The organism is Streptomyces sp. NPDC017979 (genome assembly GCF_044328175.1).
Classification (GTDB): Bacteria; Actinomycetota; Actinomycetes; order Streptomycetales; family Streptomycetaceae; genus Streptomyces.
The window spans coordinates 113916-171586 of sequence record NZ_JBIRGU010000010.1 but is presented as its reverse complement, the minus strand read 5'-3'; the positions used below and the strand labels follow the sequence as shown (position 1 = coordinate 171586).

Genomic DNA, 57671 nt, shown 5'->3' with positions numbered 1-57671 from the left:
TCGGTCTCCACTAATGCAACAGATGATGCTTTAAGATCTTGCCATGGCGACGACACCCCGAGCAAAGGTCTTCACGTGACGTCCCCCGAAGCCCCGGGGCCGAACGGCACCCGCCCTCCGACCGGCCGCCGCCCCGGGGGCCGCACCGCTCGCGTACGTCGGCAGGTGCTCGACGCGACCCTCGCCGAACTGGGCGAACACGGCTACGACGGGCTGACCACCGACGCCGTCGCCGCCCGCGCCGGCGTGCACCGCACGACGGTGTACCGGCGCTGGGGGGACGTGGGCGGCCTGCTCGCCGACGTCCTCGACGCGGCGGGTGACGACGGTTGGCAACCACCGGACACCGGCTCGTTGGAAGGCGACCTGGCCGCGCTGAACGAGGAGATCCTCGCGGCCCTGACCGCGGAACCGCCGATCATGGCAGCGCTGATCGCCGCGTCCTTCCGCTCGGAGCAGGCGGCCCGGGCGCAGCGGCGACTCTGGGAGGACCGGTACGTCCGCTGCGAGACCGTCGTCGGCCGGGCGGTCGAGCGCGGCGAACTGCCACCGCGCACCGATGCCCGGCAGCTCCTCATCGCGTCGACCGCGCCGCTCTACCACCAGTTGGTCCTGCTCCGCACGCCCCCCGACCCGCGCCTGCCCGCCCACGCGGCCAAATCCGCCACCCTGGCCGCGATCGCCGGCGCCTTCACCGAGCCTTAGGGGCCCCTCGCCGTTTCCCCGCGGACCATCTACCTCCGCGATCCGGTGACGGGCTCGTCGCACACCTCCTCCCCCACGCCCTGCGGACACGGGGCCCAGAGGGCATGGAGGGGACCCCAGCGCCCCTGATTCGCTCAGCTCGGCGGCCACTTGCGGACCCGAGCTCGGTTTGCGGCTACGCCCGTAGGGCGTGGGCAATGAGGGACGTGGGGAACTGCCCGACCAGCCCACCACCGGCCGGTGGAGACCAACGCTCCCGCAGGGAAACGGCGGCTACGTCCAGCGGCACAGGGACGTGCGCGCGACCATCCGGACACGACCCGGGCCCCCTCGCCGTGGCACCACAGGTGCGCGCCACACGGCTCGACCCAGCGCGTCCGCAGACGAACGGGGTGAGGGGCGCTGGGAGTTCCCCGGGCCGCAGGGGACGGAACCGCGCGGCCCGCACGCAGCCCGCACCTCGGGGTTCAGCGGTCCCGTGGCTCGACGCGGCGCGAGGGCGTCGGCTCCAGGAACGGGGCCAGGAGACCGGGGACCGCGTTCGCCGCGAGCGCGAGCGCTTCGGATTGCGCCGCGTCGTAGACCGTGTAGCCGCCCGCGCCCGCCGCCGTCGTCGCCGTCACGGTCATCAGGCCCGACCGTCGCTGGAAGACGGACTGGGAGATCGTCCAGCCGATGATCCCGCTGCGCTGCAACGCGACCGTGCGCCGCGCCATGCTCCCCGAGCGGGTCAGCAAGTAGCCGCCGCTCAGCCCGTGTCCGAGGCTGCGGTACGCGTCGACGGCGAGGAGCACCGCGATCGGGAACGCCACCACCGCGTACCCCGCCGCGATGTACAGCAGGACGGGCGTGAGCCAGAGGCCGAGGGCCACCAGGACCGCCGCCGGGGCCGCGGCCCCGGAGAGGGCCCAGCGCAGCCGGCGGGCCCGGGCGGCGCGCGGATGCGGGGTCAGCGGGGCGTCCATCGGGGTGCGGGGCTCCCGCAGGACCAGGCCCACCACGGAGTCCGCCACCGCGCGCGGCGCGGGCGGCAGCAGCACCTGGAGGTCGGCGTGGTCGCCCTCCGTGTCGTCGGCTATGCCGGTGGCGACCGCGTCCACCCGCGCCGCGCCGAACGGCCGTACGCCCAGCGGCTCCACCAACTCGACCCCGCGCAGCCTGCGCTCCTCGACCGATATCGAGCGGGTCGTGAACAGTCCGCGGCGCACGCGCAGCACGCCGCCGGGCTCCCGGTCCAGGCGGTAGCCCCACCACATCTCGACCCACAGCCCGAGCGCACCGATCGCACCGACGACGAGCGCGGTGAGGGCCAGCGTCCCGACCATGACGGTGATGGACGTGTCCTGGAAGCGGTCGCCGGTCCACTCGATGACCTCGTCCTGGAGCCCGAAGAAGTCGCTGACCTGCATCACGGCGCCGGCCGCCGCGACGCCGAGCGCGGGAGCGACGAAGGACGTCGGGGCGTACCGGATCCAGGCGGGGTCGAGGACCGCGAGGGCGCCTTCCGGGACCGCCGCCGAAACGTCGACGGGACGGTCGAGCAGTTCGGCGCGCAGGCGTTCGCCCTCCGCCCTGCTGACCGGGTCCAGCACCAGGGAGGACTCGCCGCTGCCGCTGCTCTCACCCGTCCCGATGCGGACCTTGACCAGCCCCAGCACGCGCAGCAGCGGATTCGCGGTGAGGTCGACGCTGCGGATCCGCTCGCGCGCCAGGGAGCGCCGCTTCACGAAGAGCAGGCCGGAGTGGAGGTCGACGCGGCCGGGGCCGATGCGGTAGCGCGTACGGCGCCAGGTGGCGTACTGGACGGCGACGGAGCCGAGGACCAGCAGGACCGCGGCGGTCAGCAGCAGGACGAGTCCGATGCCGCGGCGGGGTCCGTTGCCGAACCAGGCGCCGGAGGAGAGCCCGAGCAGCACGGGAAGGCAGATGCCGCCCGCGATGCCGGCGACGACGAGGGCGGTGACCAGCAGGACCAGTTTGTCGAGCTGTCGCCACTCCCCCTCGGTCGCGACCTCCGACGCGACCGCGCCCGGTGCCGGGGGGACCTCGTCGCCAGCCGCGCCGGCCGCCGCACCGCTCGGCTCCGCCGCCCGCGGCGCATCCGCGTTCACGTCGCGTCCCCCGGGGTCGCCTGGGTGACCCGCGTCAGCTCCGCGACCAGCCCGGCCGCCACCTCGTGGTCGAGCCCGACGATCCGCACGGGCCCCTCGGAGGAGGCCGTGGTGACCGTGACCGTCGCCAGCTTGAAGGACCGCTCCAGGGGGCCGCGCACGGTGTCGACGGTCTGGATGCGGGACATCGGCGCGATGCGCCACTCCTGCCAGAAGGAGCCGGTGCGGACGTACACCGCCTCGTCGGTGACCTCCCAGCGGTGCACCCGGTACCACCAGAGGGGGAAGACGGCGGCACAGAGCAGTGCGAGTCCGCTGAGTGCGGCAGCGGACGCCCACAGCCAGGTGCGCGCCGGAGTGATCCACAGGCCGAGCAGGCCCAGCACCGTGCCGCACACCACCGCGGCGATCAGCCACTGGGTCAGCCACCAGCCGACGACCCGGCGGTCCAGTGCGTTCCTCGGCGGTCGCAGTCGCACCGCCGTCTCCCCCGTGGTCATGACGTCAACGCCCCCGTAGCGTCCGGTACTTCGCCGCGAGCGCGGCCGTCGAGCTGTCGAGCCCTTCGCCGCCGGCCCCCTCGGTCAGCACCGGCTCGATCTTCTTCGCGAGGACCTTGCCCAGCTCCACGCCCCACTGGTCGAAGGAGTCGATGTGCCACACGGCCCCCTGGACGAACACCTTGTGCTCGTACAGCGCGATCAGCTGGCCGAGCACGGAGGGGGTGAGTTCGTCCGCGAGGACGGTGGTCGTGGGGTGGTTGCCCCGGAAGGTCTTGTGCGGCACCAGCTCCGCGGGGACGCCCTCCGCGCGCACCTCCTCCGGCGTCTTGCCGAAGGCGAGGGCCTGCGTCTGGGCGAAGAAGTTCGCCATCAGCAGGTCGTGTTGGGCGGCCAGGGCCGGCGACAGCTCGGCGGAGGGGCGGGCGAAGCCGATGAAGTCCGCGGGGATGACCTTGGTGCCCTGGTGGATCAGCTGGTAGTAGGCGTGCTGGCCGTTCGTGCCGGGGGTGCCCCACACCACGGGGCCGGTCTGCCACTCCACCGGCTGCCCGTCGCGGTCCACCGACTTGCCGTTCGACTCCATGTCGAGCTGCTGGAGGTAGGCGGTGAACTTGCTCAGATAGTGCGAGTACGGCAGGACGGCGTGCGACTGGGCGTCGAAGAACGCGCCGTACCAGATGCCGAGCAGGCCGAGCAGCAGCGGCGCGTTCTCCTCGAAGGGCGCGGTGCGGAAGTGCTCGTCGACGAGGTGGAAGCCGTCGAGCATCTCCCGGAAGCGCTCCGGCCCGATCGCGATCATCAGGGAGAGGCCGATGGCGGAGTCGTACGAGTAGCGCCCGCCGACCCAGTCCCAGAACTCGAACATGTTGGCCGTGTCGATGCCGAAGTCGGCGACCTTCCCGGCGTTCGTCGACAGGGCCACGAAGTGCCGGGCGACGGCTTCCTGACCGGCGTTCAGCTCGCCGAGCAGCCAGTCGCGGGCGGAGGTGGCGTTGGTGATGGTCTCGATCGTGGTGAAGGTCTTGGAAGCGACGACGAACAGCGTCTCCGCCGCGTCCAGGTCGCGCACCGCCTCGTGGAGGTCGGCGCCGTCCACGTTCGACACGAAACGGAACGTCAGGTCCCGCGCAGCGTAGGGGCGCAGCACCTCGTACGCCATGGCGGGGCCGAGGTCGGAGCCGCCGATGCCGATGTTGACCACGTTCTTGACGGGCTTGCCGGTGTGCCCGGTCCAGGCGCCGGCGCGGACCTGCTCGGCGAAGGCGGCCATCTGGTCGAGCACCGCGTGGACCCGGGGGACGACGTCCTCGCCGTCGACCTCGACGACGGCGCTGCGGGGCGCGCGCAGCGCGGTGTGCAGGACGGCGCGGTCCTCGGTGACGTTGATCCTCTCGCCGCGGAACATGGCGTCCCGCAGCCCGGCCACGTCCGTGGCCACCGCCAACTCGCGCAGCAGCGCCAGGGTCTCGTCGGTCACCAGGTGCTTGGAGTAGTCGATGTGGAGGTCACCGACGCGCAGGACGTGGGAGCTGCCGCGCTCCGGATCGGCGGCGAACAGCTCCCGCAGATGGGTCTGCCCCAACTGCTCGCGGTGCTTGCCGAGCGCGATCCACTCGGGGGTCTGGTTGAGCCGGGTACGGCCCGTTGCGTTCACTCGGACATCAGCTCGCTTCGTCTCGTGCCTGACTGGCGCCCCACCGCCCCAACCTAAATGATCAGGAGGGCCGCGAGGTGTCCACGGAAGCGCCGTGCACGCTCCGTGTTCACCTGACTCAGAACCGTAAGCGACGGCACTGACAATCGGGCACTGTGGCCAACCGAGGAGGCCCGGCAAAAAGTCCGCGACGGCGGGGCCTGCACAAGGCCGGCACATGCGTCCGGCCGGGCACCTCTCGGTGTCCCGGCCGGATGTCGTTCCTAGATTTCGCCCCGCAGTTTGGCAAGTGCCTCGGCGAGGATCGCTTCGCCGTCCGCGTCGCTGCGCCGCTCCCGTACGTACGCCAGGTGCGTCTTGTACGGCTCCGTGCGCGGCGGGTCCGGTGGATTGTCCCGGTCCTGGCCGGCCGGGAACCCGCAGCGCGGACAGTCCCACGTGTCGGGGACCTGTGCGTCACTGGCGAAGCTCGGCTGCGTCTCGTGCCCGTTCGAGCACCAGAAGGAGATGCGCAGGCGCGGCGCGGACTCGCCGCGCTCGGCCTCACCCATCGGCCCCGCCCCGACCCGGCTTCCCCGGATCGCGTTGCCACTTGCCACGGTCGTAACTCCCTGCGTGATGGTGCTGCACAGCGTCTCACAGCGGCTGCGCCGCGGTGCCCCAGTCTACGTAAGGCCCAACGCCCGTCCAGTCGTTGGAGTTACCCCCGTCCCGCGCGGAGGCGTCGGACGGAGTCCAGCGGCGTCAGTCGTTCAGCTTCATCAGCAGGCCGAGGGCGACGATGCAGGCGAACCACAGCACGCCGACGATGAGCGTGATGCGGTCGAGGTTGCGCTCGGCGACCGACGAGCCGCCGACGGAGGACTGCATGCCGCCGCCGAACATGTCGGAGAGGCCGCCGCCCTTCCCCTTGTGCATCAGCACCAGCAGCATCAGCAGCAGGCTGAAGACGATCAGGGCGATCGAGAACCCCATAACCACGGCTGGACCCTACTTCCTGGCAAATCTTGAGGTGACTGGGTGACTAGGTGACTACCGACTGCGGGGACCCCGGCCGCGAGCGGCCCCGGGTCCCCGCAAGGGTACGACGGATCGGCGCTACCGCATACTCACTGGTCGCGGAAGCGAACGATCTTGACGAACTCGTCGGCGTCCAGCGCGGCCCCGCCCACCAGGGCGCCGTCCACGTCGGGCTTCGCCATGATCGCGGCCACGTTCCCGGACTTCACGGAGCCGCCGTACTGGATGCGGACCTTGTCGGCCAGCTCCTGGGAGTACAGCTCGGCGAGCCGGCCGCGGATGGCCGCGCAGACCTCCTGCGCGTCCTCGGGGGTGGCGACCTCACCGGTGCCGATGGCCCAGACGGGCTCGTACGCGATGACGATCTGCTCGGCCTGCTCGGCGGGGACGTCCTTCAGGCCGCCGTCGAGCTGGCCCAGCGTGTGCGCCACCTGCTCGCCGGCCTTGCGGACCTCCAGCGGCTCGCCGATGCACAGGATGGGCGTGATGCCGTGCCGGAAGGCGGCCTTCACCTTGGCGTTGCAGACCTCGTCCGTCTCGGCGTGGTACTGGCGCCGCTCGGAGTGGCCGACGGCGACGTACGCGCACTTCAGCTTGGCGAGCATGGTGCCGGAGATCTCGCCGGTGTAGGCGCCGGAGTCGTGCGCCGAGATGTCCTGGGCGCCGTACTTGATCTTCAGCTTGTCGCCGTCGACCAAGGTCTGCACGGAGCGCAGGTCGGTGAAGGGCGGCAGGACCGCGACCTCCACGGCGTCGTAGTCCTTGTCGGCGAGCGCGAAGGCGAGCTTCTGGACGTGGGCGATGGCCTCCAGGTGGTTGAGGTTCATCTTCCAGTTGCCCGCCATCAGCGGGGTGCGGTTACTCATGTGCTTGATCAGTCCTCCAGTGCGGCGAGGCCGGGAAGCGTCTTGCCTTCGAGGTATTCGAGGCTGGCGCCGCCGCCGGTCGAAATGTGGCCGAATGCCTTCTCGTCGAAGCCCAGCGTCCGCACGGCGGCGGCGGAGTCCCCGCCGCCGACCACGGAGAACGCCGGGGAGTCGACGAGCGCCTGGGCGACGGCCCTGGTGCCCTCGGCGTAGTCGGGGTGCTCGAAGACGCCCATGGGGCCGTTCCAGAAGACGGTGGCCGCGTCGGCGAGCTTCGATGCGTACAGCTTGCGGGTCTCGGGACCGATGTCCAGACCCTCCTGGTCGGCCGGGATGGCGTCCGCGGCGACGGTGGTGGGGTGGGCCGGGGCCTTGGTCTTGAGGTCCGGGAACCCGGGGGCCACCAGGACGTCGACGGGGAGCACGAACTCCACGCCCTTGTCCTTCGCCCGTGCGAGGTAGTCCTGGACGACCGGGACCTGGTCCTCCTGGAGCAGGGAGGTGCCGACCTCGTGGCCCTCGGCCTTGAGGAAGGTGTACGCCATGCCGCCGCCGATGAGGATCCGGTCGGCCTTCTCCAGCAGGTTCTCGATGACTCCGAGCTTGTCGGAGACCTTGGCGCCGCCGAGGACGACGGCGTACGGACGCCGGACCTCCTCGGTGAGCTTCTTCAGGACCCCGACCTCGGTGGCGATCAGGTACCCGGCCGCGTGCGGCAGCCGGGCGGGCAGGTCGTACACCGAGGCGTGCTTGCGGTGGACGGCACCGAAGCCGTCGCCCACGTAGAGGTCGGCGAGGTCGGCGAGCCGGTCGGCGAAGGCGCCCCGCTCCGCGTCGTCCTTGCTGGTCTCGCCGGGGTTGAAGCGCAGGTTCTCGACCACCGCGACCTGCCCGTCGGCCAGGCCGGCGACGACGGACTTCGCGGACTCGCCGACGGTGTCGGTGGCGAAGGCGACGTCCCGGCCCAGCAGTTCGCCGAGCCGGGCGGCGGCCGGGGCCAGCGAGAAGGCCGGGTCCGGGGCGCCCTTGGGGCGGCCCAGGTGCGAGGCGACGACGACGCGCGCGCCCGCGTCGGCGAGCTTGGTGACGGTCGGCACGACGGCGCGGATGCGGCCGTCGTCGGTGATGGTGGTGCCGTCGAGCGGCACGTTGAGGTCGGCGCGGACGAATACCCGCTTGCCGGCTACCCCATCGGCCAGCAGCTGGTCGATCGTCTTCATGCTGAGAACTCCTCGGGAGGGCTGGACGTGCGACCGGGCCCGGGCCGCGCGACCTTGCGCTGCCCGAGCCCGTTCGCTCACATCGTTGTGCCCTGGTGGCCTTGCGGTGCTGGGCTGTGCGGGGCCGAGCCGGGCGGGGCCGTCAGAGCGTTCGGAGCTTTCAGAGCTGGTTGCCGACGAAGACCGTGAGGTCCACGAGGCGGTTGGAGTAACCCCACTCGTTGTCGTACCAGCCGAGGATCTTGACCGAGTTGCCCTCCTGGACCATGGTCAGGGAGGAGTCGAAGGTGCAGGACGCCGGGTCGCTCACGATGTCCGAGGAGACGATGGGGTCCTCGGTGTAGGCGATGATGCCCTGGAGCTCGCCCTCGGCGGCCTTCTTGAACGCGGCGTTCACCTCGTCCTTGGTGACCTCGCGGGAGAGCTCGACGACCAGGTCGGTGGCGGAGCCGGTGGGGACCGGGACGCGCATCGCGATGCCGTCCAGCTTGCCCTTGAGCTGCGGCAGGACCAGGGCGGTGGCCTTGGCGGCACCGGTGGTCGTCGGGATGATGTTCTCCGCGGCGGCGCGGGCGCGGCGCAGGTCCTTGTGCGGGAAGTCCAGGATCCGCTGGTCGTTGGTGTAGGCGTGGACCGTGGTCATCAGACCGCGGACGATGCCGAAGTTCTCGTCGAGGACCTTGGCCATCGGCGCCACGCAGTTGGTGGTGCACGACGCGTTCGAGATGACGTTGTGCTGCGCCGGGTCGTACTTGTCCTGGTTGACGCCCATGACGATGGTGATGTCCTCGTCGCTGGCCGGAGCCGAGATGAGGACCTTCTTGGCGCCGCCGGCGATGTGCTTCTCGGCGTCGGCCTTCTTGGTGAAGATGCCGGTCGACTCGATGACGATGTCGACGCCCAGGTCGCCCCAGGGGATGTCCGCCGGGTTGCGCTCGGAGAGGACCTTGATGGTGTGGCCGCCGACGGTGATCGTGTCGGCGGTGTGGGACACCTCGGCCTTGAGGCGGCCGAGGATGGTGTCGTACTTCAGCAGGTGGGCCGTGGTCGCAGTGTCACCCAGGTCGTTGACAGCCACGATCTCGATGTCTGCACCCTGCTCCAGCAGCGCGCGGAAGTAGTTACGACCGATGCGGCCAAAGCCGTTGATGCCTACGCGGATCGTCACGAACCGATCTCCTCGTTGGTACGCCGACTCGATGCCGGCGAGCTGTATTGGGATGTCCCCGACCGCTTACGACCCTACCTCTCGGGGCGCTGCGAAGTGACATCGGAGGGTCGGTCCACGACCACGGCGGTCCATACCAACCGGTAGGGAGTACGGACCGCCGCAAGCCCTGGCGAAAGGGTCACAATCCGCTACGGTGCGTTAGCGCCCAAGTGCGCCGAGTGCCGCTCCGATGAGCTTCTTGCGGTCATTTCGAGCGGCCGCGTGCTCCAGTCCGAAGCCCAGCAGGACGCTGTCCCGGGTGGTGACGGCGCTGGCCGAGGGGTACAGGTCCTGACTGCGCTGCCAACTCCCGCGCGGGGCGGGGCTGCCCGCCGGCGGCTCGCCGGCCGTCCACGGCCCGAGGGCGGTCTCGAAGCCGCCGTCGCCCGCCCCGCCGGCGCCGGTGACCAGCCGGGTGTCGTCGACGAACACGCCGCGTCCGCCGTCACTCGGATCGGTGACGTACGAGACGTGGACCTCGACCTGCTTGCCCGCGTAGGCGCTCAGGTCGAAGGACGCGGCCCGCCAGCCGTCGGACGCACCGGTGAAGGCGTGCCAGGCGCCCGTGCTGCCGGTCGCGGTGCAGCCGGTGGAGCCGACCGTGAGGTAGTGGCGCAGGAAGGGGTGCTGGTTGACGTAGAAGGCCCGGTCGCACTGGGTGGGCACGGTGCTCGCGGTGCCGCCGTTGCGGTCCGGGAGGGTCGTCCAGTCGTCCTGTCCGACGGTGCGGACCTCGACGATCGCGTTGTCGAAGCCGCGTTCGGTGTTGAAGCTCAGCTGCATGTCCAGCCGCGGCTGCTGCGCCGCGGTGGTGCCGCCGAGGTCAACGGTGCGACTGAGCCTCATCCAGGAGGCGTTGCGGTGCGCCGCCACTGCGTACCACTGGCCCTCGTACGGCGAGAACGGCATCCGTACGCCCGGGTAGTCGCCCGCCGCCGCGCTGCGGAACTGCGGGAACTGCGCCGGCGGCAGCGAGTCGGAGGTGACGGTGTACGCGCCGGCCGCGTCCAGCGGGTTGCCGGGGGCGTCGCCGAGCCCGGCACCGGCGCCGCCGAGGCGGCCCGCCCCGGCGAAGGAGTTCACTCCACCGAGGGACGCTCGGCCGGAGGCACCGAGGTAGTACTGGGCGAAGTCGTCGCTCACCGCACCGCCGAGGTCGACGTCGCCGCCGGCCCGCTCGCCGGCGGTGACCACCTTCCCGCCCTCGTTGACGAAGGCGCGCACGGCCTCGGTGACGCCCCAGGACGGGGCGGCCGCGCCGGTGTACCAAACCGCGGTGTCGAAGTGGCTCAGGACGCCGAGCGGGTGCGGCACCCCTTGGGTCGCGACGTCCCAGACCGCGGAGCGCTTCTTGTTGTCGGCGAGCGCGGTGGTGTACGCGCCGACGTTCCGGGCCGGCGCCGTGCCGCCCTCCTCGGCGACCACCAGCACGTCGGCGCGCGGCCGTTCGGCGACGGCGTAGGTGAAGGGCTCGCTGGAGACCCGTTCGCCCTGGCGCGTACGGCCGGTGAACCACACCTCGACGCGGTCGCCGACCCCGCTGTCCTCGACTTCGGCGCGGTACTCGTCGAAGCGGACGTTGTCGTCACCGCCGAAGGTCTCGCCGCCCTTCCAGGGCTCCAGGTCCTCGGACTGGACCCGGCCGCCGTTGACGCGGTACTTCAACTCCTTGTCGCGCAGGGACTTGCGGGCGACGACGGAGACCTCCTGGTCGCCGCCGCGGGCGTAGGAGACGGTGAACGGGTCGGGCGTGAAGTCCGCGGCCTCGATCCCCAGCGAGGACGCGGGCCGGTCCGGGGTGAGCGAGGACTCGGCGACGGAGAGCGCGAAGGGCACGTTCTTGGCGAACTCCTGCTGGATCAGCTTCTCGTCGTCCGGGAAGGTGAAGACGGAGGCACAGTCCGCGGCGTTCCACGCGTCGTTCGGATCGACCCGGGACGCGGTGGCGCAGGTCGACATCTCGGGGGTGAACATCATCATGCCGTTGACGTTCGCCGCGTGGCCGTCGGCCTCGCCGTTGGTGATGTACAGCTCGGAGGAGACCTGCGGGCGGTAGCCGGGGATCGCGGGCTTCGCGGGGGTCCCGGCGAGCGCTGAGTACGCCACGTCGTCGGGGGTGCCGGTGGCCACCTGCCAGCCCACCCCGTAGAGGATCAACTCGGCCGCGGAGTGGTAGTTGATGCCGTACTCGAAGCCGATGCGCTTCTGGAAGGCGTCGAGCGCCTTGGTCTCGGGCTCGGAGCCGGGGCCGGCGCCGCGGTAGGTCTCGTCGAAGGGGTCGGGGGACGAACCCTCGTTGTCGTAACCCCACTTGTAGGAGAAGTTCCGGTTGAGGTCGACGCCGTCGCCGGCGGATATGGCGCCGTCGCCGTTGTTGTCGCGCATGTTCTTGCGCCACTGGCGCTCGGCGGTGCCGGTGAAGGTGTGGTCGTAGCCGTCGGGGTTGGCGGAGAGCACGAACCACAGCTCGGAGGTGTCCACGAGCCGGGTGATGCGCGGGTCCTTGCCGTAGTTGTCGAGGTAGTGGTGCATCAGCCGCCGGTTCATCTCCGGGGTGATCCACTCGCGGGCGTGCTGGTTGGACAGGTAGAGCGTGGCGGGCTTGGCTCCGTCGCGGGTCGTCTTCGCGCCCTTGCTGACCTTGACCGCGAGGATGTCCTCGCCCTTGACGGTCTTGCCGATGCTGATCGCCTTGGTGAGCGAGGGGTGGGCCTGGGCGGTGGCCAGGATCTCGCTCTTCAGGCCGCCGGCGCCGGAGTACGGGCGGAAGACCCCGTCACCCGCGGCGGCCACCCGCTTGCGGGCGGCGGCGGAGACCGTGTGCTCCTTGATGCCGACGCCCGCTTCCCGCAGTTCACCGGCCTGTCGATCGGTGAGGTACAGCTCCACCGTGGCGGTGCCCTCGTCGGGTACCCGCTCGCTGAACTCGTGGCCGTCGGCGCCCGAGGCCAGCAGCAGGGGCACCTGCTCCTTGGTCACGGTGGCCCGCCAGACACCGAGCGCGTCCCCGCCCTCCCCGCCCTTGGTCCCGGTCCCGTTCCCTGATTGCGCCTGTGCGATCGGTGCCGCCGCCAATGTGGCGGTCAGCAGTGAAAGAGCCGCGAGTATGGATCTCGCCCTGCGTCTCATGGACCCCCCTTGCTGGTACGTGATACGTGCCGGAAGGTGAACGGGAGCCAGACTGTTCACGGCCCATGCGCATGTCAATACGACCAGCGGAGGAAGCCGGCGCGGAGGGCCGGGGCCCTCCTGCGGCGCGGACGGAACTCAGCCCACCAGTCCCTCGGCCATCTCCTCGGTGAGGTTGGCCTCGGTGCCGGGGATGCCCAGGTCCTGGGCGCGCTTGTCCGCCATGGCGAGCAGGCGCCGGATGCGGCCGGCGACCGCGTCCTTGGTCAGCGGCGGGTCCGCGAGGGCGCCCAGCTCCTCCAGCGACGCCTGCTTGTGCTCCATCCGGAGCCGGCCGGCCGCGGCGAGGTGCTCGGGGACCTCGTCGCCGAGGATCTCCAGGGCCCGCTGCACCCGGGCGCCGGCGGCGACGGCCGCCCGCGCGGAACGCCGCAGGTTGGCGTCGTCGAAGTTGGCGAGGCGGTTGGCGGTGGCGCGGACCTCGCGGCGCATCCGCCGCTCCTCCCAGGCCAGCACCGACTCGTGCGCGCCGAGCCGGGTGAGCAGGGCGCCGATGGCGTCGCCGTCCCGGACCACGACCCGGTCCACGCCGCGCACCTCGCGCGCCTTGGCGGCGATGGAGAGCCGGCGCGCCGCGCCGACCAGCGCGAGGGCCGCCTCGGGGCCGGGGCAGGTGACCTCCAGGGAGGAGGAGCGGCCCGGCTCGGTCAGCGAGCCGTGGGCCAGGAAGGCGCCGCGCCACGCCGCCTCGGCGTCGCACGTGGCGCCGGAGACCACCTGGGGCGGCAGTCCGCGGATCGGCCGGCCGCGCCCGTCGACCAGTCCGGTCTGCCGGGCGAGCTGGTCGCCGCCGGCCACCACCCGGACCACGTACCGCGAGCCGCGCCGCAGCCCGCCGGGGGCCATCACCATCAGCTCGGAGCCGTGGCCGAAGATCTCCAGGATGTCCCGCTTGAGCCGGCGCGCCGCGATCCCCGTGTCCAACTCGGCCTCGATCACGATGCGCCCGCTCACCAGGTGCAACCCGCCCGCGAACCGCAGGATCGCCGAGACCTCCGCCTTCCTGCAGCAGGTCCGGGTGACGGGAAGCCGGGAGATCTCGTCCTTCACCGCTGCCGTCATCGCCATGGGCCGATCCTTCCATGCATCCGAAAAATACGGTCGTACGCGGCGGCCAGTAGCTCCGGGTCGTGCTTCGGAACCCCTCCCCCGGCGCCTTCGCCCACGGCGGAGGTCTTGCCGGCGACGGCCACGGGGGCCAGCTCGACCGCGGCCCCGAGGCGCTTGGCGGCGTCGACGAGCAGTTCGCGGTCGGGCACGGCGGCCTCGTCGGCCAGCACCACGTCCAGGGTGAGTTTAGGCGCGTGTCGTCCCAAAACCTCCAAATGACGCTGCGGTGAGAACCCATCTGTTTCGCCGGGTTGCGGAGCGAGGTTGAGCGAGAGGACCCGGCGGGCCTTGGTCTCCACCAGGGCGTCCAGCAGTTCCGGCACCAGGAGGTGCGGGATCACGGAGGAGAACCAGGACCCCGGGCCGAGAACCACCCAGTCGGCGTCGAGGACGGCGGCGACGGCCTCGGGGACCGCGGGCGGGTCGTGCGGCACGAGGTGCACGGACTGCACCTCGCCGGGGGTGAGGGCGACCGTGGCCTGTCCCCGTACGGTCTCCAGCAGGTCCGGGCTGGCCGGGTCGTGGCCGCGCACCAGGGCCTGGAGCTCCAGCGGCACGGCCGACATCGGCAGCACCCGGCCGTGCGCGCCGAGCAGCCGGCCGACCAGGTCCAGGGCTTGGACGGGGTCGCCGAGCTGTTCCCACAGGGCGACGATGAGGACGTTGCCCACGGCGTGGTTGTGCAGGTCGCCCTGGGAGTGGAAGCGGTGCTGGATGACCCGGGACCAGGTCTGGCCCCACTCGTCGTCCCCGCACAGGGCGGCCAGGGCCTTGCGCAGGTCACCGGGCGGCAGGACGCCCAGCTCCTCGCGCAGCCGCCCGCTGGAGCCGCCGTCGTCGGCCACGGTGACGACGGCGGTGAGGTCCCCCGTGATGCGGCGCAGGGCCGCGAGGGACGCGGACAGCCCCCGGCCGCCGCCGAGGGCGACGACCTTGGGCTGTGCCCCGCGCTTGCGCAGGGTGGGGATGCGGCTGGAGCGGCGGGACCGTCGCAGGCGCGGGGGCTGTACGGTCACTCGCGCCCCATGTCCCGGTGGACGACGACGGTCTCGACCCCGGCGGAGGAGAGCCGGGCGGCCAGCTTCTCGGCGGTGGCGACGGAGCGGTGCTTGCCGCCCGTACAGCCCACCGCGATGGTGACGTACCGCTTGCCCTCGCGGCGGTAGCCGGCGGCGATCAACTGGAGCAGCTCCGTGTAGCGGTCCAGGAACTCCTTGGCGCCGGGCTGGTTGTAGACGTAGTTCGACACCTCTTCGTTCAGACCGGTGAAGGGACGCAGCTCGGGGACCCAGTGCGGATTGGGCAGGAAGCGCATGTCCACGACGAGGTCGGCGTCCACCGGCAGGCCGTACTTGAAGCCGAAGGACATCACGGTGGCGCGCAGCTCGGGCTCTTCGTCGCCGGCGAACTGGGCGTCCATCTTGGCGCGCAGCTCGTGCACGTTCAGGCTGGAGGTGTCGATGACCAGGTCCGCGTCGCCGCGCAGCTCGCGCAACAGGTCCCGCTCGGCGGCGATGCCGTCGACGATGCGGCCGTCGCCCTGGAGGGGGTGCGGCCGGCGGACCGACTCGAAGCGGCGGACCAGGGCCTCGTCGGAGGACTCCAGGAACACGATCCGTCGGGTGACCTGCTTGGCGTCCAGGTCGGCGAGGGATTCGCGCAGGTTGTCGAAGAAGCGCCGGCCCCGGACGTCGACCACGACGGCGATCCGGGCGACGTTGCCCTGGGAGCGCGCGCCGAGCTCGACCATGGTGGGGATCAGGGCCGGTGGGAGGTTGTCGACGACGAACCACCCCAGGTCTTCCAGACACTTGGCCGCGGTGCTGCGGCCCGCGCCGGACATGCCGGAGATGATGACCAGCTCTGGGATGGCTGCCTCCGCAGCCGCATTGGGCTCGGTGCCGGTGCCCGTACTCACGTGTGCCGCTCCGTCTTCGTGGTGCTCGTTCATCTCGTACTTCCCCCGTCGTTCTCGTCCATGATCTCTCCTGTTGCCGTGTTCACGGCAGGGGCGGCGGGTGCCGCCTGGGCGAGGGCCGCGACCACGGACTCGGCGGTCTTGCGGCCCATGCCCGGTACCTCGCAGATCTGCTCGATTGTGGCGCCTTTGAGGCGCTTGACCGAGCCGAAATGCTTGATGAGCGCTTGTTTCCGCGTCTCACCGAGGCCGGGGACGTCGTCGAGGGGGCTGGTGCGGATCCGTTTGGTGCGCTTGGAGCGCTGGTAGCGGATGGCGAAGTCGTGGGCGGTGTCGCGGATGCGCTGGAGCAGGTAGAGGCCCTCGCTGGAGCGCGGTAGGACGACCGGGTCGTCGTCGCCGGGGAGCCAGACCTCCTCCAGGCGCTTAGCGAGGCCGCAGACGGCGACGTCGTCGATGCCCAGCTCGTCCAGGGCGCGCTGGGCGGCGGCGACCTGGGGCGCGCCGCCGTCGACCACCACGAGCTGGGGCGGGTACGCGAACCTCTTGGGCCGGCCGTCCTCGTCCCGGCCCGCCTCGCCGGCCGGGACGGCGTTCGTCGGGGCCTCGCCGGCCGGGGCTGCGTCGGCAGGGGCCTGGGCCGGGTCGTCGGCGCCGATCCACTCGCCCGTCTTGTCCTTCTCGGCGAGGTAGCGCCGGAAGCGGCGGCCGATGACCTCGTGCATGGAGCGGACGTCGTCCTGCCCCTCGAAGCCCTTGATCTGGAAGCGGCGGTACTCGCTCTTGCGGGGCAGGCCGTCCTCGAAGACGACCATGGAGGCGACGACGTCCTGGCCCTGGAGGTGGGAGACGTCGAAGCACTCGATCCGCAGCGGCGCCGAGTCCAGGTCCAGGGCCTCGGCGATCTCCTCCAGGGCGCGGGAGCGGGTGGTGAGGTCGCTGGCGCGCTTGGTCTTGTGCAGCGCGAGGGCCTGCTGGGCGTTGCGCGCGACCGTCTCCATCAGGGCCTTCTTGTCGCCGCGCTGCGGTACGCGCAGGGAGACCTGGGAGCCGCGGCGCTCGCCGAGCCACTGGCCGACCGCGTCCGGGTTGGCGGGCAGGGCGGGGACCAGGACCTCCTTGGGCACCGAGTCGCCGCGCTCCTCGCCGTACAGCTGCTGGAGGGCGTGCTCGACGAGGCCGGCGGTGTCGACGGCCTCGACCTTGTCGGTGACCCAGCCGCGCTGGCCGCGCACGCGTCCGCCGCGGACGTGGAAGATCTGGACGGCGGCCTCCAGCTCGTCCTCGGCGACGGCGATCAGGTCGGCGTCAGTCGCGTCGGCGAGCACGACGGCGTTCTTCTCCAGGGCGCGGCGCAGCGCCGTTATGTCGTCGCGCAGCCGGGCCGCGCGCTCGTACTCCATCTCCTCCGCGGCGGCGGCCATCTCCTTCTCCAGCCGGCGCAGGTAGGTGCCGGTGCGACCGGCCATGAAGTCGCAGAACTCCTCGGCCAGTTCGCGGTGCTCCTCGGGGGTGACGCGGCCGACGCAGGGCGCGGAGCACTTGCCGATGTAGCCCAGCAGGCAGGGGCGGCCCTTTTGCCGGTGGTTCTTGAACACGCCGGCGGAACAGGTGCGGACGGGGAAGACGCGCAGCATCAGGTCGACGGTCTCGCGGATGGCCCACGCGTGACCGTACGGGCCGAAGTAGCGCACGCCCTTCCGCTTGGCTCCGCGCATCACCTGGACGCGGGGGAACTCCTCGTTCAGCGTGACCGCGAGGTACGGATAGCTCTTGTCGTCGCGATACTTGACGTTGAACCGGGGGTCGAACTCCTTGATCCAGGAGTACTCCAGCTGGAGCGCCTCGACCTCGGTGGACACGACGGTCCACTCGACGGACGCCGCGGTGGTGACCATGGTGGCGGTCCGCGGGTGGAGATTGGCCACGTCCTGGAAGTAGTTGGCCAGTCGGGAGCGCAGGCTCTTGGCCTTGCCGACGTAGATCACCCGACGGTGGTCGTCGCGGAACTTGTAGACCCCCGGGGAGTCGGGGATCTCTCCCGGCTTGGGGCGGTAGCTGGAGGGGTCTGCCATACCGCCACCCTACTTGCGGGCACCGACAGAGCGGGCCGGGTGCGGGCGGCTGGAGCCGGGCAGCGCGGGCACGTGCGAGGGCCCGGGTCCGGCCCGCTCGTACGGGCCGGCCCCGGGCCGCGGCACGCCGGTCCGGCGCCCTCGTGCGGGGCGCCGGACCGGGCTCCGGGCAGGTCCCTGTACCCCCCGGCCGGGGTCCTGTTTCCGGAGGAACGCATCGCCGGGCGGGGGTCCCGGCTGGACGCGCCGCGGGGCGGTCAGGCCCGGTGCGCGCTCCGGCGGCGGCGCAGGGCCGCGAAGCCGGTGAGGGCGAGCACCGTGACCGCCCCGGCACCGGCGGCTGCGGAGGCAGCGGTCACTGCCGAGCCTCCGTTGGCCGCCGCGCGGTCGGCCCGCTCGACCGGTCCGGCCGGCGCTCCGCCGTCCGCCGCGGACGTGGCGCCGTTCGCCGCCGCCTCGTAGCCGCCCGCGAAGCCCTTCTTCGCGTAGGCGGAGCCGGGCAGCTTGTCGCCGTACGCCGCCGTGACCCGGTTCTGGTACGCGGCGAGGGTGGTGCCGCGGGCGCCGATCGCACGGGTCGCGTCCTCGTCCAGCGGCAGCACGCGGCTCCCCTTGGTGACGTACCAGGAGTCCGTCTGCGGCTCGCGGAACACGGTCCCGCCGGGCAGCTTCGCCGCGCCCGCCCGTGCGTAGCGGAACTCGTCGTCACCGGTGGCGATGTTGATCACCTCCCAGCCCGCGCCGCTGCGCGCGGTCCACACGGACGCCTTCTGCCCGTCGGCGGAGACTGCCGGCGTGGCCAGGAACTCGGTGCGGGCCACCGGGGCGCCCGCCTTCTTGGCCACGAACTCCGGGGAGAGGGTGAGCACGGGCACGGTCGCGCCCTCCGCCCGCGGCTGGGCCGCCGAGCGGGCCACCACTCCGTCCCGCGCGAAGAAGCGGGAGAGGGTGTCCAGGGTGGCGGGGGCGGTGGCCGCCGCACGGGCCGCCGTCACGTCGGCCGCGGTGGCGACCGCGGGCGCTCCGGGCGCGGGATCGGCCGTGGTGGCGGCCTGGGCCGTACCGGTGGCGGTGCCCAGGGCGCCGAGCGCGAGGCACGCGACGGCGGCGGCGGTGGCGGCCGACCGGGTCGTGCCGTGGGGACGCGGGTTCGCCGGCGTCCGTGCGGAGTCAGGGGTCCGCTTCATCGCTCTCACGCTCCGATCCGGTACAGCGAGTGGGTCCAGGAGAACGAGTTGTTGTTCACGTACCAGGAGTGCGAGGCCCAGTTGTAGCGTGAACTCGTCTGCCAGGGGTCGCCCCAGTAGACCCAGCTGTTGGCGGTGTCATAACCGTAGATGACGTGCATGTGCCCGCCGCCGCTGGACCACTGGATGCGGGTCTCGATCGGCCGGTTCGCGTTGATCTCGTTCTGGACCGCGGAGTACTGCAGCCAGTCGCCTATGTAGGAACCGGGGTTGACGCCCGCCCAGCGCAGCCCGGTCTGCACGTTCGCCAGCGTGGCCTGCGAGTTGGGGCACTGGCCGCTCTGCGGACGGTTGAAGGCCGCGTTGCAGAACTGGTTCTGGGAATAGTTTCGCCCGTAGTACGCGGCGATGGTGTTGCCGGCCGCCGCCCAGCACCAGTTGGTCTTCAACTGGGCCTGCATGGTGATGTCGAGCCGCTTCGAAGCCAGCGCCGCGCGGTCGGAACCGGCGGGCTGGGCCGCGGACGTACGGCCGTCGAGGGCCGCGGCCGTCGCCGAGGCGGGGGAAGCCGTCGACAGGGGCAGGGTGAGTGTTGCGGCGAGGACGGCCGCCGCCGCGGCGAGCCGTCTCGTGGTCTTGCGCATCGCGATCCTCCCAGAGGGATGGTGGGGAGTGGAGGAGCGCGTCCGGACGCTGCCCGTTGAGCATCAATCCTTGTCGCGAGCAGGTCAACACGGTTCAATGCCGGGGACACGGCGCTGTGAACGCGCCGTACCAGAAGTGAACGGCCCCGAGCAGCCCCACCAGGGGTGCCGTCCGGGCCGGAGCCGGCGGGCAGGTCCCGCCGTGAACGTTCACCCCTGTTGCGTGCAGGTCGTGTGCAGGCCCTGTACGGATGTGCGCGCACCCAGTACCAGTACTGATCCGGCGCCGTTGCCGCTGCCGTCACCGCCCGGCGCCGAATCCACAGCTCGAAAGTTGTCGTTGGAGGTCCCCATGGGGCACACCGAGGCCGATCTGGCGCAGGTGTTGCACACCGGCCCGTTCCACCTGGCGCTGCGCGCGGCCCTCGCGGTCCGCGGGCTGCCGCTCCAGCGCGTCCAGCACCACCTGGCGCACCGGGGCATCAAGGTCGGTGTCACCAGCCTCAGTTACTGGCAGCAGGGCGCGCGCCGCCCGCAGCGGCCCGAGTCGCTACGGGCGGTGCGCGCCCTGGAGGACGTGTTGGAGCTGCCGGGGAACTCCCTCACCCGGCTGCTCGGCGTCGGCGAGGCGGGCGACGTCGAGCGTCCGCCCTCGCGCTCCTTCCGCTCGCTGGTCGAGGTCTCGGGCTCGGTGGAGGCGCTGCTCGCGGACCTGGAGACGCCGGCGGACGGCGGGCTGCACACGGTGGGCCACCACGAGCGGGTGCACATCGGCGCCGCCCGCGAGCTCCTGGGCCGCGACTCCCAGCACGTGGTGCGCGCCCACCGGGACGGCGTCGACCGCTACCTCGCGATCCACCACGGCGACACGGGCTGCGACCCGGCGCGGGTGCGGGTCAGCGCCCTGGAGAACTGTCGTACGGGACGGGTCCGCTGGCACCGCGAGAGCGGGGTCGTCGTCGCCGAGCTGCTCTTCGACACCCGGCTGCGCGCCGGCGACACGTACTTCTTCGGGTACGGCTTCGACGACGGCACCGGCGGTCCCAGCGCCGAGTACGTGCGCGGCTTCACCTACGCGGGCGGGCAGTACGTGCTCCAGGTGCGCTTCGACGAGGGCGCGCTGCCGGTGCGGTGCCGCAGGTTCGCCCAGGCGACGACGGGGGCGCCGCGGGGCGTGCGGACGGATCTGACGCTCAGCGGCCGGCACCGCACGGTCCACCTGGTGGAGCAGGGGGTCCGGCCGGGGATACTCGGCATCGACTGGGACTGGGAGTGAGCCGGTCCGCCGGCTTCTGGCGCCTTCCGCTGCTTTCCGCGTCAGCTCTTCTTGGCGTCCGGGCCGGCGATCAGCTTGCCGTCCCGCACGGTCACCGGGACCTCGGGCAGCGGCACGGTCGCCGGGCCGTTCAGCGCCTTGCCTGTGGTGACGTCGAAGCGGCTGCCGTGGCAGGGGCAGTTGCCCTCCGTGCCCTCGACCTTGTCCAGTGCGCAGCCGGCGTGGGTGCACTGCGCGCTGAACGCCCGGTACTGACCCTCGGCGGGGCAGCTCACCACCAGGCGCTTGTCCTTGTAGAGCCGGGCCCCGCCGACGGGCACGGCGTCCGCCGCACCGAGGTCGACCGGCTCGGTCGGAGTCGGGTTCTTCGCCCGCCCCAGCTTCGACTCGGTGGAGCAGGCGGCGACCCCCAGCCCCGCGGCCCCGGCGAGGGCCGCGCTCTTCAGCACGGTGCGGCGGGCGGCTGGGGAGGGGCCGGACATAAGAGCTCCACGGTTCAGAGGTCGTATCGGGTGCGGCGGGTCGCACGGTCCGGGCGGCGCGGCGGCGGCCCATGCCGGAGCACGTCCGAAGGATCGGGCACGCCCTGGCGACGGACCCGACGATACCGGCGCGGATCCGGACGCCCGCGCTCGGGTTCCCTCCCGCCCCGCGGGGTCCATCGGCTACGTTCGGGCCATGATCGTCGTGGCGGGAGAAGCCTTGATCGACCTGGTTCCGCAGGGTGCCGGCGGGCCGCTGGCGCCGCTCGCCCCGCTGCGGGGCGGCGGCCCGTACAACACGGCCGTGGCGCTGGGGCGGCTGGGCGCCGATGCCGCGTTCTGCTCCCGGATCTCCACGGACGCCTTCGGCGGCGCGCTGCTCGACGGGCTGCGGGCAGCCGGGGTGGACACCTCGCTGGTGACCCGCGGGCCCGAGCCGACGACGCTGGCGGTCGCCTCCCTCGGGGCGGACGGCTCGGCGGGCTACGGCTTCTACGCGCAGGGCACCGCCGACCGGCTGTTCGAGCTGCCGCCCCCGCTGCCCTCGGCCACCCGCGCGGTGGCGTTCGGCACCTGCTCGCTGGTCCTGGAGCCGGGCGCCAGCGCGTACGAGCGACTGCTGCTGCGGGAGTCCGGGCTCGGCCGGTGCACCCTGCTGGACCCCAACGTCAGGGCCCCGCTGATCCCCGACCCGGCCGCGTACCGCAGGCGCTTCGCGTCCTGGCTGCCGTACGTCCGGCTGTTGAAGCTCTCCGAGGACGACGCCCGCTGGCTGGGCGGGGTGCCGGACGGGCCGGCGGCGGTCGTGCTGACCCGGGGCGCGGGCGGTCTGACGGTCCGCACCCGCGGCGGTACGGAGGTCTCGGTGCCGGCCACCGAGGTGGCCGTCGCGGACACCATCGGCGCGGGCGACACCGTGAACGCGGCCCTGCTGCACGGCCTGGCCGCCCGGGACGCCCTCTCGGCCGACGCGATGGCCGCACTGGACGCGGACGCCTGGCACGAGGTCCTGACCTTCGCCTCCCGCGCCGCCGCGGTGACCTGCTCCCGCCCGGGCGCGGAGCCCCCGTACGCCCATGAGCTGCGCTAGGCCGTGTCTTCAACATCCCGCCTGGCCCGCGGCGCCCGGCAGGCGCGGTCCCGCCGGGTACGGGCGGGCAGTGATGGCGTCCACAGCCCGGCGCGTGGCTTGTCGCGTAGTTCCGCCCCCTATGCCCAGAGGGCATGGGGGGACCCCAGCGCCCCTAAAAGCGCCCTACCGGGCGCTCCACGGGGTAACGGGTGAACGACAAGGTGAGCGAAACAGGGGCGCTGGGGGTCCCCCGTGCCCGCAGGGCACAGGGGGAGGAACTACACGGGCAGGCCCACCACGGGGCCGCCGGGACCGAGCCGGTCGCGCCACCCCACCGGGGGACGTACCCGGCAAAACGGTCTCCGGCCTCTCGGTACGGGCGAACGGGGCCCGTACCGAGAGGCCGGCACCGCCAGGCGCGGCTACGCCTTGCGGGCGCGGGCCGCCGCCTTCTTGGCCGGGGCCGCGGCCTTCTTCGCGACCGCCTTCCTAGCGACCGCCTTCTTCGCGGCCGGCTTCTTCGTCGCCATCCGCTTCGCCACGGACCGCGCCCGCGGCACCGCCGCGTCGCTCAGCCGCTCCGGGTCCAGGATGTCCCGCAGGAACTTGCCGGTGTGGCTGGCGGGCACCCCGGCGACCTCCTCCGGGGAACCCTCGGCGACGACCATGCCGCCGCCGTGGCCCCCTTCGGGGCCCATGTCGACGACCCAGTCCGCGGTCTTGATCACGTCGAGGTTGTGCTCGATGACGATGACCGTGTTGCCCTTGTCGACCAGGCCGGACAGGACCGTGATCAGCTTGCTGATGTCCTCGAAGTGCAGACCGGTGGTCGGCTCGTCGAGCACGTACACCGTCCGCCCGGTGGACCGCTTCTGGAGCTCGGACGCGAGCTTGACGCGCTGCGCCTCGCCGCCGGAGAGGGTGGGCGCCGGCTGCCCCAGCCGCACGTACCCCAGCCCGACCTCGTGCAGGGTCTTCAGGTGGCGGGCGATGGTCGGCACGGCTTCGAAGAAGCCGAGGGCCTCCTCGATCGGCATGTCCAGGACCTCGGCGATCGACTTGCCCTTGTAGTGCACGTCGAGCGTCTCGCGGTTGTAGCGCGCACCGTGGCAGACCTCGCACGGGACGTACACGTCCGGCAGGAAGTTCATCTCGATCTTGATCGTGCCGTCGCCGGAGCAGTTCTCGCAGCGCCCGCCCTTGACGTTGAAGGAGAACCGACCGGGCTGGTACCCCCGGACCTTGGCCTCCATCGTCTCGGCGAAGAGCTTGCGGATGTTGTCGAAGACGCCGGTGTACGTAGCCGGGTTCGACCGCGGGGTGCGGCCGATGGGCGACTGGTCGACGTGCACGACCTTGTCCACGAGGTCGTCGCCCTCGACCCGGGTGTGCCGGCCGGGGACCGACTTCGCGCCGTTCAGCTCGCGCGCCAGGTGGGTGTAGAGGATGTCGTTGACCAGGGTGGACTTGCCGGACCCCGAGACGCCCGTGACCGCGGTGAGGACGCCCAGCGGGAAGGAGACGTCGATGTCCTTGAGGTTGTTCTCCCGGGCGCCGCGCACGGTGATCCTGCGCCCCGGGTCCATCGGCCGACGGATGTCCGGGGTGGCGATGGCCTTCTTGCCGGACAAGTACTGGCCGGTCATCGACTGCTTGTTGCCGAGCAGTTCCTTCAAGGTGCCGGAGTGGACGACCTTGCCGCCGTGCTCGCCGGCGCCGGGGCCGATGTCCACCACCCAGTCGGCGACCTTGATCGTGTCCTCGTCGTGCTCGACGACGATCAGGGTGTTGCCCATGTCGCGCAGCCGGACCAGGGTCTCGATCAGCCGGTGGTTGTCCCGCTGGTGCAGGCCGATGGACGGCTCGTCCAGCACGTACAGCACGCCGACGAGGCCGGAGCCGATCTGGGTGGCGAGCCGGATGCGCTGGGCCTCGCCGCCGGAGAGGGTGCCGGCGGCGCGGTTCAGCGAGAGGTAGTCCAGGCCGACGTCGACGAGGAACCGCAGCCGCTCGTTGACCTCCTTGAGGACCCGCTCCGCGATCTTCTTGTCCCGGGCGTCCAACGTGAGCCGGCCGAGGAACTCGGCGCACTCGCTGATCGACATCGCGGAGATCTCCGCGATGGAGCGGTCCATCACCGTGACGGCGAGGACGACCGGCTTGAGGCGGGTCCCTGCGCAGGTGGGGCAGGGGACCTCGCGCATGTAGCCCTCGAAGCGCTCCCGGCTGGAGTCGCTCTCGGCCTCCTGGTACCGCCGCCGGACGAACTGGACCGCGCCCTCGAAGGCGGGCGTGGTGTACGCCCGCTCCCTGCCGTACCGGTTGCGGTAGCGCACCTCGATCTGCGTCTTGTGACCGTTGAGCAGGGCCTTCTTGGCGCGCTGGGGCAGACCGGCGAAGGCGATGTCGGTGCGGAAGCCCAGCGCCTGGGAGAGCCCGCCGATCAGCCGGCCGAAGTACTCCTTGGTGTGGCCGTGCGACCAGGGGTGGATCGCGCCCTCGTCGAGGGACTTCTCCTCGTCCGGGACGAGGAGCTCCGGGTCGACCTCCATGCGGGTGCCGATGCCGGTGCAGTCGGGGCAGGCGCCGAAGGGCGAGTTGAAGGAGAAGGAGCGGGGCTCCAACTCCTCGAACGAGAGGTCGTCGTACGGGCAGTACAGGTGCTCCGAGTACATCCGCTCGCGCTCGGGGTCGTCCTCGGGGAGGTCGACGAAGTCGAGCACGACCATGCCGCCGGAGAGCCCGAGGGCGGTCTCCACGGAGTCCGTCAGCCGGCGCTTCGCGCTGTCCTTCACCGTGAGGCGGTCGACGACCACCTCGATGGTGTGCTTCTCCTGCTTCTTCAGCTTGGGCGGCTCGGCGAGCTGGATCGTCTGCCCGTCGACCCGGGCGCGGCTGTAGCCCTTGGTCTGGAGGTCGGCGAAGAGGTCGACGAACTCGCCCTTGCGCTCGCGCACCAGCGGCGACAGCACCTGGAACCGGCTGCCCTCGGGCAGCTCCAGGACCTTGTCCACGATGGCCTGCGGCGACTGCCGGGAGATGGGGCGGCGGCACTCGGGGCAGTGCGGCTTGCCGATGCGGGCGAAGAGCAGCCGGAGGTAGTCGTACACCTCGGTGATCGTGCCGACGGTCGAGCGGGGGTTGCGGGAGGTGGACTTCTGGTCGATGGAGACCGCCGGGGACAGGCCCTCGATGAAGTCGACGTCCGGCTTGTCCATCTGCCCCAGGAACTGGCGCGCGTAGGACGACAGGGACTCCACATAGCGGCGCTGGCCCTCGGCGAAGATCGTGTCGAAGGCGAGCGAGGACTTGCCCGACCCCGAGAGGCCCGTGAAGACGATGAGGGAGTCACGGGGGAGGTCGAGCGAGACGTTCTTCAGATTGTGCTCGCGAGCGCCACGGACGATGAGACGGTCGGCCACGCCGGGTCCGCACCTTTCTTGAGTGGTCTGGTCGGAATCGTCAGGCACCGACCCCCGGCCCAGACCTTTCCAGCGTACGGGGAGCGCCGATCCATGGGGCCTGGTCGCCGGGGCCGACTCGGCCCGACGGCTCCAGTGTCTGTTGAATGCCCGACAACCAAGGATGCCTCGCCCCAGGCTATAGCACGTGCATTCGATTTAAGGCCGTCGGTCGACACCTTCACCCGATCGTGTGGCCGGACTAGGGTCGAGCCATGATCGATCCACTTCGCGACCTGGCATCCGTACGGGAGGCCACCGAACGGCTGCTCTCCGCGACCGACTCCCTGGACAACGCGGCACTCGCCGGACCGTCACGCCTTCCGGGCTGGTCCAGGGGGCACGTACTGGCCCACCTCGCCCGGAACGCCGACGCCCTCGTGAACGTTTTCGAGGGCCGACCCATGTACGCGAGCGCCGAGGCGCGGGACGCCGACATCGAGCGGGACGCCCGTCGACCGCTGGACGTGCAGATCGCCGACGTGCGCGACAGCGCGGCGCGGCTGCACGCCGTGGGTTCGCTGCCGGCGGACTGGGAGCGCACGGTGCACCTGCGCAACGGCGTCACCGACCGCGCCGCCCGCATCCCCTTCCGGCGCCTGGTCGAGGTCCAGCTCCACCACGTCGACCTGGACGCGGGGTACGAGCTGGAGGACCTGCCGCAGGACTTCCTGTTGCGGGAGGCCGACTTCCTGAGCGATCGGTTCACCGGCGCCGCGGGCGTCCCGCCGGTGCGCGCCGTGGTGACCGGGGGCGACGCCGCGTGGTCCACGGGCGGCACGGAGGGCGAGCCGGTGACCGTCACCGGGCCGCTGCCCGCGCTGGTGGGCTGGCTCGCCGGGCGTCGGCGCGGCGAGGGCCTGACCGCGACGACGGCCGCCGCCGCGGACGCGGACGCGGGCCCGGTCCCCGTACTGCCCCCGCTGTAGCCGTCGTACGACCCGGTGTCAGTGGGCCGCTATAGGCTCGACCCATGACGTACAGCGGAGTGGTGAAGGTCGGCGGGCCCGCGGACGTGCACGAGCTGACGGACCTGATGATCTCCAAGGTCGCGGTCGGCCCGATGGACAACAACAGCTATCTGCTGCGCTGCCGGGCCACCGGCGAGCAACTGCTGATCGACGCGGCGAACGACGCCCCGACCCTGTTGCAGCTGATCGGCGCGGACTCGATCGGGGCCGTGGTCACCACGCACCGCCACGGCGACCACTGGCAGGCGCTCGCCGAGGTCGTGGCGGCGACCGGCGCCCGGACGTACGCGGGGCGGTACGACGCGGAGGCCGTCCCCGTCCCGACGGACGTGCCGGTCGAGGACGGGGACGTGGTCCGGGTCGGCCGGGTCGAGCTGACCGCGCGGCATCTGGTGGGCCACACCCCCGGTTCGATCGTCCTCGTCTACGACGACCCGCACGGCCATCCGCACGTCTTCACCGGGGACTGCCTCTTCCCCGGTGGGGTGGGCAACACCCATCAGGACCCGGTGGCGTTCGCCAGCCTGCTGAGCGACGTGGAGGCGAAGCTGTTCGCCGTGCTGCCGGACGAGACCTGGGTGTACCCGGGGCACGGCAAGGACACCACGCTGGGGGCCGAGCGCCCGCACCTGCCGGAGTGGCGCGCCCGCGGCTGGTGACGCGGCGAGGTCTCAGGTCCCGGCCGACGCCACGAGGTCGGGGGCGGCCGGCAGCGTCACCGTGACGACGAGCCCGCCGCCCTCGCGCGGCCGGGCGTCGACGGTGCCGCCGTGGGCCCGCGCGACGGCACGGACGATCGACAGCCCGAGGCCGGCGCCCTTCACGCTGATCACCCGGTCCTGGCCCAGCCGTTGGAAGGGTTCGAAGAGCCTCGGCACGTCGAACGGCGTCACCGCGGGGCCGGTGTTGGCGACCACCACCTCGGCGCTGCCGTCGTCGGCGGTGCGGCTGGTGACCGTCAGCTTGCCGCCGTCGCCGCTGTTGTGCCGGATGCCGTTCTCCACGAGGTTGTGGACCAGCCGTTCGAGCAGCAGCGCATTGCCCGTCGTCGGCGCCTCCGCGGCGTCCTCGTGGACGGTGACACCGGCCTGCTCGGCCTCCGGTGCGGTCTGGGCGATCACGTGCACGACGACGTCCGCGAGGTCGACCGGCAGCCTTTCGGTGACCTCGTTCTCCGAGTCGGCGAGCAGGAGCAGCCCGCTGATCAGCCGCTCGTGCCGGATGTTGATCTCCAACAGGTCCTCGCCGAGCCGTTTGACGTCGTCGGACGCCTGCCTGCGGTGCATGGCCATCTCGACGAGCGCCCGGCCGAGGGTGAGCGGGGTGCGCAGTTCGTGGGAGGCGTTGGCCACGAAGCGCCGTTGGCCGTCGAAGGAGCGGTCCAGCCGCTCCACCATCGTGTCGAAGGTGTCCGCGAGCACCTTGACCTCGTCCTGGGGGCCTTCGAGCGCAATGCGTTCGTGCAGTCCGCGGCCGGCCGCGGGTGCCGCCGCTATGCGCCGCGCGGTCTCGGTGACCTGACGCAGCGGTGCGAGGACCCGCCCGGCGACGAGCCAGCCGAAGCCCGCCGCAGCGCCGCCGACCACCACCAGCACCAGCCCGCCCTGGCTGAGCAGGCTGGTCGCGGCGGCGTCGTTCAGTTCCTGGCGGCTGCGTTTCGTCAGCTCGGCGCCGTCGGGGCCCTGCACGTCCGGGCCTTCGACCACCTTGTGTGAGGGAGTGGGGTCGTGGCCCGCCGTCACCGGTGGCCCCGCGGCGTCGGGCCCCACCCGCTTCTCGACGAGCATGCCGCCGCTGGTGACCTGCTTCTGGAAGAGCACGTAGGTGGCACCGAGCAGCACCACCCCGGCGACCATGAACAGGCTCGCGTAGATCAGGGTGAGCCGGGCGCGCAGCGGCAATTTCTCCGTCAGGTAGCCCAACGGCCGCGGCCACCGCGGGTGGCGGGAGCGCACGCGGGAACGGCGGGACGACGGCAGGGGGCCGGCGGACGCTCGCTTCATGCGATCCGGTACCCCGCTCCCGTGACGGTCTCCACGACCGGTGGTCCGCCGAGCTTGCGCCGGAGCTTGAGGACCGCGAGCCGTACCGCGCCCGTGAACGGGTCCGCGTGCTCGTCCCACGCCTTCTCCAGCAACTGTTCCGCGGAGACCGCCGCCCCGTCGGCGCGCAGCAGTTCGGTCAGCACGGCGAACTCCTTGCGCGACAGCGGTACGTACCGGCCGTCCCGGAAGACCTCGCGGCGGGCCGGGTCGAGGGTGATGCCGGCGCGCCGCAGCACGGGCGGTGCCGCGGGCCGCGCGCGCCGGCCCAGCGCCTGGACGCGGGCGGCGAGTTCGGCGAAGGCGAAGGGCTTGGTGAGGTAGTCGTCGGCGCCCAGGCCGAGGCCGTCGACGCGGTCGGCGACCTCGGCTGCGGCGGTGAGCATCAGGACGCGGGCGTCGGCGCCGCACTCCCCCACGTGGCGGCAGACGTCGTCGCCGTGCACGCCCGGCAGGTCGCGGTCCAGGACGACGACGTCGTAGTCGTTGACGCCGATGCGTTCGACCGCGGCGGCGCCGTCGTGGACGACGTCGACAGCGTGGCTCTCGCCGCGCAACCACTCGGCGATCGCGTCCGCGAGCTTCGGCTCGTCCTCCACCACCAACACCCGCATGGCGAGCCTTCCTTCGTCCGGTGTCCGGAGGTTCATGGTCTCGGGCGACGTGTTTCCCCGACGTTAGGAACCGCGGCGAGACCGGGGCTGGCGGGTCGCCCTGTGCCCCTTGCCCGTCAGCGCCATCGCCATCGCCATCGCCATCGCCGGCATAACCCGCCATGGGTGCCTCGGCAATCACGCCGACCGCTCCCCGGTGGTGGGTTTGTCGCGCAGTTCCTCCCCCTGTGCCCTGCGGCCCGCGCCCTGTTGCGCTTCCCCCGTCAGCTGTCTGCGGGCTGGAGGCGGAGGTTTTCAGGGGCGCGGGGAACTGCGCGACAGCCCATGACCGGGCCGCAGAGGCCAACGCACCCGCAGGGACACGGCGGCCACGCCTCCGGGCGCCGGAAGCGGGGCCCGCGAGAACACGTCAGGACGCGCCCCTGCGCACAGCCGGCATCCGGCCCGCTTCGCGGAAACCGCGGGGAAACGGTGGGCCGCGTTGCATCGCTCGTCGGAGCGGCCCGATCCGACCGGCCGCAGCACCAAGCGCACTCCGAGGAGAAGACCCATGCGCATATCCCCCCGTACGGGACGACGTTCACCGCGCGTCCGAGCCGCGGCGGCGCTCGCCGGACTGCCGCTGGGCCTGGCCCTGGTCCTGACCGGGTGCGGAGGCTCCGACGGCGGCGGGAAGGACGTGGCTTCGGCCGAGAGCGGCGCCCCCCGCGGTTCGAAGGACGGCGGCGCGTCCGGCGGCTCCGGGAGCAAGCCGGACCCGAAGGAGGGGGCGCTGAAGTTCGCCCAGTGCATGCGGGAGAACGGCATCGCCATGGAGGACCCGCAGGACGGCCGGCTGACGCTCAAGGGCGACGGGGTCCCGAAGGAGAAGATGGACAAGGCCCAGAAGGCGTGCGCCGAGCACCTGCCGCAGGGCGACGACCGGGGCCAGATCGACCCGAAGGTCGTGGAGAACATGCGCAAGTACGCCCGGTGCATGCGGGAGAACGGCGTCGAGGACTTCCCGGACCCGGCCCCCGGCGGCGGCATCAAGGTCGGTCCGGAGCAGGCGCAGAACCCGAACTTCAAGAAGGCCGAAGAGAAGTGCAAGAACGCGATGCCGAAGCCGCCCGAGGGGGGAAAGCTCGATGGCTGAGCCGGCCGGGATTGCGCAGGACGGGGAAGATGCCGGCGGGGACGGTGCGGTTCCGCACGGCGGGGACGGTGTCGGAGGAGGAACGCCTGCCGCCGTCGATCTGACGGCGCCGCCCGGGCGACCGGGCGCCCCGCGCCGCAAGCGCCGCGGCCGGACGACGGCCGCCGCACTCGCCGTGCTCGCGGTGCTCGGCGCGGGCGCCGTGACCGCGCTGGACCTCGTCGCCGACGACGGCTCGTCCGACGGCTCGGCGCGCGACGAACGCCCGCCGAACACGGGCAAGGTGACGCGGCAGGACCTGCGGGACGTGGAGACCGCGGCCGGCGAACTCGGGTACGGCACCACGACCGACGTCACCAGCAGGCTCGGCGGCACGGTCACCGCGCTGCCGAAGGCCGGCGACCGCATCGCCCGCGGCAAGCCCCTCTATGCCGTCGACGACGCGCCGGTGACGCTGATGTACGGCTCCCTGCCCGCCTACCGGGCCCTGAAGAGCGGTGTCGAAGGCGCGGACGTACGCCAGTTGGAGGTCAACCTGCACGCGCTCGGCCACCGCGGCTTCACGGTCGACGACGAGTTCACCGAGGCCACCGCCGACGCCGTGCGCGCCTGGCAGGAGGACCTGGGTGTGGCGGAGACCGGGGCCGTGGACCTGGGTCGGGTGGTGTTCGCCCCCGGCGAGGTGCGGGTGGACGCCTTGGAGGCCGAGAAGGGCGGCGGGCTCCAGCCGGGCGCCAAGGTCCTGTCGTACACCGGCACCGCCAAGGCCGTCACCGTGGAACTCGAAGCCGAAGACCTGCGGTTGGCGAAGAAGGGCGCGACCGTCGACGTGGCCCTCCCCGACGACTCCCGGGCACGGGGCCGGATCGAAGAGGTGTCCACCGTCATCGAGCCGGCGACCGGACAGGATCAGGAGGCGCAGACGAAGGTCGAAGTCGTCGTGGCCCTCCAGGGCGCGAAGGCGCAGAAGGCGGCCGATGCTTACGTGATGGCGGCGGTCGACGTCGACTTCGTCGCCGAGACCCGCGAGGACGTGCTGACGGTGCCGGTCGCGGCGCTGCTGGCGCTGGCCGAGGGCGGCTTCGGGGTGGAGGTCGTCAAGGGCGGCGCCAGTTCGTACGTCCCGGTCACCGCGGGAATGTTCGCCCAGGGCCGGGTGGAGGTCTCCGGGCCGGGGATCGCCGAGGGCACGAGCGTGGGGATGCCCGAGTGATCTCGCTGACGGACGTGACGAAGGTGTATCCGGGCGGGGTGGCCGCGCTCGGCGGGGTGTCCCTGGACGTCGCCGCGGGCGAGTTGGTCGGGATCGTCGGCCCGTCCGGCTCCGGGAAGTCGACGATGCTGCACGTGCTGGGCACGCTGGACCGTCCGACGCGGGGCGAGGTGCGGATCGACGGGTACGACGTGGCCGCGCTCTCGGACGCCGGGCTGTCGGCGCTGCGGGCGAGCCGGATCGGCTTCGTCTTCCAGCAGTTCCACCTTGCGGCCGGCACCACGGCGCTGGACAACGTGGCCGACGGCCTCCTGTACTGCGGTCTTCGGCGCGGCGAACGGCGGCGGCGGGCGGCCGCCGCGCTGGAGCGGGTCGGGCTCGGCCACCGGATGGACCACGAGCCGAACGAGCTCTCCGGGGGCGAGAAGCAGCGGGTGGCGATCGCCCGCGCGGTCGCCGGGGACCCGCCGCTGCTGCTCGCGGACGAGCCGACCGGAGCGCTGGACTCCGCGTCCGGCGACGGGGTGATGCGGCTGCTGCGGGGGCTGCAGGCGGGCGGTACGACCGTGCTGGTCATCACCCACGACCGGGAGATCGCGGCGTCCCTGCCACGGCAGGTGCGGATGCGCGACGGACGGGTGGTGGCGGACGTACGGGCCGGCGCCGGAGCGACGGAGGCGGGCCGATGACCTCCGACGTGCTAGCGCCGACGGAGGAGCGCCCCGCGCACGAGCCGAAGGGAAGACGGATGAGGGGACGGCGCCGGAATCGTGCGGCCGCCCGTGCGCTGCGGCCGGCCCGGATGGGGCTCCCCGACGTGCTCCGGGTCGGCGCGGTGGGGCTGCGGACGCGTCCGCTGCGCGCCTTCCTGTCCGCGCTGGGGATCGCGATCGGCATCGCCGCGATGGTGGCGGTGGTGGGCGTCTCGTCGTCGTCCCGCGCGGAGCTGGACCGTACGCTGCGCGCCCTGGGCACCAACGTGCTGACGGTCTCGCCGGGCACCACCTTCGCCGGCGAGGGCGCCCAGCTACCGCTGGAGGCGGAGTCGATGGTGGACCGGATCGGGCCGGTGAGCGCGGTGTCGGCGATCGGGAAGGTCCCGGACACCGCGGTCTACCGCACCGGGAAGATCCCGACGGTGGAGACGAACGGCCTGGCCGCGTACGCCGCACGGACCGACCTGCTGAAGACGGTCGGCGCGGAGCTCCGCAGCGGGGTCTGGCTGAACGCGTCCACGGGCCGCTACCCCGCGACCGTCCTCGGGGCTTCGGCGGCCGAACGGCTGGGCATCGGACGGGTCGAGCCGAACACCCAGGTGCTGATCGGGCACCGCATGTTCACGGTCGTCGGGGTCCTCGAACCGGCTCCGCTCGCCCCCGAGCTGAACACGGCAGCGCTGGTGGGCTGGCCTGCGGCAACGTCGGAGCTGGGGTTCGACGGGCATGCGACGGTGCTGTACACCCGGTCCGACGAGGCGTCCGTGGCGGACGTGCGGGACGTGCTGGGGACGACGGCGAACCCCAAGGCACCGAACGAGGTCGACGTGTCCCGGCCGTCGGACGCGCTGGCCGCGCAGCAGGCCGCGGGCGAGGCGTTCACCGGTCTCCTGCTGGGCCTGGGGGCGGTCGCCCTGTTGGTCGGCGGGGTCGGGGTGGCCAACACCATGGTCATCTCGGTGCTGGAGCGGCGGGCCGAAGTCGGGCTGCGGCGCTCGCTGGGGGCCACCCGGGGGCAGATCCGGCGCCAGTTCCTCGCCGAGTCCCTGTTGCTGTCCGCGCTCGGCGGGGTCGGCGGCGCGGTGCTGGGCTGGGTGGTGACCAGCGGTTACGCCGTGTATCAGGGCTGGCCGTCGGTGGTGCCGCTGTGGGCGGTGGCCGGCGGGGTGGGCGCGACGCTCGTCATCGGCGCGCTGGCCGGGCTGTATCCGGCCGTACGGGCAGCGCGGCTCTCGCCGACCGAGGCGCTCACCGCGCCGTAGGTCCGCCCGGAACCGTGTCGGGCCAGCGCCGGGGGCGGGCCCGGAAAGCGACAGGTGGGTGCGACGGCCGTGAAGCCGCCGCACCCACCGGTGCGGTTTCGGTCGCCCGCGGGGCGAGCCGGTGTCGAGGCGTTACGCGTCGACGCTGTCCTTCTCGGACTTGCCGGAGCCGTCCGAGCCGTCGTCGCCGGAGCCGGCGACCGCAGCGGCGGCTTCCCGCTCGGACTGCTTCTTCGAAGCGATGAGGCTGGTGATCGTGGTGATGATCAGCACGCCGCAGATGACCGAGAGCGAGAACGCGATGGAGATCTCCGGGACGTTCACTCCGCTCTCGTGGAGCGCGTGCAGCACCAGCTTGACGCCGATGAAGCCGAGGATCACCGACAGGCCGTAGCTGAGGTGGACCAGCTTCTTCAGCAGTCCGCCGATGAGGAAGTACAGCTGGCGCAGACCCATCAGGGCGAACGCGTTGGCCGTGAAGACGATGTACGGGTCCTGGGTCAGGCCGAAGATCGCCGGGATCGAGTCCAGCGCGAACAGCACGTCGGTGGTGCCGATGGCGAGCATGACCACCATCAGCGGGGTCAGGATGCGCTTGCCGTTCTTCTGGATGAAGAGCTTGGTGCCGTGGTACTGGTCCGCGACGCCGAACCGCTTCTGGACGGACTTCAGGAGGCGGTTGTCCTCGATGTCCTCTTCCTCTTCATCGGCGCGCGCCTCCTGGATGAGCTTCCAGGCGGTGTAGATCAGGAACGCACCGAAGATGTAGAAGACCCAGGAGAAGCTGGCGATGATCGCGGCGCCGGCGGCGATGAAGATGGCCCGCAGGACCAGCGCGATCAGCACACCGATCAGCAGCACGCGCTGCTGGAGGTGGGAGGGCACCGAGAACTTCGCCATGATCAGGACGAAGACGAAGAGGTTGTCGACGCTCAGCGACTTCTCGGTGATGAAGCCGGCGAAGAACTCTCCGGACGCCTGGCTGGTGCCCCAGATCGCCAGGCCGATGCCGAAGAGCACCGCCAGCACGATCCAGACGATGGTCCAGATTCCGGCTTCCTTGATCGACACGTCATGGGGCTTGCGCCCGATGAAGAAGTCGACCGCGATCAGGGCGGACAGACCGAGGATGGTCAGTACCCACAAAGACAATGAAACGTCCACTGCGCCTCCGGCGTCGTACGGCTATGGTTCAGCGTCGTCGCTGCCGGAGGTCTCCTCCACCCGAGTGGCTTCGCCACTCGGGCCGGCGCCCCGGGACTTTGAGTCCGTACTGACGAGTACGCCGCAGACCGGGAGTACTCCCCTCCGCTCATCGAAGCGTACAGGAGTTCTCCTTTGGAGGTAAAACAGTTGGCAAATAAATCTTAAAAACCCCTGCTCAGCTCTCCCAGGACCGTCGCGCTTCGGACACCTGGTCCAGTACCTGGCGCAGGATCGCGCTCCCCGGCGGGACCGCCGGCGGCTGGTACGTCCACGAATGCCTCACCCACGGGTCCGCCAGATGGTCGTCAGGGACGGGGGTGACGCGCAGCAGCGAACGCCACAGGGGATCCAGGACGGGACCGTACGCACTGGCGTCCTCCCGGTCCGCCACCATCATCAGGTGCACGCCCACCTGCGGGCCCTCGTCGGCGAGGTAGCGCAGTTGGGTGACGGCCCGGTCGTCGAAGCCGTGCGGGAAGTCGTTGACGATCAGCAGTTGCTCGGCGGTGTCCAGGTCGGGCGGGAGCGCGTCGGGCGCCCCGCCCCGTACGGCCATGGTCACCAGGTCGACCCGCTGGGTGAGCTTCGCCAGGGTCTGGCTGACGCCCTGCGCGCCGACTGCGGGCGGGGCGGCCAGCACGCCGGACCCGACCAGCGGGGCCAGCGAGGGCGCCGCCGTGCCGGCGGGGTCGATGACGTGCACCGCGAAGTCCCCCGGGGGATGGACCGCCACCAGCCGGGCCGCGTGCGCCACGGCACAGTCCATGGCGAGCTTCCGCAGCTGGGCGTCGTCCAGCATGATCGCCGCCTCGGAGCCGGCGCGCCCGCTGTCCACCCACAGCCCGCGCTCCAGCGGCAGCCTGATCAGGAACGGGATGCGCAGCTCGGGCGACTCGGGCAGTTGGAGGTCACCGAGGCGCAGCGCCATCGGCGTCTCCATGGGCACCCGGTAGGCGTGCCACACGGGGTTGTCCCAGCGGGCGAAGGCGGCCGGCAGGGCCGGCTCGACGACGTCCGACTCCGCGGAGAGCTGCGCGAGGTCCCGGTCGAGCGCCTGACGGGCCTGGGCCGTGAGCTCCTCGCACTTGGCCCGGGCCGCGGCCCGGGCCGCGTCGCCGGCGCCGCCGATCCGACTACGCGGATCGGACAGCGCCTGGTCCAGCTCCTGATCCATCCGGGACTCGGCGAACTCGACGGCGCTGCGGTAGGCGGCGACGGTGCGCGCCAGGTCCTCGAACATCCCCCAGATCTGGTTGTAGAGGCGCTCCTCCATGGACCAGCCGGTCGCGTCGCCCGCGACCGGGCGGGCGGGCTCCCCGGGCTGCGGGGCGGGCGCGGTCGGCGGTGGCGGGGGCGGTACGGAGCGGCGGCGCGGGTGCGAGTAGTCGATCCGGCCGCCGCCCGCGGACGCCTCCTGCTGGCCGCCGTCGGCCGACGGCTGGGGAGCGGGCTGCGTCGCACCGGCGCTCTGGAAACCGTCCGGGACGGTCGCGTCCGGACCTCCGGGCGTCGGCGTCGGTCCGCCGGGACGGGAGCCGGTGCTGCCAGTGGTGCCGGACGCGGCACCCGGGGCGTACGCGCCCTCCGACGCGCTGCGGGTACTGCGGAGCGGGGCCGGCTCGGCACGGGGCGTCGGCCGGGCGATCGCGGCCTGCACCTCGGCGGCCCGCTCCTGGGCCCGGGCGAGGCCCTGGTCGGCGAAGAGCCGGCCGAGCCCGCCGGCGTACCCCTGGCCGACGGCGCGCACCTTCCAGACGCCCTGGCGCCGGTACAGCTCCAGGGCTTCGACGGCCGTCTCCGCGCCCAGTTCCGTGATGGTGAAGCTGGCGACCTCCGCGCCGTCCTGGCCGGTGACGGCGAGGAACGGGGCGGCCGTGGCGCCGAAGTGGGCCGGTCCGCCGGCGCCTTCGGGGAGGGCGATCACCAGGTGGATCCGGTGCACGGCCGGGTCGACCGCGGCCAGGTCGACGGCGTAGCGCGGGCCGTCGGTGGCGCCGGTGGGCACCTCCAGGCCGGGCAATCGGGGCGAGCCGGGGTGCGCGAGCCACTCGTCCCGGGTGGCGTCCCGCTCGTCGGTACAGGTGGCGCAGGCCACGACCGCGTGGCCGGCGGACACCCGGACCTCCAGACGGCTGTCGGGCAGCGGATGGTTCTGCCCACGGACCAGCTCGGCCGTCATCGCCTCGTCCCCTCGATGCTGTTGGTCTTCGGTGCTGTCGATCGTCTGGTCTTCGATGCCGTCGGTCGCCGAAGCGGTGGGGCGGCGCGGCGCCTCGTCCGGGTCAGTGGCCCGGTCGCCACGGCGGCAAGCGGTGCAGCTCCCGGCGGCCGATCTGCCTCCGGGAGCTGCGTCCTCGTCCTACGGTCCTACGGTGCCTGCCGGCGACCGACCCTCACAGGTGCGGCAGGATGGCGGGCATCAGGTCCTGGAAGGTGCGGCCGTTCGCCGGGTTGCCCAGGGCCGTCATCTTCCAGCCGCTGCCGACGCGGTGCACCTTCGCCATGATCTGCGCGGTGTAGTTGCCGCCGCCGTCGAGGGTGTAGCGGGCGAGCTCCTGACCGTTGCTCTCGTCCACGATGCGGCAGAAGGCGTTCTTGACCTCCTGGAACGTCTGGCCGGTGAAGGAGTTCACCGTGAAGACGATCTGGTCGATGTGGACGGGCACCCGCGCCAGGTCGACCAGGACGGCCTCGTCGTCGCCGCCCGAGCCGGCGCCGCCGACGAGGTTGTCGCCGGTGTGGCGGACGGAACCGTCGTCACTCACCAGGTGGCGGAAGAAGACCACGTCGACCGGCTGCTTGTCGGCGAAGAGCACCGCCGACGCGTCGAGGTCGATCTCCTTCGTGCGCGAGCCGAACAGACCCCGGCGGGCCGCCGCCTGCCAGCCCAGCCCCATCCGCACTGCGGTGAGGGCGCCCCCGTCGCTCTTCTGCAGGCTGATGGCCTGACCCTTGGTCATGTTGACCGTCACGCGCTGTCCCCTTCTTCCTTAGAAGTGCCACCGCCCAGATGAGCGGCTGCCCTGCACCCTACGCACCCACGTCAAGCGCGCGGCACGACTGTCCGGCATTTGTGTCGTTCTTGCAACACAGAAAGGAGCCCTGCGGTCAGGCGAGCCCCGCCTCCTTCATCTGCCGCAACTCCTTCTTCAACTCGCCGACCTCGTCGCGCAACCGGGCGGCCACCTCGAACTGGAGGTCAGCCGCGGCGGCGCGCATCCGCTCGGTCATCTCCTCGATGATCGCGGACAGTTCGGCGGCGGGCCGGTCCGTGGCGACGACGCCGCCCTTGGCGCCCGCCGTCCCCTTGCCCGCCTTGCCCGACGCGCTGCGCAACGCCGGCACCGGAGCTTTGGCGCCCTTGCCCTCCTTGGGCTTGCGGTACTCCGTGCCCAGCAACTCCTCGGTGTCGATCTCCTCGCGCGCGATGGTCGCGACGATGTCGTTGATCTTCTTGCGGAGCGGCTGGGGGTCGATGCCCTTCTCGGTGTTGTACGCGATCTGCTTCTCGCGGCGACGGTTGGTCTCGTCGATGGCCTTCTCCATCGCCGGCGTGATCTTGTCCGCGTACATGTGGACCTGGCCGGAGACGTTGCGCGCCGCGCGGCCGATCGTCTGGATCAGGGAGGTGCCGGAGCGCAGGAAGCCTTCCTTGTCGGCGTCGAGGATGGCGACCAGGGACACCTCGGGCAGGTCCAGGCCCTCCCGCAGCAGGTTGATGCCGACGAGGACGTCGTACTCACCGGCGCGCAGCTCTCGCAGCAACTCCACCCGGCGCAGGGTGTCGACGTCGCTGTGCAGGTAGCGCACCTGGATGCCCAGCTCCAGGAAGTAGTCCGTGAGGTCCTCGGCCATCTTCTTGGTGAGGGTGGTGACGAGCACCCGCTCGTCCCGCTCGGTGCGCAGCCTGATCTCGTGCACCAGGTCGTCGATCTGCCCCTCGGTGGGCTTGACCACGACCTCGGGGTCGACCAGGCCGGTGGGCCGGATGATCTGCTCCACGAAGCCGTCGCCGCGGGAGAGTTCGTAAGCACCGGGGGTGGCCGACAGATAGACCGTCTGACCGATCCGCTTGGTGAACTCCTCCCACTTCAGGGGGCGGTTGTCGAGCGCGGACGGCAGCCGGAAGCCGTGGTCCACCAGGGTCCGCTTGCGGGAGGCGTCGCCCTCGTACATCGCGCCGATCTGCGGCACGGTGACGTGCGACTCGTCGATGACCAGCAGGAAGTCCTCGGGGAAGTAGTCGAGGAGGGTGTTGGGCGGGGAGCCGGGTTCGCGGTCGTCGAAGTGCATCGAGTAGTTCTCGATGCCGGAGCAGGAGCCGATCTGCCGCATCATCTCGATGTCGTACGTGGTGCGCATCCGCAGCCGCTGGGCCTCCAGGAGCTTGCCCTGCTTCTCCAGCTCGGCCAGCCGCTGCTCCAGCTCCGCCTCGATGCCGTTGACCGCCTTCTCCAGGCGCTCGGGGCCAGCCACGTAGTGGCTGGCCGGGAACACGTAGAGCGACTGGTCCTCACTGAGGATCTCGCCGGTGAGCGGGTGCAGCGTGGAAAGTGCCTCGATCTCGTCGCCGAACATCTCGATGCGGACCGCGAGCTCTTCGTACACCGGGAAGATCTCGATGGTGTCGCCGCGGACCCGGAAGGTGCCGCGGGTGAACGCGGTGTCGTTGCGCGTGTACTGGATGTCGACGAAGCGGCGCAGCAGTTGGTCGCGGTCGATCTCCTCGCCCACCTTGAGCTGGACCATGCGGTCCACGTACTCCTGCGGGGTGCCGAGGCCGTAGATGCAGGAGACGGAGGCGACGACGATCACGTCCCGCCGGGTGAGCAGCGAGTTCGTCGCGGAGTGGCGCAGCCGCTCGACCTCCTCGTTGATCGAGGAGTCCTTCTCGATGTAGGTGTCCGACTGCGGGACGTACGCCTCGGGCTGGTAGTAGTCGTAGTACGAGACGAAGTATTCGACGGCGTTGTTCGGCAGGAGCTCGCGGAACTCGTTCGCCAACTGGGCGGCGAGGGTCTTGTTCGGCGCCATCACCAGGGTGGGGCGTTGCAGCTTCTCGATCATCCACGCCGTGGTGGCGGACTTGCCGGTGCCGGTGGCACCGAGCAGGACGACGTCCTTCTCGCCGGCACGGATGCGCCGGTCCAGGTCGGCGATGGCCGTGGGCTGGTCGCCGCTGGGCTTGAAGGGACTGACGACCTCGAAAGGCGCCACCGTACGTTCGATATCGGAAACGGGCCGCATGGGATCCACCGTACGACTCCCCACTGACAACGGGTGTCGGACGGGAGCGGCAGCGGGCCCCGGGACGGTCGCCGGGCCGCCGCGGCGGCTGGTGCGGGGCCGGGGCGGGCGCGGCCTACCAGCCGTCGGGGCGGGGCGGCTCGCGGCGGGTGGCGGGGTCCACGGGCCCCCAGCCGGCGGCCTGCCCCTCGAACAGCGGGTCGACGGAGTCGGCGGCCAGTGGGCTTCCCGCGGGCCGGGCGCCGTGGGAACCCCACTGGCCGCCGCGGATCTGGGCGGCGGCGTCCCGGCGCTTGGGCTTGTGCCAGTCGGTCTCGCCCATCACCAGCAGCGGATCGAACATCACGACGACCCCGGCGACCAGCAGGAAGATCAGCGGGCCGACGAGCATGGGCAGGAGCAGGGACGCGGCCGACTCGCCGCTGGCGGACCCGGCCCCGCCGTGCAGGTGGACGCTGACCGCCGCCATGCCGGTGTAGTGCATGCCCGTCACCGCCACGCCCATCACCATGCTGGCGCCGAGGCTGGCCAGGAAGCCGTGGATGGACACGGCGGCCCACAGGGCGGCGGTGGCCGCGACCACGGCGATGACGACGGACAGCACGACCGTGACGGTGTCGTACGCGATCGTCCCCGGCAGCCGCATCCCGGCCATGCCGAGGTAGTGCATGGAGGCGACGCCGAGCCCGGTGATCATGCCGCCGGTGACCAGCGCCATGGTGGTCGCGCCGCGGTAACCGACGATGAAGATCCCGATGCCGACCATGACGATGGCGATGGCGAGGCTCGCGAAGGTGATCAGCGGGTCGTAGGTGATCGGGGCCTCGTCGACGGTGAAGCCCATCATGGCGATGAAGTGCATGGTCCAGATGCCCGACCCGATGGAGGTCGCGCCGAGCGCCAACCAGCCGGCTTTGAAGGTCTGCCGGTTTCGGACGGACCTGGTGGTGCAGCGCAGTCCGAGGGCTCCGCCGAGGCAGGCCATCACGAAGGCCACGAGGGGCGTGACGATTCCGTAGCTGAACCCGTCGATCGTTCCCTGCATGCCGTGCGTCCTCGCTCCTTAAAGCTCCGTTCTCCTGAGCGGTCCCGCATCCGTGCGATCTCGCCATCCCCCGATGGAACGTGTGTTCAGAGGCTGAGCGTAGGACCCTGGACACGTCGGGAGAACACATGGGTGCGATTTATCAACCAAGACCACCGCAGGTGATGTGTTCTGTGCGGATTGGATCGATTCCTGCCCGTACGGTGCGGTCTCGCGTTGGTTCTTGCGCCGGCATCGACGTCCGCGTCACCACATCGTCGTCGGCGTTGTCAGTGGTCGGCCGTACGGTGGCGGCATGAGCACCTTCGAGTGGACCGTCGTCGAGCCGGACATCGGGCCGCTGCTGCTGGCGGCGACCGATCGGGGGCTGGTGAGCGTGGTGTTCCACGCGGACGAGCGCGTGCGGGATCTCGCCCTGCGCCGGTTGGCCGGCCGCCTCGGTGCCACCCCCGTCCACGTCACGCCCGAGGAACCCGGCCGCCTCGCCGAGGCGATACGTCAGGTGGAGGCGTACTTCGCCGGCGAGCTCACCCGGTTCGCGCTCCCGCTGGACTGGTCGTTGTCCGGCGGTTTCAACCGCGAGGTGCTGCAGAAGCTGGACGCCGAGGTCCCCTACGGCACCGTGGTGGGGTACGGGGACCTCGCGGCCCGGGTCGGTCAGCCCGGCGCCGCCCAGGCCGTTGGCGCGGCGATGGGTTCGAATCCGCTGCCCGTGGTCGTGGCCTGTCACCGTGTGGTGGAGACGGACGGGAAGCTGGGCGGCTTCGGCGGCGGCCTGGAGACGAAGCGGAAGCTGCTCGCCCTGGAAGGCGTTCTTCCGCAGCCCTTGTTCTGATCGGAAGTGCGGTCCGCCGGATGCTGAGCCGGCGCGAGGCCCGGGAGGCCCGGGAGAGCGGCCGTGGAGGCACGACTGCGGCGGCCATCCCATGGAGACGGGGCAGGGCAGGGCAGGCCGGGGAGACGGGAAGCTCGGGAAGATGAGGGGCCGATGAGACGGGATGAGAGCCCCAGGTGAGAGCCCTGAATACCGTTTCGCACCGCAGCACGAGCTGACACACTGCGGCGGTGAGCCTCCACCCCGACGTCCCTGACATATCCGCGGCCGAGACCACGGATCCACGACGTGCCGACGGCCCCAAGGACTCCGTTCCGCCCCCTGCACCCGACGGTGGGGCAAAGAGCCCGCCCGCAGCCTCGGCGGTGACCGAGGAGGAGCTGCCCGCGCTGCGCCGGCGGGTCACCATCGCCCTGGTCATCAGCCAGGTACTCGGCGGACTGGGCATCGCGACCGGTGTCGCCCTGGGCGCGGTGCTGGCCAGGGAGATCAGCGGCACGGACGCGCTCTCCGGGTTGGCCTCCACCGCATCGGTCGTCGGGCCGGCGCTGTTGTCGGTGCCGTTGGCCTCGCTGATGACTGCCCGCGGACGGCGGGCCGGGCTCGTCCTCGCGTACCTCATCGGTGCGGTGGGCGCCGGCGTTGTCGTGCTCGGCGCCATGATCGACAGCTTCCCGGTGCTGCTGCTCGGTCTGACCGCGTTCGGCGGTGCGACCTCGGCGAACCTCCAGGCCCGGTTCGCCGCCGCCGACCTCGCCCTGCCCGAACGCCGCGGCCAGTCGATCTCCATGGTGGTGTGGGCGACCACGATCGGCGCGGTCCTCGGGCCGAACATCGCGGCCCCCGCGGGGCGGGCCGTCTCCGGCTTCGGCATGCCGGTCGCCGCCGGCCCCTTCGTCTGGGCGGCCGGGGTGTTCCTCCTCGCCGCCGCGGCACTCCATCTACTGCTGCGCCCCGACCCGCTGCTGACCGCCCGCGCCCTCGCTCGCGAGGCGCCGTCCCCCGAGGCCGGTTCGATGCGGTCCGCGATCCGTGTCGTCCGGGAGTCCCCGATGGCCCAGCTCGCCCTGGTCACGATCGCCGTGTCGCACACCGCGATGGTGGCGATCATGTCGATGACCCCCATCGCCCTCGGGCACCACGGCGCGAGCATCGAATTGATCGGACTGGTCATCAGCGGTCACATCGCGGGGATGTACGCGTTGTCCCCGGTGATGGGCTGGTTGACGGACCGTTTCGGCCGGCTCTCGGTGATCGGCCTCACGGTCGGACTACTGGGCGCGGCGGCACTGTTGGCGGGCACCTCGGGCACCAACCACGGCCAGACCGCGGCCGGTCTCGTCCTGTTGGGCCTCGGGTGGTCGGCAGGCGTGGTGTCGGGCTCCGCCCTGCTCACGGACTCCGTGCCGCCGTCCGCCGGACCTGCCGTCCAGGGCCTGTCGGACCTGGCGATGAACGCCTCTGCCGGCATCGTCGGCGCCCTCGCCGGCGTCGTCCTAGCACAGGCGGGCTACGGCTGGCTGAACGTGATCGGTGCACTCCTTCTGCTGCCCCTGGCGGTGTTCGCCATCCGCAGGGCGGTCAGGTAACGGAGGGTTTGCCGGGCCCCTTCCCGTGCGAGGGATGGGACATGCTGCTGACCGAGGTATCCGAGGAAGTACTCGAAGCGCTGTCCGCAGGCCGCCCCGTGGTGGCCCTGGAGTCCACGATCATCGCGCACGGGCTGCCCCACCCGCGCAACCTCGTCGTCGCGGCGGAGTTGGAGGGGCTCGTGCGCTCGGCGGGCGCGGTCCCCGCCACCGTCGCCGTGCTCGACGGACGGGTGCACGTCGGCCTGGCCGAGGACCAGTTGGAGCGGATCGCCCTGGAGGGCGGCGTACGCAAACTCGGCCAGCGCGACCTGGCGCCCGCCGTCGCCGCGGGTGCGAGCGGCGCGACCACGGTCTCGGCCACGGCCTTCCTCGCCGCCCGAGCCGGGATCCGGGTCTTCGCCACGGGCGGGCTCGGCGGGGTGCACCGCGAGTGGACGCACTCCCAGGACGAGTCGGCGGACCTACGGATCCTGGCGCAGACCGGGATCGCGGTGGTCTGTGCAGGGGTGAAGTCCGTCCTGGACGTCCCCGCGACGCTGCAACGGCTGGAGACCCTGGGCGTGGGCGTCGTCGGCTACGGCACGGACCGCTTCCCCGGCTTCTACCTGACCTCCTCCGGGGAGCCCGTGGACTGGACGGTCCGCTCCCCCGAAGAGGCCGCCTCCGTGATCCGCGCCCGCGACGCACTGGGCGACCCCCGGTCGGCCCTGGTGATCGCCAACCCGGTTCCGGAGTCGCACCAGTTGGACCCCGACCTGCACGACCGCGTGCTCCGTGAAGCACTGGACGAGTGCACGGAACGCGGCATCGTGGGACAAGCCGTCACCCCTTTCCTCCTCGACTTCCTCACCCGCCGCACGCACGGCGCGTCCCTGGAGGCGAACGTCGCCGCGGTACGCGGCAACGCCCGACTCGCAGCCCTCATCGCGGCCGCGCTATGACCCCGGGTCCCAGGCACAAGGCCGGACACCAGACCGGGCACGAGGTCAGGACCGCATCCACCGCGGGAGCCACCGCAGCGGCACACCTGTCCCGCTCCCCCGGCCCGACATCCACCACGCCTGCCGCCCTCCTCGTCATCGGCGAAGTCGCCACGGACGTCATCGCCCGACACTCCACGCCCCTGGCGCACGGCACCGACACCCCCGCCCGGATCCGGATCCTTCCCGGCGGGGCGGCAGCGAACGTCGCGTGCTGGACGGCCCATGGGAACCCCGCGCACGAGGTCCGACTGTTCGGCCGGGTGGGGCGGGCCGAGGAGCAGTGGCACTCCGCCCACCTTCGCGCCGCGGGCGTACGCCCCGTGTTCGTCGTGGACGACAGCGCACCGACCACCACCGTCGTCGCCCTCGTCGACACCACCGCCGAACGGACGTTCCTCACGGACAGCGGCGCGCTCCAGCACTTCGGCACGGCCGACTGGTCACCGTCCCTGCTGGACGGCGTCCGCCACATCCATCTCTCCGGCTACCTCCTGTTCTCCGACTCCAGCCGACAACTGGCCCGACTCGCCCGGGAGTCGGCCCGGGCGCGCGGGGTCACGGTGAGCATGGACCCGGCCTCCGCCGGCTTCATCCGGCAGCAGGGCGTGGCCGAAGTCCTGGCGGAACTGGACTCAGTGGACCTCCTCGTCCCCAACGCCGATGAGGCCCGCCTCCTGGCCGGACTGCCCGATGTGGCCGCGGCCGCCGCCGCGCTGAGCCGAAGAGTCCCACTGGTCGTAGTCACCCTCGGCTCGGACGGGGCCCTGGTCGCCGCCGCCGGCGCCGTGACCGCCCGAGTCCCGGCCCGTGCGGTCCAAGCCGTGGACTCGACGGGTGCCGGCGACGCCTTCACCGGTGGCTTCCTGGCCGCATGGCTGTCCGGAGCGGACGCGGTGACCGCAGCCTCGGCCGGCTGCCGGGCCGGCACGACGGCAGTGGCCCTGCCCGGCGCCCGGCCCCCGCTGCCGCCCGACACCGACCCCACCAGCACCGACCCATCCGGCACCGGCCCCGCCGACACCGCACCCTTCGGCACCACCCTCACCCCGGCAGTGCTGCCCGGCGCCGCGCCCTCCGATGCCGCCTGCCCCAACACCGCCTAATCAAGCACTGCTTGATCCACCACTGCTCAGTCCATGCCTCCCCACGCCGGATGACGCGGATCGTCAGCCCTTACCACCACGTCTGCGCTCTCCTCTGGACTCACCTCCTCCTCGTACCGCTGGAACGCGGGAAGCGTCCAGCGCTCGTCTTCTTGAGTACGTCGGCGCAGTGCGGCCCGTGACAACCCGAGGTGCACCGTCAGGTCGAACGGGAACCAGTGCCCGAGCAGGAACGGGCCGTGCAGCAACAGCACACCGCCGCGCGGCAGCTCCACCCGGGGACTACGGGTCGCCCGGTCGGTCCCGGGGTCCCAGAGGTCGGGCAGCACCCACCCTGTGCCGCCCGCCTCCAAGGGCCCGAAGACCTCCCGCCACAGCGCGCCTGTGTCGAACCAGCCGCTGTAGTACGCGTCAGGGTCGTCACGCCCGAACTCGTACCGCAGCGAGGCGGGGCGCAGAAAGCCGCCGGTCCCAACCACGAGAGGACGCCGCCCGCGCAGCAGCAGCGCCTCCGCGACCCGACCGGCGAAGTCCCCGCCCTGCGCGGCGGGGGCCCCGTCGATCCCGATGCGCAACCAGGGGCTGCCGTCCTCGGCCACCAATGCCGTGACCCTGTCGGCGATGGTCTCGGTCAGCCGTTCCCAGGTGATCGCTTCGAGTCTCACCAGTCCATCATCGTCGAGGACTTGGTGTCGATGCCTTGGCGACTACTCGCCAGGCGAGGCTCCAGCCGCGTTGAGACCGGCTCCGAACGCTTGCCGAACCTCCTGCTCACGGGCGACGATCCAGACCGGCTGCCCGTCCGGACCGGCCCCGTCCCGCCGGAGATCCGGTGAGCGGGGCGGCCTCCGCCGCAGCGATGCGCACATCAGCGACGGATGCCCGTCGTTGGCCTTCCGTGACCCGCTCGGGGTCACGGACCGGGTGAGGGGAGAGTGCATCCGCATGACAGATCGTCCGCTGCTCCTGCTCGACGTGGACGGCCCGCTCAATCCCTTCGCGGCGCGCCTGCCCAGGCTGCGCGGCTACACCGCCCATCGGCTGCGCCCGCAGGTGTGGTTGTCGCGCCAGGCGCCCGGGACGCGACGGCACCGGCGCGGGCTGCGCGTGCACTTGAACGCCTCGCACGGCGGCGAGCTGACCTCGCTGCCCTTCGAACTGGCCTGGGCGACCGCGTGGATGCACGAGGCCAACACCATGATTGCGCCCGAAGTCGGGCTGCCGGTCGACCTCCCGGTGATCGAGTGGCCCGAACTGCTCGCCGCGCCCGGCTCCGACCAGACCGACGCCTCCGGGCTGTGCTGGAAGACGAGACCCGTCCTGAAGTGGGCGGCCGGACGCCCCTTCGCATGGGTGGACGACATGGTGACGGAACACGACGCCGCCCATGTCGCCGAACACCACGACGCGCCCGCGCTCTTGCTGCGCATCCACCCGGGGAGGGGACTGCGGGAGCAGGACTTCACCCGACTGCGGGCGTGGGCGACATCGCTGTGACGACGCCCACCGGATCGGCGTCCGGCGTGCCGCGCGGCCACCAGTCCTCCTGATCGGGCTCGGACTCGTACCCGTACCAAACGCCGTCCCGACCGAAGCGGATTTGGAGCGTCCGGGTGGACAGCCAGTTGCGCCGCGGCCGGAAGCCCGTGAAGTCCGCTGCGACCAGGGCGGGTCCGGCTCGGTCGAAGGGGCCCGCTGGCGGGTCCCAGGGCTCTTCCAGCACGCCGAGCGCGACCAGCCCGCCCTGCCGCCAGGCCGCCACGGCGCGGGCCAGTTCGACGGGCGTACGGCCGGTGGCGGCGGCCAGGTCGCGGTAGAGCGCCCGAGTGGACGCGGTGAGCCCGGAACCCGGGTGGGCGGCGGCCAGGCGCACCGCGTCCTCCCAGACGGTGAGCGGCGCCGTGGGGTCGACGCCGGTCGTGAGCAGGGTGTGGGCACGGGCCGCCGCTTCGGTGGCGAGCAGGTCGAGCGCGAGCGGGTCCGGCGCACCAGGCGCCTCGGGGTACGCCGGCGGGCGACCCGGCTGGTCCGGGACGGGAAAGGGCGGCGGAAGCGGCGGCAGCCTGCGCGGAGCCAGCGCCTCCCGGGCGGTCAACGTCGGCATCCGTGCGCCGCCAACCGTCGAAGCCCGCTCGGCCGCCGATCGCACCGCGTTCCGCTGCGTCAGGGCGGCCAGCATCTCGCGCTCCCCCATGCCACGGGCCAGGAAGAGGACGAACGGGTCCTCGTCCAACAACCGCGCCACCTGGTAGCAGAGCGCGGCGGCGTGCTTGCACGGCAGGCCGTCGTCCGGGCAGGAGCAGTCCGGAATCAGGTCTCCCGCAGCGGGCAGCAGGTCCGCAGCGGTGGCCAGCGCCCGGGGCACGTCCTTGTCGAGCAGCGCGGCGATGTGGTCGGGACGGTCCACTGCCACGGACAGGAGCGCGTCCCACTCGTCGTCCGTGAGCGTCCGCAGCCGGATCTGCGTACGGTACGGACGGGGTCTGCTGCCGTGGACGTAGGCGGTGATGCGCCCAGGCGTCACCGTGATCGCGTCGACCAGTCCACGGCCTGCGTACGCCCGCCCCCTGGCCAGTCTGACGGGGTCGAGTGCGCCTTCTTCCAGTGCCTCGACCCAGGCGTCGCCCCACCAACTGGTCGTCGAGTCCGCACCCGAGCGGGGCGCGGGCGCGGAGAACGTGCGCCTACGGTCGTCATGGCGCACGGTGGGGGTGCCCGCGCGACGATTGCGCGCCGGTGGACCGTGGCGCCGGGTGATCGCCGGCGTCATGCCGACCTCCTCAGGGACACGAGATCGGCCAGCTCGCGGTCGGTCAGCTCGGTGAGTGCGGCCTCTCCCGAGCCCAGGACCGCGTCTGCCAGGGCTCGCTTGCCCGCCAGCATCTCGGCGATCTTGTCCTCCACGGTGCCTTCCGCGATCAGTCGGTGCACCTGCACCGGCTGGGTCTGTCCGATGCGGTACGCGCGGTCCGTGGCCTGTTCCTCGACGGCCGGGTTCCACCAGCGGTCGAAGTGGATGACGTGGCCGGCGCGGGTGAGGTTCAGGCCGGTGCCCGCGGCCTTGAGCGACAGCACGAAGACCGACGCCTCCCCGGACTGGAACCGGTCCACCATGCGTTCGCGCTCGGCGACCGGGGTGCCTCCGTGCAGCAGTTGGGACGGGATCCCCCGGAAGGTGAGGTGTTCGGTCAACAGCCGGGCCATGGTGACGTACTGGGTGAAGACCAGGACCGAGCCGTCCTCGGCGAGGATGGTCTCCAACAGCTCGTCGAAGAGGGCGAGCTTCCCGGAGCGGCCCGCAAGCCGCACGGGGGTGCCCGCGGCGTGCGACGCGCTCGCACCGCGCGCGCCGCCGTGCTCCTTGAGGAACTGCGCCGGATGGTTGCAGATCTGCTTGAGGTCGGTCAGCAGCTTCATCACCAGCCCGCGGCGGGCGATGCCCTCGGCGGAGCCGATCACCGCCATGGACTCCCGGACGACGGCTTCGTACAGCGACGCCTGCTCCCGGGTGAGGGCGACGGGGTGGTCCGATTCCGTCTTGGGAGGCAGCTCGGGCACGATGCCGGGGTCCGACTTCTTGCGCCGCAGCAGGAACGGCCGGATCAGGCGGGACAGCCGCTCCACGGCTTCCGCGTCCTCCCCGAGCTCCACCGGGCGGGCGTGCCGCGCACGGAACGCCTTCAGCGGGCCGAGCAGCCCGGGGGTCGTCCAGTCCAAAAGGGCCCACAGCTCCGAGAGGTTGTTCTCCACGGGGGTGCCGGTCAGGGCCACGCGCGCGGGCGCCGGGATCGTCCGCAGGGCCCTCGCTGTCGCCGAGTACGGGTTCTTGACGTGCTGCGCCTCGTCGGCGACGACCATGCCCCAGGTGTGCGCCGCGAGCTTCTCCGCGCTGGAGCGCATCGTGCCGTACGTCGTGAGGACGAAGCCGCCGCCGGTCGCCGGCAGCGCCCTGTCCGCACCGTGGAAGCGGGTGACGGGGACGCCGGGGGCGAAGCGGGTGATCTCACGCTGCCAGTTCCCGAGGAGGGAGGCGGGGCAGACCACCAGAGTGGGGGCCGGGCGATCGCGGTGCAGGTGGAGGGCGATCACGGTGACGGTCTTGCCGAGACCCATGTCGTCGGCGAGGCAGCCGCCGAGCCCGAGGGAGGTCATCAGGTCGAGCCAGGCGAGGCCGCGGAGCTGGTAGTCGCGAAGAGTGGCGGCGAGGCCCGGGGGTTGCGGCGAAGGGTCCGTCTGCTGCACCAGACGGTCCCGCAGTGCGGCGAGGGTGCCCGTCGGCACCACGTCCACCGTCTCGCCGTCGACCTCTGCGGTGCCCGTCAGCGCCGCGGCCAGCGCGTCGACGGGCTGGAGCAGGCCCAACTCGCGCTTGCGGGCCTTGCGCACGAGGTCGGGGTCGACGACCACCCAGCGGTCCCGCAGGCGCACGATCGCCCGGTGCGACTCCGCCAGGGCGTCCATCTCCTGGTCGGTCAAGGGATCGCCGTCGAGCGCGAGCCGCCAGGAGAAGGCCAGCAGTTCGGTGCTGTCGAAGAACGGCGTCCCGTCGGTCGCCGAACCTGGTGCCGGTCGGATGACGGTGGTGGCGCTGAGGCTGCGCGCCAGCTCCCTGGGCCAGTGCACGGCCACGCCAGCGGCGGCGAGACGGGCGGCACCGGGGCCCAGGAGGTCGTACAACTCGTCCTCGGCGAGCGGCAGCACGTCCGGCACGTCCCGCTCCAGCAGGACGGCCAGCGGCGGCCAGACCCGTGCCGCACGGCGCAGCGCGAGCACCGCGTCGACCTTGGCGCGGGGGCCGAACTCCACGTCCCCCTCCCCCGCCCACAGCCGGGCCGCGTCGATGACCAGCGTGGGATCCGCGAGGCTGTGCACCTGGACGAGGGCGGCGCCAGCGGCACGTACGGTCGCGCTCCGCCCGTCGCCGCCGTCGTCCTCCGCGGACTCGTCTTCGCCCGCACCGTCGGTGCTGTCGAAGAGCTCGAACGCGGACAGGTCGAGCCGTAGGGACACCCGTACCCCGGCGTCCATGCCCGCCGCGGCCTCCGCCGTCCACTCCCGCGCCCCGGGCAAGTGCTGGGGCGCCGTGGCAGCGAAGGGGGCACCGGCTGCGTGCTCGGCGGCGGGGGTGCGCGGCAGGGTGTCGGCGACGGCGTCGAAGAAGGCCCGTACCAGGGCCTCAGGCTCCGGTACGCGGAGGTCTTCCTCCCTGAGGTCGCCGTCGTCCGCCACGGGTACGGCGTACGCCTCCGGGGGCATCGCTGCGGCGATGGCCCGCAACTGGGCGATGTCGGAGGCGTCCAGCGGGCCCGCGCGCCAGGCGTCGTGATCGGTGGGGGTCAGTCCGGGCAGCAGCCGACCGCGGGCCACCAGTTGCAGGCCGTGCAGGGCTGCGGCGCCCCAGCACGCCGCGGCCGGATGCGCGCCGGAACGGCTCCTGGCCCGCACCAGCAGCGGCACGGCCTCGGTGATGGAGAGCAGCACGGCGGGCACCGTGCGGCGATCGGCCCCCTCGTCTCCGTACCGGACGACGGTGATCTGCTCGATGTCACCCTGCGGGGGCTCGCCGGAGGGCGACCAGAAGGCGACCCTGCCCTCGCGCGGCAGGGTCGCCGGGAGGAAGACGGCGGCGCAGCCGTGCACCAACGGGAGCAACGGGGACGTCGACGACGTCATCGCTCACCTCCCGTCCGCATCGGACTGCCGTGCCGTGCACCGAAGTGCTGGGACCTACGACCATACGGGCGGGGTCTGACAACGGCCGCGACCCGGCTCCCGGGCTCAGCCGACGGGCGGTGTCGACCGGAGCCTCCGTAGGAGTTCCGGCCCTGCCCCTGCGGCGTCCGCGAGCCCCGAGGTGTCCACCAGAGGTGGCACCGCTGCCTCCCGAGGCGGCTCTACCGGAGGCGGTTCCTCCCGGGGCGGGGCGTCCTCTGGCGCCCGGAGAGCCTTCTCCGGTCCCGTGGGCGGCCCGGAGGGTTCCTCGGCCTGCGGTGGTTCGACCGCGGCCGGCGGTTTGCCCCCGGGTTCCTCCGCACGGTGCGGCGGAGGCGGCGGCCCCGCCTGGGCCCGTTCGAGGAAGCGCAACAGCTCCACGGGGAAGGGCAGCACCAGGGTGGAGTTCTTCTCGGCGGCGACCGCGACGACGGTCTGGAGCAGTCGCAGCTGCAGCGCCGCAGGCTCCTTCGACATCGCGCTGGCCGCCTCGGCCAGCTTCTTGGACGCCTGGAGCTCGGCATCGGCGTTGATGACCCGGGCCCGGCGCTCCCGGTCGGCCTCGGCCTGCCGGGCCATCGAGCGCTTCATGGCCTCGGGCAGCGACACGTCCTTGATCTCCACCCGGTCGATCTGAACGCCCCAGCCCATGGCGGGGCTGTCGATCATCAACTCCAGGCCCTGGTTCAGCTTCTCCCGGTTCGAGAGCAGATCGTCGAGGTCGCTCTTGCCGATGATGGACCGGAGCGAGGTCTGCGCCATCTGGGAGACGGCGAAGCGGTAGTCCTCCACCTCGATGATCGCGTTCGCCGGCTCGACGACCCGGAAGTAGACGACCGCGTCGACCCGTACCGTGACGTTGTCCCGGGTGATGCCCTCCTGGGCGGGCACGGGCATGGTCACCACCTGCATGTTGACCTTGTGGAGGCGGTCGACCCCCGGAAGGATCATGGTGAATCCGGGGCCGCGGACGCCGCCGTGGAGTCGGCCGAGGCGGAGGACCACACCGCGCTCGAACTGCTTGACCACCTTGCCCGCGGCCGTCATGTACACCGCAATGCCGGACACGGCGGCCAAACCGGCCACCACCAGCTCTTCGACCATGGGGACACCCCCTTCTGTCCGAGCTGGACGCTCCCTACCACGGTATGCCCGGTCACGGGCGCGGGGCGAGGTCCGCACCGGGCGGCAACGACGCACCCTGCGCGTACGAGGAACTGCACCGCGGTGCTACGGAGAAGCACACCTCCCGAGAAGCGCTGCGGGACGGCGAAACGCTACGGAGCGACACGACAGGTCGCCCTGGAGTGACGGCACCCACGTCCACAGATCCCGAAGCGTGGTCACAGCTCGAACCAGCCGTGCCCGCTGTACCAGTGCCTTCCCGCTCGCAAATGATCACCGATCGCCCGTTCCAAGCCCGTTCGACGGGGCAGCTCGGCGGAGTCAAAGCGCATGTCTCCGAAGACGAAGCCGACGGGGACCTCGTCGCTGGGCTCGTCGTCCCTGTGGGCTATGTGGAAGCGTTCCTGGAAGCGGCGGACGTTGGACTCCTGCGGCAGGTACTCGACGAGTTGCGGGTCGAGCAGCCAGGAGTGGCACTCGGCGATCCGGTACGGCGTCTCGGGGAAGTGGCGGGCGAAGAACTGCCGCGCACGAGCCAGGGACCGGTCGCACGCCTCTGGACTCAGCGGCCCCAAGTAGTCGGGGATGTGCAGCCCCAGCACGTCGTCGCCGGGCCCGAGCGGCAGCCCCGCCGCCGCCACGGCGCTTCCCAGCGGCTTCCCGAGCTTGCCCCGTTCGAACTGGAGTCGCCCCAACTCGTACAGCAACCCCGTGAAGTGCAGCCGCAGCCACTGCGGGGCCACCAACCCGCCCGTGCCCAACGCGCGGCGGTGGACGGCCATCTGACGTCCCAGGTCGGCAAGGGTGCGGCGGGACACCTCCTCGGGCACCGAAAGCGCCCGGTGGTACTCACGGACGTGCGGCAGGACGGCCACGAAGACGTAAACGGGGAAGCAGCGGGCAACAGCGCCGGACGACACCGGACCGTGTCCCCGACCCACGGCGCCCACGGACTCGGAACCCTGCTCCGGCAGCTCGGGGGCGGGTAGCTCGTCGGCCGAAACGGCTCTTCCGATGCTCTCCACCAAGCTGTGCGCGGCCTCCTCCAGCATGCGGCGCAGCTCGGGATCGGCGGTCACCCGGGGGCGCAGCGCGAGCAGCTCCCCGATGTCCTCGTGCGGCACCGCCAGGTCCAGCAGCGCCTCCGCCAAGTCGTCGCCGTCCGGCAGCTGCGCCCTCTCCACGGTCACGTCGCCCCCTTCCGTCGCCCACCTGGTGAACGATTCGCGTTCCCCCTCGGTGCCCACCGGGACGTCGCTTTCCGGCCTGTCTCGTGTCCGGAACATGCGGCATGCTGGAGGAGGAGATGGATGCCCATGCGCACCGGCAGTGAACCGACGACCGCACGCAGTCCCCTACGGATGCGGTTCTGGCTGGGAATCTGGGGGCTCGTCTGGGCCGCCGGCGGTACGGCGATCTTCAGTTTGACCTCGCACCCCGGATGGGCCGCCTTCTGCGGCCTGCTCCTGCTGATCGTCATCGTCGACCTGGCCGTGGTCATCCGCCACATCCGACAGGGTCCGCACTACCAACCGGGCCCCGACGTCCCGCCGTACGAACCGGCCGACGAGCACGGCCCGCCCCGCGAACCCGACGACCGGCGCCCCTAATGCGTGGCCGTACCGGGGCGCAGCGAAGTCAACGGCCGTCGTCGAAGCGGGCCGCCTTCACGTACTCGGGCTTGGGGTCGAGCGCCGCGGCCAGGCGGAAGTGCCGCTTCGCCTGCTCCGGCTTGCCGGCGCGCTCGAAGGTACGGGCGAGGGCGAAGTGCGCGAAGGCGTTGTCCGGCTCGCGCTCCAGCACCAACTCGAACTCCAACTCGGCGGGACGCAGTTGCGCGGCGGCGAAGAAGGCCCGGGCCCTCAGCAGGCGTGCCGCGGTGTTCTCGGGGTGGGCCGCGATGACCGAATCCAACAGCTTCACGGCACCACGCGGATCCCTCGCGGCGAGCAACTGCTCCGCCGCTCGGTAGTCGACGACATGCGTGTGCGGATCACTTGTGGGCACGCTGGCATCCTTCCCCTTGGCGCACGGTTCCAACACCGGCCCCGGCCGCACTATTCCAACGGTCGCGGTGCGGTGCCTCGGGGCGGGACGGCGACGTCAACCGTCGGACGCGCCGGCGAGCAGGGCGAGAGCCGCCCCGATGGCGGTGAGCGTCAGTCCCACGGCCACGAACCCCCAGTCCAGCCAGGTCCTCTCGTGGCCGTCGACGACGACGTCACGGGGGTCAGCGGGGTCGTACCAGAGCCGTACGCTGCCTTCGGGCCTGAGCGGGGCCGGCGCGGGGACCTCCATCACGCGCCCGTCCCGTGTCTCGTACTCCAGCAGCGCCCGTTCCGCTCCGGGTGGCGGTGGCTTCACCAACGCCATGGCGCCGTGGCCGGCCCTGCGGATGCGGCGGGCCTGGTGCAGCCCGTACCCGCCGGCGAGGGCGGCGACCAGCCCGGCGAGGACGGTGAAGACGGCGAAGACGATCTGCACCACGTTGATGCTAGTGCTCGCCCGCGCCCGGCCGTGCTGCTTGACGCATTACTGACGTCGCACTGCCGGATGTCGCCCCTGGGGCCACCGGCAGACACAGCTCAGTCGGTGTCGGCGCCCGCCCGCCGCGTCAGCTCCGCCCAGAGCGTGCGGACTTGGGGCTCCAGGTCCGCCAACGGGCCGTCGTTGTCGATGACCAGGTCGGCAACGGCTCGCCGCTGTTCCCGAGTGGCCTGGGCGGCCATTCGGGCGCGGGCCTCGGACTCGGTCATTCCGCGGAGGTTCACCAGGCGGTCGAGCTGGGTCTGCGGGGCCGCGTCCACGACGACCACCAGGTCGTAGAGGGGTGCGAGGCCGTTCTCGGTGAGCAGCGGTACGTCATGCACGACGACGGCCGTTGCACCGGCCGCTTCCGACAGTTCCCGGGACCGTACCCCCACCAGGGGGTGGACGATCGCGTTGAGCGCCGCCAGCCGCTCGGGGTCGGCGAAGACGATGGCCCCGAGCTTCGGACGGTCCAGGGCTCCGTCCGCTGTCAGGATCTCGGCCCCGAATTCCTCGACCACGGCAGCGAGCCCCGGCGTACCGGGCTCGACGACCTCGCGGGCGATCTTGTCGGCGTCGACGAGCACCGCCCCGTACGACTCAAGGAGTCGGGAGACCTCGCTCTTGCCGGCGCCGATGCCACCGGTCAGCCCTACGGACAGCATGAGCGGCAGCTTAGCTCCCGCCGCTGGGTGCCCACAGTGCAGGTCCCGTCAGGAGTCGCCCTCCCGCTCCGCGAGGAAGCGCTCGAACTCCCGCCCGATCTCGTCGGCGGACGGCAGGTCCACCGGCTCGGCCACCAGATTGCCCCGGGTCTCGCCACCGGCCATGGCGTCGTACTGGTGTTCAAGGCCCTGGACCAGCGCCACCAGTTCGTCGTCGCCCTCGCCGATCTGGCGCTCGATCTCGTTCTGCGTGCGGTGGGCTTCGGTGCGCAGGGCGTGGGCCACTCCCGGCAGGACCAGCCCGGTGGCGGCGGTGATCGCCTCCAGGGCCGTCAGGGCCGCGTCCGGGTACGCCGAGCGGGCGACGTAGTGCGGGACGTGGGCGGCGACGCCGAGGACGTCGTGTCCGGCCTTCATCAAGCGGTACTCGATCAACGATTCGGCGCTGCCCGGGACCTGGGCCTCGTCGAAGGGGCTGCGGTGCCCCGGCATCAGGTCCGTGCGGTTCCCGTGCGGGGTCAGTCCGACGGGTCGGGTGTGCGGCACACCCATGGGGATGCCGTGGAAGTTGACCGCGAGGCGGACGCCGAGGCGCTTGACGATCTGGGCGACGGCGGCGGAGAAGCGGTCCCACTCGACGTCCGGCTCGGGGCCGGAGAGCAACAAGAAGGGCGCGCCGGTGGCGTCCTGGACGAGCCGGACCTCGATGGCGGGCGTCTCGTAGGAAGTCCAGCGGTCGCGCCGGAAGGTCAACAGCGGGCGGCGGGCCCGGTAGTCCACCAACCGGTCGTGGTCGAAGCGGGCCACCACCTGGTGCGGCAGGGTGGCCAGCAGGTGGTCGACGATCTGTTCGCCGGTCTCACCCGCGTCGATGTATCCGCCGAAGTGGTACAGCATCACCAGGCCGGCCGACTCCTGCGCCAGCGCCACATCGACGACGGCGAGGCCCTTCGGCTCCCATTCGTACAAATCCTGTGGATCAAGCACGGCTACCGCTCCTCCTCGGGGTTCCTAGGAGAGAACGTGTGGTGACGCACCGGCATTCCCTTCACACGCAACGAACACGAATGAGGCCCGCTCCCCAGAGGGAGCGGGCCTCATCACTCAGCCGTGGTGCAGCCGGTCAGAGCGTCAGCTCTGGCCGCCGGCCAGCTTCTCGCGCAGGGCGGCGAGCGCCTCGTCCGACGCCAGGGCGCCGGAGTTGTCGTCCGACTCCGAGGAGTAGGAGCCACCGGTCGGCGCGGCGGCCGGAGCGGCGGCGCCACCCTCGGCAGCAGCGGCCTCGTCGGCCTCGCGGGACTTGATGACCTGGGCCTGGTGCTGCTCGAAGCGCTGCTGCGCCTCGGCGTACTGGGTCTCCCACGCCTCGCGCTGGGCCTCGAAGCCCGGCAGCCAGTCGTTGGTCTCCGGGTCGAAGCCCTCGGGGTAGATGTAGTTGCCCTGGTCATCGTAGGACGCGGCCATGCCGTACAGGGTCGGGTCGAACTCGACCGAGGCCGGGTCGGCGCCGAAGGACTCGTTCGCCTGCTTCAGCGACAGCGAGATCCGGCGACGCTCCAGGTCGATGTCGATGACCTTGACGAAGATCTCGTCGTTGACCTGGACGACCTGCTCCGGGATCTCCACGTGGCGCTCGGCCAGCTCGGAGATGTGGACCAGACCCTCGATGCCCTCGTCGACGCGGACGAACGCACCGAACGGAACCAGCTTGGTGACCTTGCCCGGAACGACCTGGCCGATCTGGTGGGTGCGGGCGAACTGCTGCCACGGGTCTTCCTGGGTCGCCTTCAGCGACAGGGAGACGCGCTCGCGGTCCATGTCGACGTCCAGGACCTCGACCGTGACCTCCTGGCCGACCTCGACGACCTCGGACGGGTGGTCGATGTGCTTCCAGGACAGCTCGGAGACGTGGACCAGACCGTCGACGCCACCCAGGTCCACGAAGGCACCGAAGTTGACGATCGAGGACACCA

At 71.8% G+C, this 57671-nt stretch carries 49 protein-coding genes (1 of these 49 only partly in view); 15 read left to right on the top strand and 34 right to left on the bottom strand.

Annotated features, from left to right (window positions below; genetic code table 11):
* Positions 1–75: 75 nt before the first annotated feature.
* Positions 76–705 carry a TetR/AcrR family transcriptional regulator gene (locus ACH4E8_RS24595; protein ID WP_398451566.1) on the top strand — a complete coding sequence of 210 codons (630 nt, stop codon included), beginning with the start codon at positions 76–78 and terminating at the stop codon, positions 703–705.
* A 467-nt stretch (positions 706–1172) separates the two neighbouring features.
* Here ACH4E8_RS24595 and ACH4E8_RS24590 read toward each other — a convergent pair whose 3' ends face one another.
* The 15 genes from ACH4E8_RS24590 to ACH4E8_RS24520 form a co-directional block, all read right to left on the bottom strand.
* Positions 1173–2681, bottom strand: a complete 1509-nt coding sequence (locus ACH4E8_RS24590) for a PH domain-containing protein (RefSeq protein ID WP_398451908.1) — start codon at positions 2679–2681, stop codon at positions 1173–1175.
* Positions 2682–2812: 131 nt separating this feature from the next.
* Positions 2813–3316 (bottom strand): PH domain-containing protein, encoded by a 504-nt coding sequence (locus ACH4E8_RS24585; RefSeq protein WP_398451563.1) that lies wholly within the window; start codon positions 3314–3316, stop codon positions 2813–2815.
* 4 nt (positions 3317–3320) lie between these two features.
* Positions 3321–4973 (bottom strand): glucose-6-phosphate isomerase, encoded by a 1653-nt coding sequence (pgi, locus tag ACH4E8_RS24580; RefSeq protein ID WP_398451561.1) that lies wholly within the window; start codon positions 4971–4973, stop codon positions 3321–3323.
* 263 nt (positions 4974–5236) lie between these two features.
* Complete coding sequence (locus ACH4E8_RS24575) at positions 5237–5572, bottom strand: RNA polymerase-binding protein RbpA (protein WP_003957010.1); 336 nt, start codon at positions 5570–5572, stop codon at positions 5237–5239.
* Between the two features lie 145 nt (positions 5573–5717).
* Positions 5718–5948 carry a preprotein translocase subunit SecG gene (gene secG, locus ACH4E8_RS24570; protein ID WP_361960570.1) on the bottom strand — a complete coding sequence of 77 codons (231 nt, stop codon included), beginning with the start codon at positions 5946–5948 and terminating at the stop codon, positions 5718–5720.
* A 134-nt stretch (positions 5949–6082) separates the two neighbouring features.
* Positions 6083–6859 carry a triose-phosphate isomerase gene (tpiA, locus tag ACH4E8_RS24565; protein WP_398451559.1) on the bottom strand — a complete coding sequence of 259 codons (777 nt, stop codon included), beginning with the start codon at positions 6857–6859 and terminating at the stop codon, positions 6083–6085.
* A gap of 8 nt (positions 6860–6867) precedes the next feature.
* Entirely contained in the window at positions 6868–8079 is a 1212-nt protein-coding gene (locus ACH4E8_RS24560; RefSeq protein ID WP_398451556.1) for a phosphoglycerate kinase, read from the bottom strand.
* Between the two features lie 160 nt (positions 8080–8239).
* On the bottom strand, positions 8240–9247 hold the full coding sequence (gap, locus tag ACH4E8_RS24555) for a type I glyceraldehyde-3-phosphate dehydrogenase (RefSeq protein ID WP_398451554.1): 1008 nt from the start codon (positions 9245–9247) through the stop codon (positions 8240–8242).
* Between the two features lie 201 nt (positions 9248–9448).
* Positions 9449–12418 (bottom strand): M14 family zinc carboxypeptidase, encoded by a 2970-nt coding sequence (locus tag ACH4E8_RS24550; protein ID WP_398451552.1) that lies wholly within the window; start codon positions 12416–12418, stop codon positions 9449–9451.
* A gap of 138 nt (positions 12419–12556) precedes the next feature.
* Positions 12557–13546, bottom strand: a complete 990-nt coding sequence (gene whiA, locus ACH4E8_RS24545; protein WP_361537784.1) for a DNA-binding protein WhiA — start codon at positions 13544–13546, stop codon at positions 12557–12559.
* Positions 13537–14604: a uridine diphosphate-N-acetylglucosamine-binding protein YvcK gene (gene yvcK, locus ACH4E8_RS24540; protein WP_398451549.1), complete on the bottom strand. Its 1068-nt coding sequence runs from the start codon at positions 14602–14604 to the stop codon at positions 13537–13539. Before yvcK ends, whiA begins: the two co-directional genes overlap by 10 nt.
* Positions 14601–15539: an RNase adapter RapZ gene (rapZ, locus tag ACH4E8_RS24535; RefSeq protein ID WP_361960293.1), complete on the bottom strand. Its 939-nt coding sequence runs from the start codon at positions 15537–15539 to the stop codon at positions 14601–14603. The genes yvcK and rapZ overlap by 4 nt, the downstream gene beginning before the upstream one ends.
* Positions 15536–17581 (bottom strand): excinuclease ABC subunit UvrC, encoded by a 2046-nt coding sequence (gene uvrC, locus ACH4E8_RS24530; RefSeq protein WP_398451547.1) that lies wholly within the window; start codon positions 17579–17581, stop codon positions 15536–15538. The genes rapZ and uvrC overlap by 4 nt, the downstream gene beginning before the upstream one ends.
* Before the next feature lie 257 nt (positions 17582–17838).
* Positions 17839–18768: a hypothetical protein gene (locus ACH4E8_RS24525; protein WP_398451545.1), complete on the bottom strand. Its 930-nt coding sequence runs from the start codon at positions 18766–18768 to the stop codon at positions 17839–17841.
* Positions 18769–18773: 5 nt separating this feature from the next.
* A complete protein-coding gene (locus tag ACH4E8_RS24520; protein ID WP_398451543.1) occupies positions 18774–19412 on the bottom strand; it encodes a papain-like cysteine protease family protein in 639 nt (212 codons plus the stop codon).
* A gap of 352 nt (positions 19413–19764) precedes the next feature.
* Between ACH4E8_RS24520 and ACH4E8_RS24515 the strand changes: the two genes are divergently transcribed.
* Complete coding sequence (locus ACH4E8_RS24515) at positions 19765–20688, top strand: hypothetical protein (protein ID WP_398451541.1); 924 nt, start codon at positions 19765–19767, stop codon at positions 20686–20688.
* 41 nt (positions 20689–20729) lie between these two features.
* On the opposite strand, the gene ACH4E8_RS24510 is transcribed toward ACH4E8_RS24515, so the two are convergent.
* Positions 20730–21170, bottom strand: coding sequence for a Rieske (2Fe-2S) protein (locus tag ACH4E8_RS24510; protein ID WP_398451540.1), 441 nt, complete (start codon positions 21168–21170; stop codon positions 20730–20732).
* A 196-nt stretch (positions 21171–21366) separates the two neighbouring features.
* On the opposite strand from ACH4E8_RS24510, the gene ACH4E8_RS24505 reads away from it, so the two are divergent.
* Entirely contained in the window at positions 21367–22260 is an 894-nt protein-coding gene (locus ACH4E8_RS24505) for a carbohydrate kinase (RefSeq protein ID WP_398451538.1), read from the top strand.
* 404 nt (positions 22261–22664) lie between these two features.
* On the opposite strand, the gene uvrA is transcribed toward ACH4E8_RS24505, so the two are convergent.
* A complete protein-coding gene (uvrA, locus tag ACH4E8_RS24500) occupies positions 22665–25664 on the bottom strand; it encodes an excinuclease ABC subunit UvrA (protein WP_398451536.1) in 3000 nt (999 codons plus the stop codon).
* Positions 25665–25918: 254 nt separating this feature from the next.
* Here uvrA and ACH4E8_RS24495 point away from each other — a divergent pair, with 254 nt between their 5' ends.
* Entirely contained in the window at positions 25919–26632 is a 714-nt protein-coding gene (locus ACH4E8_RS24495; RefSeq protein WP_398451534.1) for a maleylpyruvate isomerase family mycothiol-dependent enzyme, read from the top strand.
* Between the two features lie 44 nt (positions 26633–26676).
* Positions 26677–27333, top strand: a complete 657-nt coding sequence (locus tag ACH4E8_RS24490; protein ID WP_398451532.1) for an MBL fold metallo-hydrolase — start codon at positions 26677–26679, stop codon at positions 27331–27333.
* A gap of 12 nt (positions 27334–27345) precedes the next feature.
* Here the strand turns inward: ACH4E8_RS24490 and ACH4E8_RS24485 are convergent, their stop codons facing one another.
* Positions 27346–28677 carry a sensor histidine kinase gene (locus tag ACH4E8_RS24485; RefSeq protein WP_398451530.1) on the bottom strand — a complete coding sequence of 444 codons (1332 nt, stop codon included), beginning with the start codon at positions 28675–28677 and terminating at the stop codon, positions 27346–27348.
* Positions 28674–29330, bottom strand: coding sequence for a response regulator transcription factor (locus ACH4E8_RS24480; protein WP_398451528.1), 657 nt, complete (start codon positions 29328–29330; stop codon positions 28674–28676). The genes ACH4E8_RS24485 and ACH4E8_RS24480 overlap by 4 nt, the downstream gene beginning before the upstream one ends.
* Before the next feature lie 550 nt (positions 29331–29880).
* On the opposite strand from ACH4E8_RS24480, the gene ACH4E8_RS24475 reads away from it, so the two are divergent.
* From ACH4E8_RS24475 to ACH4E8_RS24460, 4 genes are all read left to right on the top strand, one after another.
* Entirely contained in the window at positions 29881–30465 is a 585-nt protein-coding gene (locus tag ACH4E8_RS24475; protein WP_398451526.1) for a hypothetical protein, read from the top strand.
* Positions 30458–31678: an efflux RND transporter periplasmic adaptor subunit gene (locus ACH4E8_RS24470; protein ID WP_398451525.1), complete on the top strand. Its 1221-nt coding sequence runs from the start codon at positions 30458–30460 to the stop codon at positions 31676–31678. Before ACH4E8_RS24475 ends, ACH4E8_RS24470 begins: the two co-directional genes overlap by 8 nt.
* A complete protein-coding gene (locus ACH4E8_RS24465) occupies positions 31675–32367 on the top strand; it encodes an ABC transporter ATP-binding protein (protein ID WP_398451523.1) in 693 nt (230 codons plus the stop codon). The genes ACH4E8_RS24470 and ACH4E8_RS24465 overlap by 4 nt, the downstream gene beginning before the upstream one ends.
* Positions 32368–32480: 113 nt before the next feature.
* Positions 32481–33656 carry an ABC transporter permease gene (locus ACH4E8_RS24460; protein WP_398451905.1) on the top strand — a complete coding sequence of 392 codons (1176 nt, stop codon included), beginning with the start codon at positions 32481–32483 and terminating at the stop codon, positions 33654–33656.
* A gap of 132 nt (positions 33657–33788) precedes the next feature.
* Here the strand turns inward: ACH4E8_RS24460 and ACH4E8_RS24455 are convergent, their stop codons facing one another.
* The 5 genes from ACH4E8_RS24455 to ACH4E8_RS24435 all read right to left on the bottom strand — a co-directional run bounded on the left by ACH4E8_RS24455 (position 33789) and on the right by ACH4E8_RS24435 (position 41154).
* Positions 33789–34820 (bottom strand): TerC family protein, encoded by a 1032-nt coding sequence (locus ACH4E8_RS24455; protein ID WP_398451521.1) that lies wholly within the window; start codon positions 34818–34820, stop codon positions 33789–33791.
* 217 nt (positions 34821–35037) lie between these two features.
* Positions 35038–37041 carry a TerD family protein gene (locus ACH4E8_RS24450; RefSeq protein WP_398451519.1) on the bottom strand — a complete coding sequence of 668 codons (2004 nt, stop codon included), beginning with the start codon at positions 37039–37041 and terminating at the stop codon, positions 35038–35040.
* A gap of 214 nt (positions 37042–37255) precedes the next feature.
* Positions 37256–37834, bottom strand: coding sequence for a TerD family protein (locus tag ACH4E8_RS24445; RefSeq protein WP_398451517.1), 579 nt, complete (start codon positions 37832–37834; stop codon positions 37256–37258).
* Between the two features lie 136 nt (positions 37835–37970).
* The gene (uvrB, locus tag ACH4E8_RS24440; protein ID WP_398451515.1) at positions 37971–40109 is read right to left on the bottom strand and encodes an excinuclease ABC subunit UvrB; all 2139 of its coding nucleotides are present in this window, start codon (positions 40107–40109) and stop codon (positions 37971–37973) included.
* Positions 40110–40224: 115 nt separating this feature from the next.
* A complete protein-coding gene (locus ACH4E8_RS24435; protein ID WP_398451513.1) occupies positions 40225–41154 on the bottom strand; it encodes an MHYT domain-containing protein in 930 nt (309 codons plus the stop codon).
* A gap of 295 nt (positions 41155–41449) precedes the next feature.
* On the opposite strand from ACH4E8_RS24435, the gene ACH4E8_RS24430 reads away from it, so the two are divergent.
* The 4 genes from ACH4E8_RS24430 (at position 41450) to ACH4E8_RS24415 (ending at position 45667) form a co-directional block, all read left to right on the top strand.
* Positions 41450–41989 carry a methylated-DNA--[protein]-cysteine S-methyltransferase gene (locus tag ACH4E8_RS24430; RefSeq protein WP_398451511.1) on the top strand — a complete coding sequence of 180 codons (540 nt, stop codon included), beginning with the start codon at positions 41450–41452 and terminating at the stop codon, positions 41987–41989.
* Between the two features lie 365 nt (positions 41990–42354).
* Positions 42355–43578: an MFS transporter gene (locus tag ACH4E8_RS24425; protein WP_398451902.1), complete on the top strand. Its 1224-nt coding sequence runs from the start codon at positions 42355–42357 to the stop codon at positions 43576–43578.
* A gap of 41 nt (positions 43579–43619) precedes the next feature.
* Positions 43620–44522 carry a pseudouridine-5'-phosphate glycosidase gene (locus tag ACH4E8_RS24420; RefSeq protein WP_398451509.1) on the top strand — a complete coding sequence of 301 codons (903 nt, stop codon included), beginning with the start codon at positions 43620–43622 and terminating at the stop codon, positions 44520–44522.
* Complete coding sequence (locus tag ACH4E8_RS24415; protein ID WP_398451508.1) at positions 44519–45667, top strand: carbohydrate kinase family protein; 1149 nt, start codon at positions 44519–44521, stop codon at positions 45665–45667. The genes ACH4E8_RS24420 and ACH4E8_RS24415 overlap by 4 nt, the downstream gene beginning before the upstream one ends.
* A gap of 26 nt (positions 45668–45693) precedes the next feature.
* Here the strand turns inward: ACH4E8_RS24415 and ACH4E8_RS24410 are convergent, their stop codons facing one another.
* Complete coding sequence (locus tag ACH4E8_RS24410; RefSeq protein WP_398451507.1) at positions 45694–46332, bottom strand: uridine kinase; 639 nt, start codon at positions 46330–46332, stop codon at positions 45694–45696.
* A gap of 280 nt (positions 46333–46612) precedes the next feature.
* On the opposite strand from ACH4E8_RS24410, the gene ACH4E8_RS24405 reads away from it, so the two are divergent.
* Complete coding sequence (locus ACH4E8_RS24405; RefSeq protein WP_398451506.1) at positions 46613–47164, top strand: hypothetical protein; 552 nt, start codon at positions 46613–46615, stop codon at positions 47162–47164.
* Here ACH4E8_RS24405 and ACH4E8_RS24400 read toward each other — a convergent pair.
* The 4 genes from ACH4E8_RS24400 to ACH4E8_RS24385 all read right to left on the bottom strand — a co-directional run bounded on the left by ACH4E8_RS24400 (position 47130) and on the right by ACH4E8_RS24385 (position 53694).
* Positions 47130–48437: an SWIM zinc finger family protein gene (locus ACH4E8_RS24400; protein ID WP_398451504.1), complete on the bottom strand. Its 1308-nt coding sequence runs from the start codon at positions 48435–48437 to the stop codon at positions 47130–47132. The two genes, ACH4E8_RS24405 and ACH4E8_RS24400, sit on opposite strands and share 35 nt — an antisense overlap.
* Positions 48434–51340, bottom strand: coding sequence for a DEAD/DEAH box helicase (locus tag ACH4E8_RS24395; protein ID WP_398451502.1), 2907 nt, complete (start codon positions 51338–51340; stop codon positions 48434–48436). Before ACH4E8_RS24395 ends, ACH4E8_RS24400 begins: the two co-directional genes overlap by 4 nt.
* Positions 51341–51445: 105 nt before the next feature.
* Positions 51446–52483: an SPFH domain-containing protein gene (locus ACH4E8_RS24390; RefSeq protein WP_398451500.1), complete on the bottom strand. Its 1038-nt coding sequence runs from the start codon at positions 52481–52483 to the stop codon at positions 51446–51448.
* A gap of 239 nt (positions 52484–52722) precedes the next feature.
* Positions 52723–53694 (bottom strand): acyltransferase domain-containing protein, encoded by a 972-nt coding sequence (locus ACH4E8_RS24385; RefSeq protein WP_398451498.1) that lies wholly within the window; start codon positions 53692–53694, stop codon positions 52723–52725.
* Positions 53695–53820: 126 nt separating this feature from the next.
* Here ACH4E8_RS24385 and ACH4E8_RS24380 point away from each other — a divergent pair, with 126 nt between their 5' ends.
* Positions 53821–54114 carry a DUF6343 family protein gene (locus tag ACH4E8_RS24380; RefSeq protein WP_398451899.1) on the top strand — a complete coding sequence of 98 codons (294 nt, stop codon included), beginning with the start codon at positions 53821–53823 and terminating at the stop codon, positions 54112–54114.
* Between the two features lie 28 nt (positions 54115–54142).
* Here ACH4E8_RS24380 and ACH4E8_RS24375 read toward each other — a convergent pair whose 3' ends face one another.
* The 5 genes from ACH4E8_RS24375 to rpsA form a co-directional block, all read right to left on the bottom strand.
* Entirely contained in the window at positions 54143–54511 is a 369-nt protein-coding gene (locus tag ACH4E8_RS24375; RefSeq protein WP_398451496.1) for a tetratricopeptide repeat protein, read from the bottom strand.
* A gap of 96 nt (positions 54512–54607) precedes the next feature.
* Positions 54608–54988, bottom strand: coding sequence for a DUF3592 domain-containing protein (locus ACH4E8_RS24370; RefSeq protein ID WP_398451494.1), 381 nt, complete (start codon positions 54986–54988; stop codon positions 54608–54610).
* 101 nt (positions 54989–55089) lie between these two features.
* Positions 55090–55698: a dephospho-CoA kinase gene (coaE, locus tag ACH4E8_RS24365; protein ID WP_398451492.1), complete on the bottom strand. Its 609-nt coding sequence runs from the start codon at positions 55696–55698 to the stop codon at positions 55090–55092.
* A gap of 48 nt (positions 55699–55746) precedes the next feature.
* Positions 55747–56685: a PAC2 family protein gene (locus ACH4E8_RS24360; RefSeq protein WP_398451490.1), complete on the bottom strand. Its 939-nt coding sequence runs from the start codon at positions 56683–56685 to the stop codon at positions 55747–55749.
* Between the two features lie 144 nt (positions 56686–56829).
* On the bottom strand, positions 56830–57671 hold the 3' portion of the coding sequence (gene rpsA, locus ACH4E8_RS24355; protein WP_398451488.1) for a 30S ribosomal protein S1. The gene runs 649 nt beyond the window's last position; the window shows 842 of its 1491 coding nt (coding positions 650–1491); its start codon lies off the right edge, out of view — the gene reads right to left on this strand; its stop codon occupies positions 56830–56832.

Bases quoted from the DNA above. Each gene is read 5' to 3' on its own strand.
- ACH4E8_RS24585 (WP_398451563.1), bottom strand. From the start codon at position 3,316: ATGACCACGGGGGAGACGGCGGTGCGACTGCGACCGCCGAGGAACGCA.
- secG (WP_361960570.1), bottom strand. From the start codon at position 5,948: ATGGGGTTCTCGATCGCCCTGATCGTCTTCAGCCTGCTGCTGATGCTG.
- tpiA (WP_398451559.1), bottom strand. From the start codon at position 6,859: ATGAGTAACCGCACCCCGCTGATGGCGGGCAACTGGAAGATGAACCTC.
- ACH4E8_RS24560 (WP_398451556.1), bottom strand. From the start codon at position 8,079: ATGAAGACGATCGACCAGCTGCTGGCCGATGGGGTAGCCGGCAAGCGG.
- ACH4E8_RS24550 (WP_398451552.1), bottom strand. From the start codon at position 12,418: ATGAGACGCAGGGCGAGATCCATACTCGCGGCTCTTTCACTGCTGACC.
- whiA (WP_361537784.1), bottom strand. From the start codon at position 13,546: ATGGCGATGACGGCAGCGGTGAAGGACGAGATCTCCCGGCTTCCCGTC.
- rapZ (WP_361960293.1), bottom strand. From the start codon at position 15,539: ATGAACGAGCACCACGAAGACGGAGCGGCACACGTGAGTACGGGCACC.
- uvrC (WP_398451547.1), bottom strand. From the start codon at position 17,581: ATGGCAGACCCCTCCAGCTACCGCCCCAAGCCGGGAGAGATCCCCGAC.
- ACH4E8_RS24525 (WP_398451545.1), bottom strand. From the start codon at position 18,768: ATGAAGCGGACCCCTGACTCCGCACGGACGCCGGCGAACCCGCGTCCC.
- ACH4E8_RS24520 (WP_398451543.1), bottom strand. From the start codon at position 19,412: ATGCGCAAGACCACGAGACGGCTCGCCGCGGCGGCGGCCGTCCTCGCC.
- ACH4E8_RS24515 (WP_398451541.1), top strand. From the start codon at position 19,765: ATGGGGCACACCGAGGCCGATCTGGCGCAGGTGTTGCACACCGGCCCG.
- ACH4E8_RS24510 (WP_398451540.1), bottom strand. From the start codon at position 21,170: ATGTCCGGCCCCTCCCCAGCCGCCCGCCGCACCGTGCTGAAGAGCGCG.
- ACH4E8_RS24505 (WP_398451538.1), top strand. From the start codon at position 21,367: ATGATCGTCGTGGCGGGAGAAGCCTTGATCGACCTGGTTCCGCAGGGT.
- ACH4E8_RS24495 (WP_398451534.1), top strand. From the start codon at position 25,919: ATGATCGATCCACTTCGCGACCTGGCATCCGTACGGGAGGCCACCGAA.
- ACH4E8_RS24490 (WP_398451532.1), top strand. From the start codon at position 26,677: ATGACGTACAGCGGAGTGGTGAAGGTCGGCGGGCCCGCGGACGTGCAC.
- ACH4E8_RS24485 (WP_398451530.1), bottom strand. From the start codon at position 28,677: ATGAAGCGAGCGTCCGCCGGCCCCCTGCCGTCGTCCCGCCGTTCCCGC.
- ACH4E8_RS24480 (WP_398451528.1), bottom strand. From the start codon at position 29,330: ATGCGGGTGTTGGTGGTGGAGGACGAGCCGAAGCTCGCGGACGCGATC.
- ACH4E8_RS24475 (WP_398451526.1), top strand. From the start codon at position 29,881: ATGCGCATATCCCCCCGTACGGGACGACGTTCACCGCGCGTCCGAGCC.
- ACH4E8_RS24470 (WP_398451525.1), top strand. From the start codon at position 30,458: ATGGCTGAGCCGGCCGGGATTGCGCAGGACGGGGAAGATGCCGGCGGG.
- ACH4E8_RS24460 (WP_398451905.1), top strand. From the start codon at position 32,481: ATGGGGCTCCCCGACGTGCTCCGGGTCGGCGCGGTGGGGCTGCGGACG.
- ACH4E8_RS24450 (WP_398451519.1), bottom strand. From the start codon at position 37,041: ATGACGGCCGAGCTGGTCCGTGGGCAGAACCATCCGCTGCCCGACAGC.
- uvrB (WP_398451515.1), bottom strand. From the start codon at position 40,109: ATGCGGCCCGTTTCCGATATCGAACGTACGGTGGCGCCTTTCGAGGTC.
- ACH4E8_RS24435 (WP_398451513.1), bottom strand. From the start codon at position 41,154: ATGCAGGGAACGATCGACGGGTTCAGCTACGGAATCGTCACGCCCCTC.
- ACH4E8_RS24430 (WP_398451511.1), top strand. From the start codon at position 41,450: ATGAGCACCTTCGAGTGGACCGTCGTCGAGCCGGACATCGGGCCGCTG.
- ACH4E8_RS24420 (WP_398451509.1), top strand. From the start codon at position 43,620: ATGCTGCTGACCGAGGTATCCGAGGAAGTACTCGAAGCGCTGTCCGCA.
- ACH4E8_RS24415 (WP_398451508.1), top strand. From the start codon at position 44,519: ATGACCCCGGGTCCCAGGCACAAGGCCGGACACCAGACCGGGCACGAG.
- ACH4E8_RS24405 (WP_398451506.1), top strand. From the start codon at position 46,613: ATGACAGATCGTCCGCTGCTCCTGCTCGACGTGGACGGCCCGCTCAAT.
- ACH4E8_RS24400 (WP_398451504.1), bottom strand. From the start codon at position 48,437: ATGACGCCGGCGATCACCCGGCGCCACGGTCCACCGGCGCGCAATCGT.
- ACH4E8_RS24395 (WP_398451502.1), bottom strand. From the start codon at position 51,340: ATGACGTCGTCGACGTCCCCGTTGCTCCCGTTGGTGCACGGCTGCGCC.
- ACH4E8_RS24390 (WP_398451500.1), bottom strand. From the start codon at position 52,483: ATGGTCGAAGAGCTGGTGGTGGCCGGTTTGGCCGCCGTGTCCGGCATT.
- ACH4E8_RS24380 (WP_398451899.1), top strand. From the start codon at position 53,821: ATGCGCACCGGCAGTGAACCGACGACCGCACGCAGTCCCCTACGGATG.
- coaE (WP_398451492.1), bottom strand. From the start codon at position 55,698: ATGCTGTCCGTAGGGCTGACCGGTGGCATCGGCGCCGGCAAGAGCGAG.